The organism is Burkholderia sp. Ac-20384 (assembly GCF_017104605.1).
GTDB lineage: Bacteria > Pseudomonadota > Gammaproteobacteria > Burkholderiales > Burkholderiaceae > Burkholderia > Burkholderia lata.
On record NZ_JAAGPE010000022.1, the window covers coordinates 1 to 57,224 of the forward strand.

Sequence of the window (57,224 nt, forward strand, 5' to 3'; positions counted from 1 at the left end):
TGGCCGCCGACCTGCTCGCGCACGCGCGCCGGCCGCTGATCCTCGCAGGCGGCGGCGCCATCCACGCGGCGGCGGAATTGCGCGAGCTCGCCGAACGCCTGCACGCGCCGGTCGCGCTGACGATCAACGCGAAAGGGCTGCTGCCGGCCGGCCACCCGTTGCTGATCGGCTCGACCCAGTCGCTGCCGGCCACCCGTGCGGCGATCCGCGACGCCGACGTGGTACTCGCCGTCGGCACCGAGCTGGGCGAAACCGATTACGACGTCACGTTCGACGGCGGCTTCGCGATCGACGGCCGGCTGATCCGCATCGACATCGACGCGCAACAGCTAATGCGCAACGCGCGCGCCGAGATCGCCATCGCCGGGGATTCGCAACTGGCGCTCGGCGCACTGTCGACCCGCCTGCACGAAACGCCCGCACCGACACCCGATGCCGGCTGGGGCGCGCCGCGGGTGGCCGCCGTGCGTGCCGCGATCGCAGCGACGCACGACAGCGCCGCCCAGTCGCAGGCGCTGCTGATCGATACGATCGTCGCCACGCTGCCCGGCGCGATCATCGCCGGCGATTCGACCAGCCCCGTCTACGTCGGCAATTTCACCCACGATGCACCGGCGCCGCGCAGCTGGTTCAACTCGTCGACCGGCTACGGCACGCTCGGCTACGGGCTGCCCGCCGCGATCGGTGCCAAGCTCGCCGTGCCCGCGCGCCCGGTCGTGTGCCTGATCGGCGATGGCGGCCTGCAGTTCACGCTGCCGGAGCTGGCGAGCGCGGTCGAGGCGCGGCTGCCGGTGATCGTGATCGTCTGGAACAACCGCGGCTACGGCGAGATCCGTAAATACATGGTTGCGCGCGACATCACGCCGGTCGGCGTCGATCCGTATACGCCCGATTTCCAGGTGGTCGCACGCGGCTTCGGCTGCGCGGCGCACACGGCCGCGACACCCGGCGCGCTGGCCGCCGCGCTGCGCGACGCCGCGGCGCGCGCGATCCCGACCGTGATCGAAATCGACGAGGCAACCTGGTTCGGTCAGGTGCAGCGATGAGCACAACACCCGATCTCGCGTTCGATCCGCCGCTGCACACGCGCCACTTCATCGACGGTGCCTGGCGTGCGAGCGTCGACGGCGCGACGTTGCCCGTCGTCGATCCGTCAACGGAAGCCGTGCTTGCCGACGTCAGCGCAGGGAGCGAGGCGGACGTCGAGCACGCGGTGCAAGCCGCGTCGCGCGCGTTTCCCGGCTGGAAACGCACGACGGGTGCGATGCGTGCGGCGCTGCTCCGCGCGATCGCACGCGGCGTCGACGCCCGTCGCACGCGGCTCGCCACACTGCAGTCGCTCAACAATGGCAAGCCGTTCGCCGAAGCCGAGATCGACGTCGCGGACGTGATCGCCACCTTCGACTACTACGCGAGCCTCGCGGAGCGCCTCGACACCGACGGCGAAACCGAGATCGCGCTGCCCGACGCGGACCATCGCGCGTGGATCCGGCGCGAGCCGGCCGGCGTCGCCGCGCTGATCGTGCCGTGGAATTTCCCGATGGTGACGACCGCGTGGAAGCTCGCGCCCGCGCTCGCGGCCGGCTGCACCGTCGTGCTGAAGCCGTCCGAGATCACGCCGCTGCCCGAGCTCGAACTCGCCGCGATCGCCGCCGAAGCGGGGCTGCCGCCCGGCGTGCTGAACGTCGTGACGGGCACCGGCCACGACGTCGGCGCCCGACTGTGCGCGCATCCGCGCGTCTCGAAGGTGTCGTTTACCGGCAGCACCGCCGTCGGTGCGCAGGTCATGAAGACGGCCGCGGACACGATCAAGGGTGTCGGCCTCGAACTCGGCGGCAAGTCGTCGATCGTCGTGTTCGACGATGCGGATCTCGACCACGCGGTCGAACTCGTCACGGGCGGCGGCCTGTTCAACGCCGGGCAGATGTGTTCGGCCACCTCGCGCGTGCTCGTCGCCGCGCCGCTTGCCGACGACCTGATCGCACGCCTCGCGCGGCGCATCGACGCGACCGTCGTCGGCCCGCCGTTCGCCCCCGGCGTCCAGATGGGCCCGTTGACGAACCGCGCGCAATACGAGCGCGTGCAGCGCCACATCGCGCAGGGCCGGGCCGACGGCGCACGGCTCGTGACGGGCGGCAATGTGCTCGACGGCCCCGGCTATTTCATCAGGCCAGCGCTGTTCGCCGATGTGCCGGCCGACAGCTCGCTATGGTGTGAAGAAATCTTCGGGCCCGTGCTGTGTGTCCGCGCATTCGACACCGAGGACGCTGCGATCGCGGCCGCCAACGATACCGAATACGGGCTCGTCGCAACCGTCGTCACACGCGACACGGTACGCGCCAGGCGGGTCGCCGACGCGCTCGAGGCGGGCGTCGTGTGGATCAACACGCCGCAACTGATCTATCCGCAAACCTCATGGGGCGGCTACAAGCGCAGCAGCATCGGACGCGAGCTCGGCCCGTTCGGGCTCGCCGCGTTTCAGGAGATCAAGCAGGTCATGATGCCGGCCGGCTGAGGTCGCCGCGCCATGCGTTTATGTCATGCCGCGCATGCGGATATTTCGTTTGTTGCGGAAATTTGACCTCCCTACAGTTCATCCACACCCCGCGCCGCAGTTCGGCGACAGGCATCGGACCACACGGCATCGTTCATCAGGAGACGGCCATGCAACACTTCAAGGCGGGCAGAAGGCAGGTGATCAAAACCCTCGGCACGGCGCTCGCTGCATCCGCCCTCCCGATGCCATTCATCAGTACTGCGAAAGCACAGACGAGCAGTTTCGCGGGCAAGACGCTGCGCCTGCTCACGTGGTCCGACGATACCGGCGCGGCCGCGCTGCGCAACATCGCGGAAAGCTTCAGCAAGCAGACCGGCGCACGCGTGATCGCCGATCGAGCGGATGGCACGTCGGGGATGGTCGCGAAGGTCAAGGCCGCGGGCGAGCGGCCGACCTACGACGTCATCACGCTCGCCGGCGTCGGCGCGTCCGGTCTCGCGGACGCGGGCCTGCTCGCGAAGCCCGACCTGAACCGGCTGCCGAACCTGAAGGACGTCGCGCCGCAATACCGCACCGGCGCGAACGGCTTCGGCATCGGCTACCTGCTGTGGTCGGACGGGCTGATCTACAACACGGCCACCGTGAAAAGCGCACCGTCGAGCTACGAGGCACTGTGGGATCCGAAGTATGCGGGCCGCCTGTTCCTGCCGCCGCCCGAGTGGGCCGAAGCGGTCGACCTCGCGATCATCGCGGCGAAGCTGGCCGGCGGTTCGCAGCAGAACATCGACCCGGGATTCCAGAAGCTCGCGCAACTGAAGGACCGCGTGATGACGCTCGGCGAAAACCCGAACCAGGTCGCCGACCTGTTCCGCACGGGCTCGCTCGACATCGGCGGCATCTATTCGCCCGCGTTCTTCCCGGACCAGATCCGCAAGCCCGACTACAAGATGGGCGTGACGTACGGGATGAAGGAAGGCTTCGCGACGCAACTGATGTTCACCGTGATTCCGAAGGCGCACCCGGGCGATCTCGACCTGATCCACGCATTCATCAATCATTCGCTCGACGCCGGCGTACAGGGCCGGATGGCGGCCGACGTCCTGAACGGCCCCGTGAACGGCAAGGCCGTGATTCCCGCGGCAAGCCGCGCGTTCGTGCCGTCGCCGCAGCAGATCGCGGAGAAAGCCGTGCTGCATGACGACAAGGCGCTCGCGGCGGTCCAGCCGGCATGGATCAAGCGCTACACGGGCCTCTTCTCGGCGTAACGACATGGCCTCCCTGTCCTCTCCCCACGATGCAGGGCCGGCCGTCGCTGCAACGGCCGGCGCGGGCGCCGACGCGCCCGCGCTGCCCGGCGTGCCGCCCTGGCTGCTGCTTGCACCGATCCTCGCGTTCCTCGCGGTGCTCGCCGCCGCGACGGTCACGGTATTGCGCATGAGCGTCGGCGTGTCCGGCGACGAATGGCGGACCTTCACGCTGCAGAACTACCTCGACCTCGCGGACCCGTACTTCACGAAGTCGTTGTGGCTCACGCTGCGCCTCGCGTTCGAGAGCATGGTGTGCGCGGTGCTGCTGGCGATCCCGGTGGCGCTCGCGATGGCGCGGACCGAATCGCGGCTCGCGCGCCGGTTGCTGCTCGCCGGCGTGCTGTTGCCGCTGCTCGTGAACCTGCTGCTGCAAGGCTATGGCTGGCTCGTGATGCTCGGCCCGGCCGGGTTGCTCAACCGCGCGCTGCTGGCCACCGGCGCGATCGGGCGGCCGCTGCAGTTGCTGTACCGCGAGCACGGCGTGCTGCTCGGGCTGATCCAGACCGCGTTCCCGCTCGCCGTGCTGCCGCTGTCGAGCGCGCTGCGCGCGGTGTCGCGCGCGTACGACGAAGCCGCCGCGACGCTCGGTGCGAGCCGCTGGCAGACGTTGCGGCACGTGACACTGCCGCTCGCGATGCCCGGGCTCGTCTCCGGCGCGCTGCTCGTGTTCGCGTACAACGCCAGCGCGTTCGCGGTGCCGCTGCTGCTCGGCGGCCGGCGCGTGCCGATGCTCGCGGTGCTCGTGCACGACCAGGTCGCACCGCTGCTCAACTGGCCCGCCGCCTCGGCATCCGGCGTCGTGCTGATGGGTGCGACGCTCGTCGTGATGGCGGTTTCGCAGCGCCTCGTGCGCGCCCTGCAACGTGCCGACGAGGTGAACCGATGAATGCCCTGCTCCTGCGCGCGCCGATGCCCGGCCGCCTCGGACGCGTCACCGGCGGGCTCGCGACGCTCGTGCTGTTGCTCGCGTCGCTGCCGATCCTGACGATGATCACGATGTCGTTCGGTGCCTCGGGCACGCTCGAATTCCCGCCGCGCGAGTTCAGCCTGCACTGGTACCGCGCTGCCTGGCAGACGTTCGTGTCGTCCGATGCGGGCAGTGCCCAATCGATGGGCGCCGCGTTGACGACGAGCCTCGTCGTCGCGGTCGCGACGATGCTGATCGCGACCGCCGTGTCGGTGCCCGCGGCATACGCGCTGTCCCGTTACCGGTTCCGCGGCAAGACGCTCGTCGAGCAGCTCGTCGCGTTGCCGATCGTCTATCCGCTCGTGATGCTCGGCCTCGCGCTGCTGATCGTGTTCAACGCGCTGCCGGTCGAACTCGGCATCGTGCGGCTCGTCGTCGCGCACGTGATCCTGACGCTGCCGTTCACGGTGAAGAACTGCGCGGCCTCGGTCGCGTCGATCGGCCCCGATTTCGAGGAAGCCGCGTGCCTGATGGGCGCGAGCCCGCGCCGCGCGCTCGTCGACGTCGTGCTGCCGCTGATGCGGCCCGGCATCCTCGCCGGGATGCTGTTCGCCTTCATCGTGTCGTTCAACGAATTCACGGTGACGTTCTTCCTGTACAGCATCGACACGATGACCCTGCCGGTCTGGCTCTACAGCCGCACCGTCTCGTCGCTCGACCCGACCGTGTTCTGCTTCGCCGTGTTCACCGTCGCGATCGACTTCGCGCTGATCTGGATGCTCGAAAAACTCGTCGGCGACAAGGGTGTCGCGCTCTGACGCGCGCGCCGCTCCGCCCTCGCCCGTGCAAGGAACCCTCATGACCCAGCTCATCCTCCAGAACGTGACGAAGCGCTTCCATCAGGCCTATGCGGTCGATCACGTCGACCTGTCGGTGCCGGACGGCAAGCTCGTCTGCTTTCTCGGCCCGTCCGGCTGCGGCAAGACCACGCTGATGCGGATCATCGCCGGCCTCGAAACGCCGACCTCCGGCACGCTGACGTTCGCCGGCCGCGACCTCACCCGCGTACCCGCCAACCAGCGCGACTTCGGCATGGTGTTCCAGTCGCTCGCGCTGTTTCCGCACATGACGGTCGCGCAGAACATCGCGTATCCGCTGCGGTTGCGCAAGACCGACAAGGCCGCGCAGGCACGGCGCGTCGCCGAGCTGCTCGAGCTGATCCAGCTGCCGCACATGGCCGACCGGCTTGTCACGCAACTGTCGGGCGGGCAGCGCCAGCGCGTCGCGATTGCGCGTGCGATCGCATCGTCGCCGCGCCTGCTGCTGCTCGACGAACCGTTGTCGGCACTCGACGCGAAGCTGCGCGAGGCGATGCAGGTCGAGATCCGGCTGCTCCAGCAACGGCTCGGCATCACGACGATCATGGTCACGCACGACCAGCGCGAAGCGATGACGATGGCCGACGAGATCGTCGTGATGGAGAAAGGCCGGATCCAGCAGGTCGGCCGGCCGCTCGACATCTATCGCGATCCGGTCAACGAATTCGTCGCCGACTTCATCGGCCTCGGCAACATCCTGCCGGTCGCCTGCGACGGCGACGGCGACGGCGACGACGCCATCGTGCTGCCGGGCGGCCAGCGTCTCGCGATCCGGCGCGCGCCGGACACGCCGCGTGCGACCGATGGCGTGCGCCTGCTGATTCGTCCCGAGGACGTCTGCGTGCGGCCGGGCCAGCCGGCTTCGGCACCGAATACGCTGGCCGGCACGATCACGTTCGTGCGCGACGTCGGTGCGTCGATCGAAGCGACGATCGACTGCCGGGGCTTCACGCTGACGGCCGCGACGACGCCGCGCGAGACGCCCGACCTCCACATCGGCATGCCGGTGCTCGCTGAACTGCCCGCCCATGCGTGCAAGCTCATCGCCGCCCGCGGCGCCTGATTCCCTTTTCCTTTCTCCCGCGCAGTCCAGCGCAGCAACGAGGATCTCACCATGAACGCCATGTCCCAAGCCACCCGCCGCGTGCAGCGCCTGCTTGCCCGTACCGTCCTCCTCTGCGCCTGCGCCGGCACCGCGGGCCTTGCCGCGTTCGCGCCGCTCGCGCATGCCGACGCACTCGACACGATCGCGAAGTCGGGCGTCGTGCGCATCGGCGTGTTCGAAGACTACCCGCCGTTCGGCTCGATCGGCCCCGACATGAAGCCGCTGGGCTACGACATCGACATGGCGAACCTGATCGGCAAGGCGCTCAACGCGAAAGTCGAACTCGTGCAGGTCACCGGCGACAACCGGATGGCCTATCTCGCCGACCGCAAGACCGACATGCTGCTGTCGGTCGGACAGACGCCGGAACGCGCGAAGGTGATCGACTTCTCGAACGCGTATGCGCCGTACTACCTCGCCGTGTTCGGCCCGAAATCGCTGGCCGTGAAGGGCAACGCCGATCTCGCCGGCAAATCGGTTGCAGTTGCGCGCGGCACGCTCGAGGACCTGAGCGTGAGCAAGGTCGCGCCGCCGAGCGCGACGATCAAGCGCTTCGACGACCCGAACGGCGCGATCGCGGCGTTCCTGTCGGGACAGGCGCAGTTGCTCGTGGTCGGCAACGACGTCGGCGCGACGATCATCGCGCGCCATCCGTCGATCGATCCGGAGCAGAAGTTCTCGCTGTTCAGCTCGCCCGATCACGTCGGCCTGAACAAGAACGAGCCGCGCCTGATGCAGAAGGTCAACGACGCGATCGCCGGCGCCCGCAAGAGCGGCACGCTGAATGCGCTGTCGCAGAAGTGGCTGCACGCGGCCCTGCCGGCCGACCTGTAATGCGCGCCGCCCCCGCCCCGCACTCACGACGAAAGGCATCGCGATGACCTACGTGTTCGACTTCAGCGATTTCGGCCTCTACGCCGGCATGCTCGCGCGCGGCATCGGCGTGACGCTCGGCCTCACCGCGGCCTCCACCGTGCTGGGCGGCCTGATCGGCACCACCGGTGCGTGGGTCGCGCTCGCCGGCCCGCGCTGGGCGCGTGCGCTCGTCGCGGCCTACGTCGAGCTGATCCGCAATACACCGTTCCTGGTCCAGCTGTTCTTCATCTTTTTCGGGCTGCCGGGGATCGGCGTGCACATCGACGAAGCGCAGGCGGCCGTGCTGGCGATGACGGTCAACCTGGGCGCGTATGCGGTCGAGATCCTGCGTGCCGGCATCGAATCGGTGCCGCACGGGCAAGTGCAGGCGGCGCGCGCGCTCGGGCTGCACGGCCGGCAGGTGTTCGGTCACGTCGTGCTGCCGCAGGCGCTCGCCAACGTATATCCCGCGCTGCTCGGGCAGGTGCTGATCGTCATGCTCGGCTCCGCGGTCGTCTCGCAGATCTCGGTGCCCGACCTGACCTATGCGGCGAACTACATCCAGTCGCGCAACTTCCGTGCGTTCGAGATCTACATCGTCGTGACCGCGATCTACCTGCTGCTGTCGATCGCGTTGCGCATGCTGCTCAACCGCGTCGGCCGGCGGCTGTTCTCGGGCCGCACCCAGCGCGGCGCGGCGGCCGCGCCCCAACGCGCCCGGTTTGCGCGCTTCACGTGGCGCGCCCGCTCTCCCGAAACCCGCCTTCCCACGGAGCGTGCACGATGATCGAATTCACCTTCCAGGACATTGCGTGGAACCTGCTGCTCGCCGCGCGCTGGACCGTGCTGCTGTCGCTGATCACGTTCGTCGGCGGCAGCGTCGCCGGGTTCGCGCTGCTGGCGATGCGCATCTCGGCGTCGGCCGCGCTGCGTCGCTTCGTGATCCTGTACGTCGAGCTGTTTCAGGGCACGCCGTTGCTGATGCAGCTCTTCCTTGGCTTCTTCGGCTTGCCGCTCATCGGCATCGACGTGACGCCATGGGTGGCCGCATCGGTCGTGCTGACGCTGAACGCCAGCGCATACCTGACCGACATCTGGCGCGGCTGCGTCGACGCGGTACCGCGCGGCCAGTGGAACGCGGCGGCCAGCCTCGGCATGACGTGGACCCAGCAATTGCGCTACGTGGTGTGGCCGCAGGCGTGGAAGATCGCGCTGCCGCCGACCGTCGGCTTCCTCGTGCAGGCGGTGAAGAGCACCGCGCTGACGTCGATCATCGGGCTGACCGAGCTGACCAAGACGGGCAACATCATCACCAACGCGGTATTCAAGCCGTTTCCGATCTACGCGATGGTCGCGCTGCTCTACTTCGCGATGTGCTTCCCGCTGACGTGGTACGCCCGCGTGCTCGAGCATCGCTATCGCGTCGCGAAGGCACGCTGAACCGGCGCCGCGCGCGCTTCATTACGATCCAGGAACTTCCATGATTTCCATCAGCAACGTTTCGAAGTGGTACGGCCAGTTTCAGGTCCTCACCGACTGCACGACCGAGGTCAGGAAAGGCGAAGTGGTCGTCGTGTGCGGCCCGTCGGGCTCGGGCAAATCCACGCTGATCAAGACCGTGAACGGCCTCGAGCCGTTCCAGCAGGGCGAGATCCTCGTGAACGACCAGTCGGTCGGCGACAGGAAGACGAACCTGTCGAAGCTGCGCTCGAAGGTCGGGATGGTGTTCCAGCATTTCGAGCTGTTCCCGCACCTGTCGATTACCGAGAACCTGACGCTCGCGCAGGTCAAGGTGCTCGGCCGCGGCAAGGACGAGGCGAACGAGAAGGGCCTGAAGCTGCTCGACCGCGTCGGCCTGAAAGCGCATGCGCACAAGTTCCCGGGGCAGCTGTCGGGCGGCCAGCAGCAGCGTGTTGCGATCGCGCGCGCGCTGTCGATGGATCCGATCGCGATGCTGTTCGACGAGCCAACGTCCGCGCTCGACCCCGAGATGATCAACGAAGTGCTCGACGTGATGGTCGAACTCGCGCAGGAAGGGATGACGATGATGGTCGTCACGCACGAGATGGGTTTCGCGAAGAAGGTCGCCCATCGCGTGATCTTCATGGACAAGGGCGCGATCGTCGAGGACGACCGCAAGGACGATTTCTTCTCGAATCCGAAGTCGGAACGCGCGAAGGATTTCCTCGCGAAGATCCTGCACTGAGCGATACGACGGCGCCGCCGCGCGCCCGTTCCACCCCGACGCTACCGATGAAACGACTTCCCTCCCTCAACGCGCTGCAGGTGTTCGACATCGTTGCCCGTCACGGCAGCTTCACGCGCGCCGCCGAGCACCTGTGCCTGACCCAGGGGGCCGTGAGCCGGCAAATCCTCGCGCTCGAGAGCTTCTATCAGTTTGCGCTGTTCAAGCGCACGCCCAAGGGGCTGACGCTGACGGCCGAAGGTGAACTCCTGTTGCCGACGGTGCGCGAAAGTTTCGCGCGCATCGAGGAGGTATCGATGCGCCTCTCGCGCAGGCGTACCGAACTCGCGCTGAAGGTGCCAACCTGCATGATGCAGTGGATGCTGCCGCGCATCATGCGGTTCCAGGCCGAGCATCCCGAACTGCAGGTGCAGATCACCACCACCTGGGATCATCAGGTCGACTTCCGCATGGAGCCGTTCGACGCGGCGGTGATCTACGCGGCCGGCGCCGGCCCCGACATGCATGCGATCCCGCTGTTCGAAGAACGGCTCACGCCGGTCTGCGCGCCGGGCTTGCCGGACCGGCAGCCGCTCGCGAGCCTCGACGACCTGGCCGGCCACACGTTGCTGCATCCGACCCGCGATCACCGGGACTGGAAGCGGTGGCTCGATCATGCGGGCGCGCCGCATGTCGACTCGACGCGCGGCTTGAGCTTCGAAACGCTGGATCTCGCGACGCACGCGGCGATCGACGGCTACGGCGTCGCGATCGGCGACAGGACGCTCGCGGACGAAAGCGTGGCGGCGCACCGGCTGGTGATGCCGTTCGACCTGTCGTTGCCGACGGGGATGGGCTATTTCTTCGTGTATCCGGACGGTGCGGAACAGCAGCAGAAGATCCAGCTGTTCGGCGGCTGGATCGCGGACGAACGCAAGAGCGCCATGGACGTTGCGGGTGTCGCGGGTGTCGCGCCGGCCTGAGCGGATACCGCATCTCACGCATGCGGCACGACCCGACGAAATGTGCGATTGCGCCGGCTCGGGCGACCGGATCCGGCGCTCGCGCGCATCGTGCCGAGTCATTCGAAAGTCCCGCCATGAAGGAAGGCAATGAGCGATCGCCTATCGCACGGTCGCTCAGCACGCCCGGATGTCCTGCGTGACCTGTTCGTGTCGGAGGATCACCTCGAAAACCCGCCCCGCCACATCGCCTGACACATCGCGCCCCATCGGGATAAAACCTGCACCCGGCGGCAAAACGTCCCCTGAAACAGCTCGGTAAAGTGGCCGGCGGCTATTTGTAATGCTTCACGGCCGCGCCCAAAACAACCGATTCAGGAGACATGAATGCAACGCATCACGAGATCAGCCATTCGCCGATCGGCATGGACCGCGTCGGGCACCGCGCTCACCCTGGGGCTGTTTGCCTGCGGCGGCGTCGACTCGTCGTCCACGCCGGTCACGCAACAGGACTTCGGCTATACGACCTTGAACCTGATCACCAAGGACGGCCTGAAGTTCAAGGACATGGACAAGAGCGGCCAGCTCGAACCCTACGAAGACTGGCGACTGAGTGCCGACGTGCGCGCGCGGGACCTCGTCGGCCGCCTCACGCTGGCCGAGAAAGCCGGCCTGATGATGCACGGCACCGCGCCGGTGCTGAACGACACCACCGGTGCGGGCACCGGCTCCGCTTACGATCTGGCGGCACTCAAGACGCTCATCAATCAGCGGGGCGTCAACACCTATATCACGCGCATGAGTGCCGACGCGCACACCATGGCCGATCAAACCAACCAGATTCAGACGCTGGCGGAGCAGTCGCGGCTCGGCATCCCGGTGTCGATCAGTTCCGACCCGCGCAACCATTTCCAGTACACGCTCGGCGCAAGTGCAGGCAGTAGCGGCTTCTCGCAGTGGCCGGAAACGCTCGGCTTCGCCGCAATCGGCGACGCGGCACTCACGCGAAAATTCGGCGATATCGCGCGCCAGGAGTATCGCGCGGTCGGCATGACCGAAGCGCTTTCGCCGCAGGCCGACCTGGCGACCGAGCCGCGCTGGTCACGCATCAACGGCACCTTCGGCGAAGACGCCGATCTCGCGCGCACGCAGGTTCAGGCCTATATCGAAGGCTTCCAGGGCGGCAGCAACGGCATTCAGGCCAATAGCGTCATCGCCGTCGTCAAGCACTGGGCCGGATATGGCGCGCAGAAACTCGGGTTCGACAGCCACAACTACTACGGTCGCTATGCGACCTATCCGGGCAACAACTTCGCTTATCACCTGAAGCCGTTCGAAGGCGCCTTCGCGGCCAACGTCGGCTCGGTCATGCCGACCTACTCCGAACCGGACATGACGGTCACGGTCGACGGCATCACGCTGGAGCCGGTCGGCGGCGCTTACGACAAGGCGTTGCTGACCGACCTGCTGCGCGGGAAATACGGCTTCAAGGGCGTGATCGTGTCCGACTGGCTGATTGCCGACGACTGCGACGCGAATTGCATCAACGGCGTGTCGTCAGGGTCCCCGTCGTTCGTCGGACTGGGCATGCCCTGGGGGATGGAAGGCGCGACACGCGTGCAGCGTTTCGTGCGCGCGGTCAACGCCGGCATCGACCAGTTCGGCGGAGACGACGATCCGAGCGACCTCATCGACGCCGTCAATCGCGGACAGTTGTCGGAAGACCGTCTGTCGGAATCGGCCTATCGCGTCCTGCTGCAAAAATTCCAGCAAGGCTTGTTCGATCATCCGTATGTCGATGCCGACGCGGCCGGCAAGATCGTCGGTAACGCGGACTTCCAGGCCCAGGCGCTCGATGCGCAGCGCCGCTCGATGGTGCTGCTGCAGAACAACGGCAAGCTGCTGCCGATGACGGCGTCGGGCAAGAAAGTCTGGCTGTACGGTATCGATCCCGCGGTCGCACGGCAATACGGGTATCAGGTCGTCGATACGCCGCAAGCCGCGGACGTTGCGATTCTCCGCGTGAGCACGCCTTATCAGACGCTGCACCCGAACTACATGTTCGGTTCGATGCAGCATGAAGGCAGCCTCGCGTTCGTCGACGGTAGTGCGGACTACGAGGCCATCAAGCAGGCCGCGCTTGCGCCGAAGTCGATCGTGTCGGTGTACATGGATCGCCCCGCGATCCTGACCAACGTGCAGGACAAGGCCACCGCGATCCTCGCCAATTTCGGCGTGACCGATGCCGCGCTGTTCGACGTGCTGACAGGGAAAGGTCAACCGCAAGGGAAGCTGCCGTTCGAGCTGCCGTCGTCGATGGCGGAAGTCGCGGCGCAGCGGGAAGACGTGCCGCACGATACCGCGCATCCGCTGTATCCGTTCGGATACGGTTTGACGTATTGATGCGTTGACGCGTTGTCGATGCCGGCTCGCTGATCGGGGCCGGTATCGACAACCTCGATGACGGGTGCACGCGCATCGCCGCACGAGGGCGAATCGGCCGCGACAGGCGGCCGGTCCCGATCGCTCGCTTCGCCCCATCGACCTTCGGTGCGTGGTACGCCATCGCAGTCATGTCGATCGTTGCCGGCCTTGCGATCACGCTCGCCATGCGTCGGCCGGCCTTGTCCAGCAGCCGGACACCTCATCCTCGATTCCTGCACGACGAACCTGGCCTGCCTGCGCGCACGAACGCAGGCAAGTCATCCACCCACGGCGGCCCTCACGCCCACCGCTTTCCCCGCGAAGAACACCTGACGCCCGGAAAACGTCACGCGGTTCGGCTCCGACGCCTCGATCGCCTGCGCCAACACGGCCTTGAACCATTCGACGAAGGTCCGCAGCTTGTTCGGCATGTGGCGGCTCGGGTAGTACAGGATGCTGACGGGCTTCGCTGGTGACGAACGACCTCGCATGATCTCCGTGAGCGTCCCGTCGTCGAGATAGGGGCGGAGCGCGAAGCGGTAGCCCGAAATGATGCCCAGCCCGGACAGCGCGCACGAGATGAGCGCATCCGCGTCGTTCACCCTCACCCGGCCTTTCGTTGCAACCGGCGCGGCGTGACCGTCGACATCGATCTCCCAGGGCTTCAATCCGGTCCCGTCATCCCATACGGCTGCCACGGTCATGTGGTTTTTCAGCTCGGCGAGCGTACGAGGCTCGCCGTAGCGCGCCAGATACGCCGGCGACGCACACATGACTCGCGTGACGCGTCCCACTTCCTTTGCGACCACGCTGTTCTCCCGGACGGTGCCGATGCGGATCGCGCAATCGACCGCTTCCTGCGCGAAATCGAACGGACCGTCGGAGATGGCCATCTCCACGTCGAGCTTCGGAAACGCTTCGAGCAACGACGGCAGCGCAGGTATCAGCACACTCCGTGCGATCGTCGACGAAAGACCGACCTTGATCCGGCCTTCCGGTATGCGGCTCGCGTTCGCTGCCTCGGCGTTCATGTTGTCGACCTGCTCCAGCACGCGAACACATGCATCGTAGTAGGCGCGACCCTCTTCGGTCGGGCTGACACTGCGCGTGCTTCGATTCAGCAAACGCACGTTGGCCTGCTCCTCGAGACTCCGAACGAGGCGCGACACGGTGCCGGTCGCGAGATGCATGTGATCTGCCGCCCTGGTGAAGCTCAGACAGTCGACCACGCGAACAAAGACTTTCATGGCCACCAGACGGTCCATCACTTTTCCTCCCTGCACATTGCAGCGCGCCGCGATTCGGCGACCCGTTCGTCATGCGATTGACCCGACCGCGCCTGCGCGACGCTCATGGCCCGAGCGATCTGATGCAGCATGCTTTCTCGCTCCTGCTCTGGATTGGATGACCCGATCTTCGACGATTTCGTTACTTGCATTGATGGTCTCACTGATAAGCCACAGTTGCCTCTCATGCAAGACGCCGACATCCAGCCGATACCGACACGAGAAGTGCCGCTTGTCGAAGGCACGGTAGTCACGCCGGCCGAGCGCCTGAACCCGCGCGGGGTCGCGATGCGTCGCACACTCGGCCGGATGCCGCGTTTCCCGATCGAACATTTCGCAGGACGATGCACCGTCGAACGCAGAACGACGATCGACCCGACGCGCGGCCCGCAGCATCGGATGCACGTGGCACGCACGGCGGAGGTTCCGGCGTTCGCCCCCCTGCAAGACACTTGCACCCGGCGCATAGATATATTGCTCTGCGCAGCATTTACCGCACGCCGCCCGGTAAAGAGAATCGCCCTCACCCTTCACTCCGATCCAACCGCGATCGCGAAACCCTCATGGACGCTCATCGCCACGTTCCGACTGCTGCCGCCTCGACTCAAGACAGCCAACCAGATAGCCCGCGAGCCGGCTCGTATCGCCCCATACACAAGCACTGCACCGCCGACGAAGTTCGACTCCTGAAGGCATTGCGGTACTTCAGTACGGACCCGGCGGGCCGCGAATGCGCCGTGCGGATCCTTAAATCGATGGATATCACGGGACGGGCCATTTCGGCATTTGCGCGACTGTCGCTCTACATGTCGTCCAATACCGCGAACGTGAGGTTGCTCGGCCCCGCCTCTCCGTACGTCACCTCGGATGAACTCGACATGATTGCGCGACTCGGTCGGCTTTCGCGCGACGATGCCGATGCGGAAAAGATGCTCCCCGCCGACGCGGGGCCCTTCCGGGACACACTGCAACGATGCGGCTCGCTGTTGAAGGATGCCGGCGCCCGATTTCCGAAGCGGAGCCTCGCACCGTACAGGTCCAGGCAGGCCCGGCACCTGCCGATCGATCCCGTGCAACCCGTCGACCGGCAGCTCAGGGAAATACACGTCAGGCGCGTCGAACAGATATCCCCCGGCATCCGACGGGTGACATTCCACGGCGATGCGCTGCAAGACGTCGAAATCACCGGCATCGCGCAATGAGTCAAGGTATTCGTGACCCCGGAGAACGATGTCGCATCGATCGGCCGGGCATTGACGATCCGGCGGTATCGCGCCGCCCAATCGGAGATGACCATCGATTTCGCGATGCACGGCAACGGCCCGCTCTCCACGTGGGCCGCACGCGCCCACGCGGGTGCAACCGCACGGATTGCCGGGCCACGTGGCGGATACGCGATCGATCCGGCTACGGATTCGATCCTGTTGACTGGGGACCTCGCGGCCCTCCCGGCCATTGCGACGTTCATCGAGGCGTTGCCCGCACACGTTCATGCGCAGGTCGTCGTCCAGCTCGACAATCCGGACGATCGCCATGTGCTGCCCCGGAACGAACGCACCTGCGTCACGGTGATCGCCAATGCGCAGGAACCCGCGCCAGGCACCCATCTGCTGCAAGCGATCGACGCACTGAACCTGTCGATGCGCAACGTCGAAGGTTGGATATTCGCGGAGACCGCGACAGCACACGGTGTCCTGCAGGGGATGCTCCGCCGCCATGCCTCGATCGCGACTGCCATTCACTCGGTCGGCTATTGGAAAGCCGGCGAGGCCGGTTACAAGGATCTGTGCGCCGGCTGAACGACTGGTGCTCGCGTCGCTCACCGCCGCGCGACGAACGCACGCCCCCTTCCAATACGAGACAGGCATGCAATGCATGCCGCTCCGGAGTATCCAATGAGAGCATCCCGCTTCTTCATCCAGACCCTGAAAGAAGTTCCGGCAGACGCGGAAATCGCCAGCCATCGATTGATGATGCGCGCCGGCATGATCCGCCGGCTTGCCGGCGGCATCTATCACTATCTTCCACTCGGCCTTCGCTCGCTGCGCAAGATCGAGGGAATCGTTCGCGATGAAATGAATCGTGCCGGCGCGCTCGAGGTCTCGATGCCGGTCGTTCAGCCTGCCGAACTCTGGCGGGAATCGGAACGCTGGAACGAATACGGCCCGGAACTGCTGCGATTCAAGGATCGAAAGCATGGCGACTTCGTGCTCGGCCCGACCCACGAGGAAGTCGTGACTGACCTCGTCCGTCACCAGATCCGCAGCTATCGCCAATTGCCGCTCAACCTGTATCAGATCCAGACGAAGTTCCGCGACGAGATACGCCCGCGCTTCGGCCTCGTGCGTGGACGCGAATTCGTGATGAAAGACGCCTACTCGTTCGACCAGGATCTCGACGGGCTGAAACGGTCGTATCGGAACATGTTCGATGCCTATCACCGGATCTTCTCCCGCATGGGGCTGACGTTTCGCGCAGTTGCCGCCGACAACGGCTCGATAGGCGGCACCGGGTCACACGAATTCCAGGCGATTACCGACACCGGCGAGGATCGGATCGCATACTGTCCGACGTCGATGTACGCCGCGAATGTCGAAGCGGCGGAAGCGCTGTCGCTGTTACCTGCGAGACGCGCGCCCTCCGAGCCGATACGCCGGCGCGCGACACCTGGCTTGCCGGATTGCGCAGCGGTTTCGACGCATCTCGAGATTCCGCTCGAACGCATCGTCAAATGCATCGTCCTGGCCGTGCCCGGCGCTACCGATCGCGCGCCATCCATCTGGCTGTTGCTGCTGCGAGGCGACCACGCATTCAACGACGTCAAGGCTGAAAAATTGCCGATGCTGTCCGGCTTCCGCATCGCGTCGGATGCGGAGGTTCGCGCCACGATCGGCGCGTCGCGCGAACACATCGGCCCGATATCGCCCGCAAAGCCGGTCAGGATCATGGCCGACCGAACCGTCGCCAACATGAGCGATTTCGTGACCGGCGCCAATGAACGCGGCCAGCATTTCTGCGGAGTCAACTGGGGACGCGATCTTCCCGAGCCGGATTTCGTCGCCGACATTCGCGAAGTATGCGCAGGCGACCCCTCGCCGGACGGAGGCGGGCGCCTCGAGATTTGCCGCGGGATTGAAGTCGGCCACGTGTTCCAGCTCGGAACCCGGTACTCGGACGCGATGCGCGCGACCTGCCTCGACGAAAACGGTGTTCACCTGCCGATGATGATGGGCTGCTATGGGATCGGCATTTCCAGAATACTCGCCGCTGCGGTCGAACAGCACTACGACGATCGCGGCATCGTATGGCCGCACACCATTGCCCCTTTCGAAGTCGTTCTGTGTCCAATTGCCTACCACCGCACGGCAATCGTGCGCGAGCACACCGATCGCCTCTACGACGCGTTGATCGCGAACGGCATCGACGTCATCGTCGACGACAGGTGCGAGCGGCCCGGTGCGATGTTCGCCGACTGGGAATTGATCGGTATCCCGCATCGACTGGTCATCAGCGAGCGCGGGCTGTCCGACGGACGGATCGAATATCAGGCGCGTCACGACACTGTCCCGTCATCGTTCACGAGCCCCGACCACGCACTGAACGCCCTGTCGCGGATGCTCCGGAAGCCGCCGTCGAACACCGCACAACCGAACCGGGACCTTCATCCATGACCGACCCGCTTGCCGATGCTTCCTGGCAACCCAGAAAGCGACCGAGCCAGGACCGTTCCGCCAAGACCTTCGACGACATCCTCGCCGCGGCGCGCAAGGTATGGACCGAGCAAGGCCCGCGCGGATACACCACCAACGAAATTGCCCGCACGGCGGGCATCAGCATCGGATCGCTGTACCAGTACTTTCCGAACAAGGATGCCATCACGTGGACGCTGGTCGAGATCGAGACCGACGCACTGGTGACGGATCTGGCCGGCCGGCATGCCCATGCGGCCGGTCGCGCCGGGATAAGACATCTCGTACTGGCCTTCGCTACCCATCGTGCCCGGCTTCGCGTACTGGAAACCATGGCGAATGCCGGCGCAGCGCGCGCGCGCGGATCTGCCGATTCTCGATGCGAAGGCCCGGTCCGTTCGATGATCCGGAACGTCCTCGACAACGACGATCGTCTGCAGGTGAATGAGGCGGAGGTGGTCGCGCGGGACATCGTCGCCATCGTCGCCGGCATCGTGGACGCCGCGAACGATGCCGGCGAGGCAGATCCGTCGTTCCTTGGCCGCCGCATCGAATGTGCCGTATTCGGCTACCTGAACGCGTGCCAATACGCACTTCGGTAACCGACCGCCCGCCCACCGTCCTCCAGCACGACATCTGCTTCGATGCGACAGATCATTCTCGACACTGAAACCACCGGCCTGAACGCGCGCAACGGCGACCGCATCGTCGAAATCGGGTGTGTGGAACTCGTGAACCGGCGGTTGACCGGCAACACGCGGCATTTCTACGTCAATGCCGATCGCGACAGCGATCCGGAAGCGCTCGCCGTCCACGGGTTGACCACCGGGTTCCTGCGTGACAAGCCACGGTTCGAGGAAATCGCCATCGACCTCCTGGCATTCGTCCGCGATGCCGACGTGATCATCCACAACGCACCTTTTGACGTCGGCTTTCTCGATGCCGAACTGAGACGGGCCGGCCTGCCGCTGCTGGCCGCGCATTGCCGCAGGATCATCGATACGCTCGCGCTCGCCAGGCAGATGTTTCCCGGCAAGCGGAATTCACTCGACGCGTTATGCGAGCGCCTGGAGATCGACAATACGCATCGGACGCTGCATGGCGGACTGATCGACGCCGAACTGCTCGCCGGCGTATACATCGCGATGACGCGCGGCCAGGAAAGCCTGCTCGTCGAGCCGGCTGTCGACGAGCCCGCCGATGCCTGCCGCACGATGCCCGCGATCCGTCGAGCCGCGCTGGAATTGCCCGTGGTCTTAGCCACGGACGGCGAAATGGCCGCGCACGAGGCCGTGCTGGACGACATCGAGAATACGACGGGAAAAACAAGCGTGTGGCGCCATTTCGCGCCTCCGGAGCCGGGTCGCTGACCCGGCTCCGGATACTCGATGCCGCGCGTCAGTCGCGATGGTCGCGCGAGCCGACCTTCCAGTAACCCTTGCTGACGACGCGCGACCGGTCGACGTTCTGATGCTCCAGCCAGAACGCACGCCAGTTCCTGACCCAGGTCGCTTCGCCGGCCATCCAGACCTGCCCCGCGCCGCGCAACGACGCGATCGTCGTCAGCAGCGGATCGGTCGCTTCGAGCGAATACGCGCGTTCGAACGCGTAACGCCACTGGATATCGACATGCGCGCCGGACTGCACCGGCTGTCGCTCCCCCTCGTCGTCGACGACAAGCAGCGCGTGCGCGTGCAGGCCCCGAGGCAGGCTCTCCAGGATCGATTGAGCGGCGGCCAGCGCACTGGCATCGGCGGCAAGCCAGATCCACCTTGTATCGGATTGCAGATCGAACCCGCCATGACGCGGCCCGGCGATGCCGACCTGATCCCCTCTGCGTGCGAGGCGCGCCCAGTCCGACACGGCCCCGTCGTCACCCTGGTCGCCGTGCAGCACGAAGTCGATGTCGAGCGTGCCAGCCGTCGCGTCGACGCGGCGAATCGTATAGGCACGCCCTTCCCGACCGGCGGGAAATACCTTGACCCATGCGGCGGGATTGCCGACGCCGTCCGATTCGAGCCATGCGGCAAGATCGGGGCCGCCGAGCACCAGCCGCCTCATGCGGGGCGTGACTTCGATGGCCTGAAGCACGATCGCGTTCACTCGCTCGCGAGGCGAGCGTCGGAAAAACTGAAGATCCATGATGGACTCCTGCATAGTCGGAAATTCAAACCGAAACGGATGAAACGAACGCAGCGACGAAGCGGCCGCCGCACTGGCCGGCCGCGGCGCCGCCGAGTCAGTGCGCCTTCTTCGGCGACCGGGCGAGCCAGACGATTCCGATCGACAGCGTGAAACCGAGGCTCGATATCAGGAAGAAATCGTTGAGCGACAGCATGTTGGCCTGCACGATCAGCGCGTGCCACACCACCGCCCACGCCTGCTCGCCGGACACGCCGCCCGAATGCAACGCATCGATCGCGCCGGTCACGCGGTCGTGGTATGGCGTCAGCGTATCGACGAGCGCGTTCTGGTACACGCGCGAGCGCCGGTCCCAGTACGTCTGCGCAAGCGACGCGACGAGGCTGCCGGACATCATGCGAATCGCCGTCTGGAGCCCCGATGCGGCCGCCACGCGCTCGGGCGGAAGGCCCGCGAGCGACAGCGCGACGAGCGGCGTGAGGAACATCCCGATGCCGACGCCCTGCGCGAGACAGGTCAACGCGATCGTGCCGGCGCCCACGTCCGTCGTCATCGACGAGCGCCACCACGCGACGAGTGCCCACGCAACGAACGCAAGACTGGCGAACACGCGGGCGTCGCCGCGCTGCACCCACCTGCCGAGCAGCGGCGCGAGCAGGATGCCGAACACGCCCATCGGCGCGGTGACGAGGCCGGCCCACGTCGCGTTGTAGCCCATGTCGGTCTGCAGCCACAGCGGAATCAGCACGAGCGCCGCGAAGTACAACCCGAACCCGACGCCGACCGCGATCGTCCCCATCGTGAAGTTGCGATGCCTGAACAGATGCAGATCGATGATCGGATGCTTCTCGCCGAGCTCCCAGACGACGAAGAAGATGAAACCGAGCGCAGAAAGCGTGGCCGTCGTGACGATCACCGGCGAAGCGAACCAGTCGAGAATGCGCCCTCTATCCAGAGTGATCTGCAGGCAGCCGACCGCGACCGCGAGGAACGCGAGGCCGACGACGTCGACAGGCAGCTTCGCCGCCGGCGTATCGCGGCCCTTGAACAGGACCATCGTCGCGACGACGACGAACACGCCGACCGGCGCGTTCACGAGAAAGATCCAGGGCCAGCTGTAGTCGTCCGTGATCCAGCCGCCGAGCACCGGTCCGGCCACGGGGCCGGCCATGTTCGTCATCGCCCACATCGCGACGGCAAACGTGCGCTTGTTCGGCGGAAAGATCGCGACGAGGAGCGCCTGGCACAACGGCACGATCGGCCCGGACACCATTCCCTGCAGCACGCGCGCGATCAGCAACGACTCGAAGTTCGGCGCAAGCCCGCACATCACCGACGCGACCGTGAACGCCGCGACCGACATCACGAAGAGCCGAACCTGCCCGAACCGCCGCGACAGCCAGCCGGTGAGCGGAATACAGATCGAGTTGGCGATGGCAAAGAACGTGATCGCCCATTCGCCGATCTCCGGGCTCACGCCCAGGTTGCCGGAAATCGTCGGAATCGATACGTTGGCGATCGTGATGTCGACCACCGCCATGAAAGAAGCAAGACTGACGGCGGCCGCTGCGAGGATCAGGGTCGCCCCCGACAGGGGTTCGATGGGCCGGAGGGCGGCGGCCGTCATTTCCGCTCTCCGGCGCTGTCCGCGATGGCGTCGGCGGCATGCCGGTCGGCGGCCTTCTGCTGCTCCGCGTAGAGCGCGCTGCGCTCGGCCGACACGGCCCGCTTGATGTCCTTGCCGGACGGGCATCGGCTGGTATCCACGTCGACTTCGGCCGACAGGCCGATTCGAAGCGGATGGCGCGCGACCTCGTCGGGATTCAGCCGGATGCGGACCGGTACGCGTTGCACGACCTTGATCCAGTTGCCGGTGGCGTTCTGCGCGGGCAGCAGCGAGAACGCCGCGCCACTGCCGGCCTCGATCTCTTCCACCGTGCCGTGGTAAGTCATCCGGCTACCGTAGATATCGGCCTTGACGGTTGCCGGCTGCCCCGCGCAAATACCGTCGAGCTGCACCTCCTTGAAGTTCGCGTCGACCCACAAGCGGTCGAGCGGCACGACGGCCATCAGGCGATCGCCGACCGCCACGCGCTTGCCGAGCTGCACGCTGCGCTGCGCGACCATGCCGGACACCGGCGAGCGGATCGTCGTGCGCTCGACGGCGAGCGCTGCGGCGCGAACCCGCTCGAGCGCGACGCGAACGTCCGGGTGATCGTCGACGTCGGTGCCGCGAATCTGGGCAAGCGCCTCGGCATGCGCCTGTTCTGCCGCGGTGACGGCCGCCTGCGCGGTCCGTACCGTGTCGGCTGCATGGCGCGCATCCTCCTCGGTCACCGCGCCCTGCCCGACGATGCCCTGACGCGCGCGCAGGTCGGCCCTGGCGCGATTGAGTTCGGCCTGCCGCAATTCGACCATCGCCACGGCCTGCGCCTCGGTTGCGAACAGCCCGCGCACGCGGCGGATCGTCCGGGCGAGTTCGGCCTGAGCGGAGTCGAGCGCGATGCGCGCATCGCTGGAATCGATCTCGACCAGCGTCTGGCCGGCCTCGATACGCTGCGAATTGTCGGCAAGCACGGCGGCCACGGAGCCGGCGACCTGCGGCGTGATCATGACTACGTGACCGTTGACGTAGGCGTTGTCGGTCGAGCGCGTCGTATCGCCGGAAAACAGATGCCACGCGCCCCATGCGACGGCGGCGACGATCAGTACGCCGCCGATGACGGTCATCCGTCGGCGACGGGTCGTCGAAGCGGGCGTGGGGGAAGTTTGATGGGTGTCAGTCATGATCAGCCTGTGCGGAAATAACGGAGGAAGCCGGTGCCCATGCACCGCCAAGTGCCCGGACCAGCGAGATCTGCGCGCTCGAGACCTCGGCGTCGATCTCGGCCGTGCGTCGCTGGCTGACCAGCCAGGCCGTTTCGGTGGCGAGCAGATCGTTCGCATCGGCAAGGCCGCTGCGCTGTCGGGCGCGTTGCAGCTCGACGACATGCGCCCAGTGGCTTTCGGCCGCCAGCGCCTCCTGCCGGCGCTGCCGCGCGGCCTTCACTGCCGCGATACCGTCCGCAACCTGCTGGAGCGCCGCGACGACCGTCGCGTTGTAGGCGCCAACCGCTTCGTCGTATTCGGCGACGCGACCCGCGAGATTGGCGCGCAAGCGCCCGCCTTCGAAGATCGGCAGCGTCACGGCCGGGCCGGCGCTCGCGCTCGCACTGCTCGCGCGCAGCAGGTAGCCGATGCCGAGGCTCTGGAATCCCGCGAACGCAACCAGGTTCACGTCCGGATAGAACGCGGCCTTCGCCACGCCGATTTCCTTCGCCGCGGCTTCGACGGCACTGCGCCGTGCGGCGACGTCCGGCCGGTAGCCGAGCAGCGTCGCAGGGACGTTCGACAGCGGCGCGGGGTCCGCCGCATGCCGCAGGGACGGGCGCGCGAGCGTGTCCGCGAACGCGGGTGTCTTGCCGAGCAGCGCCGCGATTTCATGACGCAGCCGTGCGATCCGGTCGTCGTCGCGTGCGATCTCCGCGCGCGTCTGCGTGGCCGCTTCGCGCGCGACGGCCGCATTGATGTCGGTCGAGAGGCCGGATTTGCGGCGGACCTCCAGCAGATGCAGCACGCCATCCCGGCGCGCGAGGCCCTGCACCGCGACGTCGCGCTCGCGATACGCGGCATCGAGCGTCAGCCACGCGGCGGCGAGCGACGTCTGGAGCACGAGCTTCGCGTCCGCCGCTTCGAAACCGGCGGCGTCGCGCCGGAACTGCGCCGCCTCCGCGGCCTTGCGCCATTTGCCCCAGAAATCGAGGTGATAGCGCAGATCCGCGCCGATCGCGCCGTCGCTGCCGGTGTTGTCCGCGTACCGCGCCGAATAGGTGTAGTGGCCGGGAAACCGGTCGATGCTGGCCGATGCCGATCCGTCGATCGTCGGCAGCAGGTTCGCAGCCGATGCCGCGCCGGCCGCGGACGCCGCGCGCAGCCGCGCCTGCGCCATCTGGATCGACGGGGCATCGCGTTCGGCCGCGTCCATCAGCGCATCGAGTTGCGCATCGCCGAATACGGCCCACCACTTCGGCGCGGCTGCGTTCGTGGCGGCGGACTGCGCGGCCGCGGCAATCGCGTGGCCGGCATCGAGCGATGCCGGATCGTATGCGGCAAGCGACGGCTGCACGTCGTTGCCGCTCGCGCAACCGGCCAGCATGGCGGCAACGATGGCGCTCAGTGCCGCTCCGGCGAGCGGGCCGCGCGAACGGCAAGCGTCACCGCGACTGTGTTGGTTGTCGACGTCATCGCGGAAAAAGCGGTGTGTCGCCGCCTCCGGATGCCGCGAGTCGAGGAGCGTGTCGATTTTCAATCTCCGGTTGGATGAGTTGGCTCAATCCTGGATCACCGGATGGATTGCATGAATAGATCAGGTGATAAGTAATAGTTGCGAAATCGGCAATCCACGCGTGCCGTTTCGACGCGCGCCCGGCATGGACGAGCGCCCAGCCAGGCCAGCCGGATCGACAGACACGGTCGGCCCGCACGTCGACGCGCCTGGGTCGCCCTGAAGCGGCGGGACGGCGCAATGCCCCCGCGATCGTTCCTGCTTGCAGGAAATGCCCGAATCTCCGATCATTCCACCGCTTGCAAAAATCATCTCAGCGACAAGCCATAGTTACCCAAAATGCAATCCATCGACTTCAACCTGCTGCTGGCCCTCGACGCCCTTCTTACCGAGGGCAGCGTGACGGCCGCCGCCGAGCGGCTGAATTTGAGCGTGCCCGCCATGAGCCGCACGTTGAACCGGATTCGCGACATGATCGGCGACCCGCTGTTCGTCCGCGCCGGACGAGGACTGGTGCCGACACCTCGCGCGGAAGCATTGCGCGAAGGAGTGCATGCGGTCGTACAGCAGGCCACCGACCTGCTGCACAAGACCGAAACGTTCGATTTCCAGGACCTGCGCCGAACCTTCACGATCCGGGCGGACGACGGCGCGATCGGGACACTCGGCCCTGACGTGCTGCAATCGCTTCAGAAGATCGCGCCGCTCGTGACCATTCGCTTCACTGCGCAAGGGCGGCAGGATATCGTCGCGCTACGGGAAGGGCTGATCGACCTGGACATCGGCGTGATCGACGACCTCGGGCCGGAGATCGTTCGGCAGACGCTGCTTCATGACCGCTTCGTCGCGGTTTTCCGTGCCGGACATCCACTGGCGAAAAAGAAGCGCGTCAGCCCGGAAGACTTTGCGAAGTACGGGCACGTGACGGTCTCGCGTCGAGGATTGCTGGTCGGGCCGGTTGACATCGAACTCGGCAAGCTGGGCCTCTCCCGCCGCATCCAGGCAGTCGCACCGACCTTCATGGAAGCGCTCGCCATTGCACGGAATACGGATCTGATCGCGACGGTCGCGGATCGACTGACCGAGAAGGCGCGACATGACATGGAGCTGCGCGAACTGCCGGTGACCACGTCGCGCATCACGATCTCGCAGGCATGGCACCCGCGCTTCAATGCAGATCCGGGGCACCGGGCGATGCGGCGCCTGATCCACAAGATTTGCCAGACCGGTGCCGCGGCCAGCAGCGATTGAAACCAGGGCCGGACGTACGTCGATCACACGTTGTGTTGTGCGTGGCCCGGTTGCCGCGTGTCAATTTGAAAGCATCTTCAACGGCAAGGAAGATTGAACCAGAGCCATCGGGGGTGCCGATACGCGCGATCCCTTCAACCCATCGGTCACGGCCGCAGCGATCGCGCGCGATGCACGAACTGCATGCCCGATTCCTTGCACGGCCTCGAGTACGCGATCGTTCACGAGGCAGCGTCCGCCGATGTCACACCGATGCCCACGGCGGCTTTGGCGTGAACTGCGCCTCGATCCATTGCTTGAAAAGCTTCAACTTCGCCGGCGTGTGCTTGATCGACGGCGTCACCAGGTACACGCCCGAACGCTCGTCGAGATGCCATTGCGGCAGCACCCTGACGAGCCGCCCCGATGCGAGATCCCTGCTCATCAGCCAGTCGCCGCCAGCCACGATGCCCACCCCGCGCACCGCGGCGAGAAGCAAGGTCGAGTTCTCGTTACTGGAGAGGTTGCCGCGCACGGTAACCGCCTCCGTCTGGCTTCCGTTCGAGAGCTTCCACGCGGGATAGGTGGCAAGACCGGTGAACCCGAGACAATTGTGGCGACTCAAATCACGCGGCGTTTCCGGTACCCCACGCGCCCGCAAATACGCCGGTGAAGCACAGAGAATCCTTTGGTGGTCGCAGAGCTTCCTGGCTCGTAGCACGCTGTCGTGCAGGCTGCCCACACGAATCGCCGCGTCGAAACCCTCGCCGATGATGTCCGCAAACTGTTCCGAGTATTCCACGTGAACGATCAGATCGGGATGGGCCAATGCAAACTCGGCAATCAATGGCGCCAGCCACATCCGCCCGAGCGCGCTCGGGACGGCGAGACGAAGCGACCCCGTCGCCCGAATCGCCGTTTCAGAGGCTTCCCGTTCAGCGTCCGTCAGTACCGCCTCCGCTTCGCGCAATCGCTGGATGAAGCGGGCTCCCGCTTCGGTAAAGCGGACATGCCGTGTCGATCGCTCGACCAGCCGGACGCCAAGCCTCGCCTCGAGCTCCGAGACACGCTTCGAAATCACGGTCGGATGTCGTTGCAGAATCTTCCCGGCCTGCGCAAACGTACCGCCGTCATGCAAGGCCAGCAGCGCGCCGATTTGATCCGCGTACTGACTTCCGAATGCACTCATCGTGGTGGCAGATGACATACGTCGCCGTTGAATCGGCTTCCAGTAATTTCAGGGTTTCAGTATAACGGCCCCTTCCGTTTTACCCTGCTGCAGCAGTGCGTGGGCTTTCCGCACATCGGCGAGCGGGAATATGTGCCGCGGATTGGCGCGAATGAACCCCGCCCGGATCGCGTCGAGCACCGCATGAGCACGCTGCCGATACACGTCGGCCGACGCCGTATGCGCGGCCAGCGACGGCCGAGTCAGATACAGGGAACCCTTTGCGTTCAACGTCGACACGCTGACGGGCGACGGTGCGCCGGAGGTCGCGCCAAACGAAACCATGAGCCCTCGCGGACGAAGGCAGTCGAGCGAGGCATCGAAGGACACCTTCCCCACACCGTCGTACACCACGTCCGCTTTCCGGCCTTCGGTGATGTCGGTCACCTGTTCGCCCAGTGTTGCCGCGTCGAACACCAGCACATGATCGCAACCGGCCTGGCGGGCACGCTCGACGCTCTCCGATCGCGACACGACGCCAATCACATGCGCGCCCAGATGCTTGGCCCAAGGGACCATGATCTGGCCGAGCGCTCCGGCTGCGCCGTAGATGACGACTACACTGCCGTCGCGAACCGGGAAGGTCGTGGTCAGCAGATACTGCGCGGTGATCCCCTTGAACAGTACGGCAGCCGCGTCGTCAAAACTGACGGCGTCCGGAAGCGCGACCAGTCGCTCCGCCGGATATCGTCTGCCGCTTGCATAGGCGCCCAGCGGGCCGGTCGCATAACCGACACGGTCCCCCACGCGGAAATCGGCGACGCCATCGCCCACTTCAGCAACGATGCCGGCGCCCTCGAGACCGAGGCCCGACGGCAGCGTCACCGGCGCATCTCCCCGGCGTTGATTGAGATCGAGCGGGTTGACACCGATCGCCTCTTGCTCGAGCCAGACTTCGCCCGGCCCCGGGCGCTCGCGGCCGACCTCGAGACATTCCAGTACTTCCACGTCGCCTGTTCCAGCGATCCGAACCGTCAATGCCATTCGTCTGCTCCTTGTATTCCGGGAATGAAGCCATCTGCATCTACAGTAAGCACTCGAACCGTGATGATCAATGGCAGCCCATGCAGAGTCATGCTGCATGTACTGCAGCAATGCCGTTCGAGTCGGGCGTGCCGGAGCGCGCCGTCTTGTCCGTCCCGAGTCTGGTCGAAGCACCGAGATGCCGGCAGGCGTCGCGAGACCATTGCGGTTCGCGCGATATCCGCCGAAATCGCTCAGATCGTCTTGATGAAGGGGATGCACCGCGACGTCTTTCCAGACCTGGCGAGAGGCGGGTTCACTCGGCATCGGGAAGGGCAGCAGCGGCCCCGAAACGTGGTGATCGAGTTTGACAGCATGGAAACAGCGCTGGCGTGCTACAACTCGCCGGAATATCAAGCGGCAAAGTCATTTCGCGATGGCAAGGCGGTCGCCGATCTGATGATCATGGAAGGGATCGAATGAACTGCGTCCGCCGCAGGAGATGAAGGAAGATCTGTCGAAGGCGGGTCGGTCTCCCGCAGGGAGCCAGACCACGAGGTTCGGACCGATCTTCCGATGCACGACGCAGTTGCACGAAAGCGCCTCGTCGGCGTTTGGCACTCGAACCTGCTGCCCCGTCAACGATCGCACCGCTGAACGCGACGCCCCGCGCCAGGTTCACGAACCCCTGACGAAACGACACGACCGCGACGAGGCCGGCTCGACTAGGACCTTCGACTCACGCCCTGCCGCTCACCTGCGACGACACGATCGACCCACCCCCGGTAAAACGCGCGGTACTTGAGCACGAGCTTGTCGTACTTGCTGTACGCGCCGCCGCCGTCCGGCTTCATCCCGTTCCAGATCTTGACGTCGTACCCCGCGGCCTGCCGGGTCTGCAGCCCGAACAGCACGTAGTCGATCGCACGGCGCAGGGGGCCGCCCGCCTTCCTGATCGAGATGAGCATGTGCATGACGTTCTTGCCGTCGCTCACCGGCGTCACGCACTGGAGCAGCTTGTATTTGGCTTCACCGTCCAGCGCGACGGTCATGACGCACCCGCCGGGGTAGCCGTCGAAGTGCAGGTTCATCTGCGACATGTTCAGCCCGAGCGCACGCGACAGCATGCCGAGCGGCCCGAAGTACCGGTTCACGGTGAAGTCGATCCCGGCGCCGAACCACGCGCCCGCCCGCGCCAGCGACTCGACCTCCGGCCACGGGCGCCAGTCGTCGAAGAGCTTGAGCTCGAACGCCGAGATCGGGAGCGCGTGGACGGGGTGCGCATGCTGCGCGTCGTAGAAGTTCTCGACGATCCGCAAGACCGCCGTCGTCGTCTCGAACGCGAAGTGCAGGTGCATGAAGTCGCCGTTGTCGACGTCGGCCGCGGCGATTTCAGGCAGCGGATGCAGCGGCTGCGGGGAGCCGTACCAGACCCACACGTAGCCGTATCGCTCGACGGTAACCAACGTCGGCTGGCGCGCCCCGCGCGGGACAGGCTCCAGCCGGCGCACCTCCGTGCTGTGGCCGGGAATGTGAACGCACTGGCCCTGCTCGTCGTACCGCCAATGGTGAAACGGGCACTGGATGCACCCGTCCTTCACCTGCCCGTCGGCCAGGTTCGCGCCGAGGTGCGAGCAGTGGCGGTCCATCACCACGGCCCGCCCTCTCGCGCCGCGCCACGCCACGCACGGCCGGCCGAAGAGCGTCAACTCAACCGGCTTGTCCTTGAGCTCGTCCGAGCGCATCGCGACGTACCAGCTCGCGGCGAGCCGCGTGGTCGCGTCGTACGCCCCCGCCGGATGCGCGCCGGCATCCGCTTGCTGCAATTGAAATTGAACGTCGTCCATGTTTTCGTGGCGGTGTCGGCCGGCTACTTCAGCGCCAGCCCGATGCGGGTCGTGACGTACGCCCTGAGCAGCGCGAACATCGGGTTGTAGTCGAAGTACTTCTTCACCTCCGCCGGCGCGCTGGTCTGCGTCCAGTGCAGCAGCTTCATCGCCGGCACCAGGCTGTACTTCGAGTTGTTGAGCTGCGGCCTGGCCCCGGTGATGCAGTACCCGAAGCCGAACATCGGCTTGGCGAATTCCCGTTCGTTGATGAGGACGTGAATCCGCGCCGCCGCCTCCCCGGCCGGCTTGCGCCCGGCGCTCACGGCCTCGACCTCGGCTTTGGCGTCGTTGAACAACTGGTAGTACCCCTCCATGTCCGCGCACAGGAACCCGAGGTACGGGGCGTTGTCGTCGAGGTGATCGAGGTCACGCTCGTTACGCGACGCACGAAACCTCGCATGGGCCTGCACGAGCCGGAACTGTCCGAGGATCGTGCCGACCGCCCACAGCCGGTGGAACGCGTCCCACAGGCGGAAATCCGAGAACGCCGTGTAACAGCAGCTGACGAAATCGTCGTTGTGGTCCAGAAGCTTCTGCTGCAGGCGCTCGATGTACTCGAAGCGCTCGGGGGAGAAGTCGTCGTCGCGCAGCGCCTTGATGAGGCGCGCCGCGAGCGCGTGGATGGTCACCGCGGTGTTCTCGAGCCCGCGGGAGAAGAGTGGGTCGATGAACCCGTTCGCGTGCAGCATCAGGCAGTAGCGGTCGCCGACGCAGGCGCTCGACGAGAACTGCAGGCGGTCGGTCTTGACCCAGTCGCGCACCGGCACGGCATCGCGGAACTGCGCCGCGATGCTCGGGAACCGCGCGAGAAACTCGTCGAATTCCTGCTGCGCGGGGATGTCCGTTTTCGGGTGAACACGCGGATCGAGCTGCAGGCCGACACTCACCAGGTTGTTGGTCGACCGCGCGTGGTTGTTGAACGGAATCACCCAGAGCCAGCCGCCCTCGAACATGTGGTGCAAGGTCCCCTCGTGCCAGCGCCAGCGCTGCCCCTTGACCTTGAAGATGTCGTCGAACGGCTTGACCCCGAGCATGTGCGTGTAGAGGCTGCGCGAGTGCGTCTTGAAGCGACACGGCTCTTCACGGAGCCCGAACTTCGTCGCGAGCGGCGCGCGCGGTCCCCCGCAGTCGATCATGTACCGGCCGGTGAACCGTTCGCCCTGGGCGGTGGCCACCGCGACGCCGTCCTTGTCGGCATGGTAGTCGGTCACGCTCGTCTTCTGGCGGACCGTGCAGCCGTATTTGATCGCGGCCTGCAGCAGGTAGGCGTCGACGTCCTGCCGGTAATAGTGGCTCTCCGGCCCCCACGGCAGCTCGGGAATGACGCACTGCGTGAACTCCTTCGGGTCGTGCTCCTGGCCGGGCTTGTGGAACACGAAGCCGAAGTTGCGCTTGATGCCCGTGCTCGACGCGACGTAACGCTGCGTCGCATAGAACGACGTGATGTGGTCCAGCTCCGGAATGCCGTAGCGATCGGCGATGATGCGGTTCATCAGGGACGTCTCGGGGATCGACGATTCGCCGATCGTGAACCGTGGGTGCGACGACTCCTCGACGATCAGGACACGAAACTTCTGTTTGGCCAGGATGGCTCCCATCTGGGTGCCGGACATGCCCGAGCCGAGGATGATCACGTCGAAGTGGTTGCTGTCGTGCTCGTTCGCAGTGCGCTTCTGAGTCATGGGGGCAAGCTCTCCTGGTGAGATGAAACACATGGCCGCGCGCGTCGGGCGTCAGGTGTCAGGCGTCGGGTGTCAGGGCTCGTCGAGCGCGGCGTGCAGGCGGGCCCGCACGGCCCGCGTGAGCGTGAGCAGATCGCCGAGCATGCTGGGCGCATACCCGCCGCTGCCGATCGCGGGGCCGCTTTGCCCGGCTTCGTACGTGCGCTCCGCCAATTTGAGGTGAGGCGCCCGGAAGTGCAGCAGGATCTCGAGGACCCGCTCGAGGGCAGCCAGCCCCGCCCCGACGGGTTCGCCCCGCACGCGCGCCGCCTGCGCCTCGCCGAGCACGCGGTCGACAAGCGCCGGCCTCCCGGCGAACCGGGCGTAGACCGCCCTGAACGCGGGAAGCACGTACGGCAGATACGTCTCCTTGAATTCCAGATAAGCCGGGTGATCCGACTGCGAGCCCCACAGGACGTGCTCCAGCACGAAGAGGGGCATTTCGACGGCCCCGGGGCCGAGGTAGCTTTGGCCCCCGACTCGAATCGGTTCGTAGAAGGGGCGGAGCTCGTCGTAGAACACTTGCGGCGAGATGAAGCGGTAGGCGTAAACGATCGAGTCGACCATCTTCTGAAGGTAGGCCGCCAGCTCGACGCACCCTTCCTCGAACGCGGGCGACCGCAGCGGCACGTCGGACAGCTCGACTGTCAGCGCGATGGCCGCCTCGAGGGACGCCATCGAGATGCGCACGCTCTCGAGCAGGTGCGCTTCGTCGCTGAGCCCCGAGTAGCTCCGCTGCGCGTCGGCCGCCGCGGGGTTCCAGACCGTCACATGCAGGAGCGTCTCGCGCGGCGGCAGGTCGGTCACACGCGCCAGGTCGAGCAGCACCGGCTCGAGCCCGGGCACCACGTCCACGGGCTCGTGTCCGTGCCGCTTGAGCGATCCCAGGAAGAACCCGATGTCCCGCATCGCGGCGGCGGCTTCGACGAAGCCCCAGCCGGACGGCACGCCGCGCGCCGGAAGGAAATCGCGCAACAGGCCGACGATGCCGGGCACGTCCTTCCTGCGATTCAGGCCCGGCAGCTGCAGCACGAGCGCCCTCGCGTGCAGTGGATCGCAGGCCGCCACCGCGGCGTGCGTGGCCGCGAATGCGCCTACCCGGCCCATGGCGCGCTCCACTACTGGATCTCCGGTGCCGCGACCGCCTGCCCGGGCTGGCTGCGAGACCGCCCCGCGCCCTCGCGCAGCGACCGCAGGTAGTCGTAGTTCGTCGGCAAGCTCGTCCGCAGACGATCGGCCTCGCGCCGGATGCGGGCGAACATCGCCTCGGCCTTGTCGATCGACTCCGGCCGGTGCCGCAGGAGCGGCAGCGACCGGTCGGGCAGCATCCCCAGGCCGGCAAAGATGCAGTAGTAGTTGCCGTTCAACCAGAAGTTCTTGAATTCGAAGTCGAACGTTTCGTAGTACGTGGCATCGTCGAACGACGTGGTGGTCAGCGGCAGCCCCGCCTTGTAGCGTTCAACCTTCTCCTTGATGGCGTCCGAGAGCCGCAGGTCGTGCCGGTTCGCGCGCCAGAACGGTGTGTCTTCGCGCGACGTGGTGAAATAGTGTGCCTGCACGAAATCCCGGCAGTCGTCGAACATGTAGACGATCTCGGCGTTGAATGCATCGCTCAATCGCGGATCGAACGACGTGTCCGGGAAGTGCTTCACGAGCTGGTAAAGCGCCGCGTAGATGAAGTAGATCCCTGTCGACTCCAGCGGCTCCAGAAAGCACGACGACAGCCCGATCGCGACGCAGTTGTTGACCCACGCCCGCCCGTTGCGCCCCACCCGGAACTTGATCTGGTTGAGCGGCTGCTTGTCCGAGAGATTCCAGAGATGGAGGAAGTCGGCGGTGGCCTGGTCGCGCGACGTGAACTTGCTCGAGAACACGTAGCCGCTGCCGAACCGGCCCAGCATCGGAATCTTCCAGGTCCACCCCGAGTTCATCGCGATCGAGGACGTGTACGGCTCGATCCCCACACGTGCGTCGTCGTTGGGCACGGCGCTGGCGACCGCGCTGTCGCACAGCAGGTAGTCGGACATGTCGATGAAGGGCTCTTTCAGCGCCTGATTGATCAGGAGCCCCCGCATGCCGGAGCAGTCGATGAACAGGTCCGCCTCCAGCGTCCGGCCCTCCTTGGTGGACAGGCTGGAGATGAAGCCGCGCTCGTCCAGGTGAACCTGCACGACCTCGTCGACCACGCGCTTCACCCCGCGTTCGACGGCCCAGCGCTTCAGGAAATCGGCCACCAGGTGCGCGTCGAAGTGCCACGCGTGGGGCATCTGGCGGGTGCCGTCGGGCAGGCACGGTGCCAGCCTGGCATCAAGCGCGTCGGGCTGCGGATAGCAGGCGTATTCCATCGGCTGCTGGAAGCCCTGTTCGCGCTTGCGCAGCCAGTAGTGGGTCAGCGGCACGCCGTCGCAGTTCGGCACGCTGCCGAACAAATGGTAGAAGTGGTCGTCGCGCGAGCGGTCGGGGGCCTTCCGCCAGTTCACGAACTTGATGGCGGCCTTGAACGCGCCGTTCACCTGGGGCATCCACTCCCGCTCCGGTATCCCGAGGAAGTCGAAGAACACCTTCTGCAAATTCGGGATGGTCGCCTCGCCCACGCCGATACGGGGGATCGCCTCGGACTCGACGAGCGTGATGTTCGCCTGCTGCTGGAGCGCCCGGACGAGGTACGAGGCGGACATCCAGCCCGCGGTGCCGCCGCCCACGATGACGATGTTCTTGATCGGATTGCTCATGACACGGTTCCCATAGGATTTAAAACCCGAATGGACCTCTGTGAGGGTGACCAATTGATCCGCATTCAGAATAGGTTGTCGATTACTTAAATTAAACTGGCATATTTGACAGGATTTTTATTTGACTTCCGCCAGATTTAATTACGCCATCCCAACACTGAGCACCATGCATACATCAAAATAATAACCCCACATTAATCCGGCATTTCGAGCAATTTAGCGGTTAATGAACGATTATTAAACTATCCCCATTTACAATCCCGACGGGCCTATCTGTGAGCAAAACCACATTGCCCAACATGGCCAAGCAAAAATTACACGAGGGGAAATTCAAATTCAGTTGTTGCGGAAATTTCTATATGGAACCTTAAAACATCCGAATCAATATCCATTACCGTTGCATGTTCGCCATGCTTAAATTTGGCTCCAGACTAGTCACGCCTCAGCCTCATAAACCGTAATGATTTAATGAATCAATCTCTCGTAGAATTTCAAAATCTCAAGCACGAGGAAGAAGAGTTGTCAGTGACACGCCCCACACCTATGATTCCCTGACAAATATTCCGGGAACCTGCCTGAACGCTCCGTCGCTCACAGTCATAGCGCCATCCGCAACTTCACGAAGCAATTCGTTGGACAGACGAGGTTAGCCCATGCTGACATTGAGTCCCATGCTAAAAATGTCGTTCTACGCCGCGCTCGTGCTGCTGGTACCCGGGCCGACAAACACGCTGCTGCTTTCCGCCGGGCTCAAGCTGAATCTGCGTGGCGCGTGCAGGCTGGTCGCGGCGGAGGCGTCGGGCTATGTGATAGCCATCACCGTCTGGGGATTTTTCCTCTGGTCGTTGGCGACGCAATATCCGTGGATCGTCAGTTGCGTAAAGTTGATCAGCTCCCTTTTCATCTTCTACCTCGCAGTGAAGATGTGGCTTAAAGGTGCCAACTTTGGCGCTACCGACTCAGCGCCACTGGGGTTCCGGGCGCTTTTCCTTGCGACCCTGATGAACCCCAAGGCTTTGCTGTTTTCAAGCGCAATCTTCCCGGAGTCGGCCTTCAGATCGCTCGAGATCTTCTTGTTGTCGATGGGCGCATTTCTGATCACCCTGATTCCGATCGGACTGCTATGGTCCCGGTCGGGGCGGCTTCTGATCATGAATCGTGCGGAGGGTCGCTTGGCGTCTATCGTGTTGCGGTGCTCTTCGCTCGTGTTGCTGACGTTCGCAGCAACGCTGGCCAGTTCGGTGCTCAATCGATAAGACGGTCATGGCGCGGTCCGGCGGATCCCGATGATCCGCCGGACCGCGTACGCAACCGGAAACCCGAAACCGGCCATTTCCATCCAGCCGCTACACGCGATACCGGAAATACTGCTTGTCGACACACTCGACGCCGCGTCGCCCGTCGGCGAGCATCTCGTTTTCCACGCGCACCGAGCCGAACGGCTCGAACCCAAGCCGCTGGTAAAGCCGGTGCGCGGCGAGCGCATTGCTGTTGCTGCGCACGATGATGTCGCGATAGCCGGGCGCCGCCTCGCCGATGCAGCGCCGTACCAGCGCTTCGCCGAGCCCGCGTGAGCGCCAGTGCGGGGCGACCGCCAGTTCGGCGATCGACATCACCGGCCCGTCGCCGAGCGTGGCGCGCAGCGACACCGGCAATTTGCGGTCGTAGCCCGCTTCGGCGGAGAGCAGGAAACCGGCCAGCGCGTCGCCGGCCACCCACAGATGGCAACGCGCGGCATGCTCGATGAAGAGTCCGTAGCACCGCGTCCCAGTCGCCACCGTCAACCCGGAACGCGCGCGCCGCGCCGTCGTACGTGCGCTCCAGTGCCGCGGCCAGCTCGGGATTCGATCGGTAGGTGAAGTAGACGGTGTGGCCGTCGGCGATCAACGCGTCGACGATCGCGCGTCCGATGCCGCGGGTGCCGCCCGTGACGATGGCGAGCTTCGTCATGCGTCGTGCTCCCAGCTGAGGATGCCGTCCATCACGCCCTGGCCGTTCGCGTTGCGCAGCTCGACGTGCGCGGTGGTGCGCGCTCCGTCCTGCTGCAGGCGTCGCAGGCGCGCGGTCAGGCGTTCGCCCGGCCGTACCGGGCAGATGAAACTGACCTTGCGGAGCGTGAGGGCCGGCGCCGGCCGGCTCGCCTCGATGCCGAGCGCGTCGAACAGCATCGCGATCGCCAGGCTGAGGCTGAACGAACCGGGCAGCACGGGAAACTGCTCGAAGTGCTCGTCGAAGAGCGGTGCGGCGTTCGCCACGTCGATCACGCCGAACAGTTCGCCGGTGATCATGGCCGCCGCCGTCGCGGTGGCCGGCATCATGGCCGTGCTCCCGGCGCGGCGAACGCGGGCACGCGGGCCGGCATCAGCGCGACGAACACGGTACCCGACGCGACGGCCGGGTACATATTGGCATCGGCATTGCGCGCCGACACGTCGACCCGGTATCCGTCGCCGTGCTTCGCGACCGTGCCGGACAGCGCCAGCCGCGGATAGCCGTCGACGCGGTGCAGCGTCAGTTCGCGCAACTGCGCCGGCACCATCAGCGCCGGCGCGCCGTGCATCGTGCGCGACGCCTTGACCGCGAACTGATGCAGCGCCTCGATGACGAGCAACGCCGGCTGTGCGCTCGACCAGTCGCCATATCGCCGCGGATCGGCATCGCCCGCGAAACGCGCGGGATCGGACGGATCCCGGACCACTCGACAAAGAGCAAGAAAGCCAGGCCGCGCTGTCTCGCTCCCCCTCTCAAACCTGGTATCGCTCATTTTTATGCCTTGTTATGTCTATGTTTCGGCTTCTCGCACCCCGGTGACTGCTCTCACGTCGGCCGATGTCGTGCGGATCAAATGCTGATCGGCTGCGAGTGTATCGATTCGTCGCCGGAAGAAACGATCGTGCGACCAATTGCAGAAACGGGCGACGAACCGCGCATGGAGCCGATGGAATGCAACGCGGGGGCCGCCGCCGCCGGACCGCGAACCGCTCGTCGCGCCGGTGCGCGACAGCGCCCGCCGACGCCCGCCGTTCGTCGGGGAGGAATGCCGTTCGTCCGCGCGTTCCGCCGTTCGTCGCACTGCGTCATGCAGGCGCGCGGTTGCCGCTAAGGTGGCGACATCGATCGAATACCCTGGGAGGTGTCCGTGTTGGCGGCCAGCTTGAGTCATGTCACGAAAACCTATGGAACCGGACCGCTCGCGGTCGCGGCGGCCGACGACGCGTCGCTCGAGATTCTCGCGAACCGCTTCACGGTGCTGTCGGGACCGTCCGGCAGCGGCAAGACGACGCTGCTCAACCTGCTCGGCGGCATCGATCGCCCGACGCACGGCGCCATCACGGTCGCGGGCCAGCGAATCGATACGATGCGCGAAAATGCGCTGGCCGATTTCCGCGCGCGCCACGTCGGCTTCGTGTTCCAGTCGTTCAACCTGCTGCCCGTGTTCAGCGCGTTCGAGAACGTCGAATATCCGCTGACCCTGCTGGGCGTCGCCCGCGCGCGGCGACGCGACCGGGTGCTCGCGCTGCTCGACGCCGTCGGCATGGGCGACAAGGCGAATCGCCGGCCCGGCCAGCTGTCGGGCGGACAGCAGCAGCGCGTCGCGATCGCACGCGCGCTCGTCACCGAACCGGCGCTCGTGCTGGCCGACGAGCCGACGGCCAATCTGGACAGCGCGACGGGCGCGGCCATCATCGCGCTGATGCGCACGATGCAGCGCGAACGCGCAACGTCGTTCGTGTTTTCGTCGCACGACCCGCAGGTGATCGCCGCCGCGGACGATGTCGCGACGATCTGCGACGGGCGCGTCGTCGACACCCGTTCGGCCACCCTGCACGAGGAGGCCTGCCAATGAGCCTCTGGGTACTCGCCTTCCGCAACCTGTTGCGCAACCGCCGCCGCTCGTCGACCACGCTGCTCGCGATGGTCGTCGGCCTGACCGCGATCCTGCTGTTCGGCGGCTATGCGCGCGACATCAATTACGGACTCCAGACCAGCTACGTGCGCCAGGGTGGCCATCTGCAGATCCAGCATCGCGACTATTTCCTGTACGGCAGCGGCGACCCCGTTTCGTACGGGATCGCCGACTACCGGAAGATCATCGACACCGTGCTCGGCGATCCCGAGCTCGCACGCGAGGTGACGGTCGTGACGCCGGTGCTGGCGATCAACGGCATCGCCGGCAACTTCGCGGCGGGTGTCTCGCGCACCGTCTCGGGCAGCGGGATCGTCGTGGCCGACCAGAACCGGATGCGACAGTGGAACGACTACGGTTTCGCCGACCGGGCAACGCCCCTCGCGCTGACCGGCAGCGCCGCGAATGCCGCCGTGATCGGCACGGGCGTCGCGCGCGTGCTGCACCTGTGCGACGCGCTGCGGGTACCCGATTGCCGCGATCCGGTGACGGCGGCCCCAGCCGGCGCGTCGGACCTGCCCGACGACATCGCGTCGCTCTCGCAGGCCGAGGCCGCCGCGAAACCCGTGCACCGCAGCGGGCTCGCCCGTCTCGAGCTGCTGACGTCGAACGCGTACGGCGCACCGAACGTCGCCGAACTGTCGGTGATCGCGGCGCAGAAGCAAGGCGTCAAGCAGGTCGACGACCTGTTCGTGCAGGTGCACCTGCCGCAGGCGCAGCAGCTCGTCTACGGCAGCGGCCCGAGTGCGAAGGTGACGTCCATCGTCGTGCAGCTGAAGCACACGGCCGATCTGCCGGCCGCGCGCGCGCGCATCCAGACGCTGCTGCGCACCCGGCTCGCGGGCGAGCCGCTCGAGGTGCTCGGCTTCGCGACGCTGAATCCGCAGTACGGCCAGGTCACCGGCATGTTCGGCGCGATCTTCGGCTTCATCGCGGTCTTGATCGCCACGATCGTGCTGTTCACGGTCGGCAACACCATGAACATGGCCGTGATGGAGCGCACGCACGAGATCGGCACGCTGCGCGCACTCGGCCTGCGCGGCGCCGGCATTCGCCGCCTGTTCGTCTGCGAAGGGTGCCTGCTCGGCATCTGCGGCGCGGTGGCAGGTACCGTCCTCGCGCTGGCGGCGGGTGTCGCGATCAACCGCGCCGGCCTGCACTGGACGCCGCCCGGACAGACCGATCCGGTCGCGCTGTCGGTACGCGTGTGGGGCGAGTTCGGGATGATCGTGCGCTACGCGCTCGGCGTGACGGTGGTCGCGACGCTCTCGGCCTGGCTGCCCGCGCACCGTGCCGCCCGCCTGCCGATCGTGGACGCGCTGCGTTTCGCCTGACCAGGAGCCGCCACCATGAGATTCCCCCTCCCGATCCTGCGCACCGCGGCGATGCTGATCGCGATTGCCGCCAGCGCGGCCGCGGCGACAGAGCCGTCGGCGCAACAGCTGCTCGCGCAAAGCGACGCGGTGCGCAACCCCGACAAGCCGTTCGGCCTGACGACGACGCTGCTCGAATTCCGCAACGGACAGCAGACGGACGCCGAGGTGCTGAAGATCTACTCGAAGGCGGACCCGGCAACCAGCCAGTTCCGCACGCTGGTGCAGTTCGTCGCCCCGGCCCGCGACGCGAACAAGCTGATGCTGAAGAACGGCAACGACCTGTGGTTCTACGACCCATCGAGCCAGGCCAGCGTGCGGATTTCGCCGCAGCAGCGCCTGCTCGGCCAGGCCGCGAACGGCGACGTCGTGACCGTCAACTGGGCAAACGACTACGACGCGTCGCTCGCGGGCGAGGAGAACGTGGCGGACGGCGAACACCAGACCCGGCACTGCTATCGGCTGCACCTGACGGCGCGCGCGCCGGACGTCACGTACCACGCGATCGACCTGTGGATCGCGAGCGATACGAAGCGGCCGGTCAAGGCGCGCTTCTTCGCGGCAAGCGGCAGCGTGCTGAAAATCGCGTACTACCGGCACTACCAGGATCAGCTGGGCGCGGCGCGGCCGACGGAAACCGTCATCATCGACGGGCTCGATCCCGGCTGGGTCACGGTGATGCGCTACACCGACTACGCGTGGCGCGACATTCCGGACGCGTGGCTGCAGCGCGCGTACCTGTCCCGCTTCAAGGCCGACTAGACGATGGCGCGATCCCGGGTCGCGGTGCTGGTCTGCGCGGCGGGCTTCGCCGCCGCGCAGACCGCTCTCGCGGCCGACGACGCGGACGGCGACGCGCTGCGGCTCGCCGACACGGCGACGGCGGCGCCCGTGACGCCGAGCAACTGGCGCGGCACGTTCGAGGCCGCCGTCGCGAACTACACGGCGGCGAGCCAGACCGGGCCCGTGACGCTCAACGACAACGCGCGCGTGTCGAACACGCTGTCGTACGACGGCACGTCCGGCAACTGGCGGGCGATCGTGTCGAATCGCTTCGATGCGGGATGGCGCGCGGGCACGTCGCAGTACAACGCGGTCGACACGCTGAAGCAGGCTTACGTGAGCTGGCAGGCGAGCCCGAACGCGATCGTCGACGTCGGCCGCGTGAACCTGCGCGAAGGCGTCGCATCGGGCTTCAATCCCACGGACTTCTTCAAGGCCGGCGCGCTGCGCTCGGTCGTGTCGATCGATCCCGAGAGCCTGCGCGAAAACCGGCTCGGCAGCGTGATGGCGCGCGGGCAGCTGCTGTGGAGCAGCGGCTCGATGACGGCCCTGGTGTCGCCGCGGCTCGACACGCATCCGAACGAAGCAACCTTCAATCCCGATCTCGGCGCGACGAACGCGCGCACCCGCTACATGCTGAGCGGGTCGCAACGGCTGTTCGGCAACTTCTCGCCGCAGTGGTTGCTGTACGGCGGCGAAGGCATCGCCCCGCAGCTGGGCGTGAACGCGACCACGCTGATCGACAATGCGACGGTCGGGTTCCTCGAATACGCGATCGGCCGCGGCAGCGCGGTCGCCGATTTCTCGCATGCCGCCTCGTCCTGGACCTCGAAGCTCGCGACGGGCGTCACCCATACCTTCGCGAACAAACTGTCGCTGACGCTCGAATACGACTACGACGGCGCCAGCGCGAGCGCCGCGGCATGGCGGGCGCTGCAAAACGATCCGTCGCGATACTGGCGCTATCGCGACTCGGCGAGTATCGCGCAGGAGCTGATGACGCGGCGCTCGCTGTTCGTCTATGCATCGATGCCCGACGTCTTCGTCCAGCATCTGGGGCTGACCGCGATGGCACGCTACAACCTCGACGACCACAGCTACTTCACGTGGCTCGAAGCGCGCTATCACTGGCCACGCACCGACTTTGCCGTGCAATGGCAGAGCAACCACGGCTCAGCGCGCAGCGTCTACGGCGCGCAAGCGCAAAGCGAGATCGTGCAGGCGATCGCGACGTTCTTCTTTTGAACAGGGAAACGACAGAAGCGGGGAAAGCGTGACCGCCGGCACGCATCATGCAAGACGCGCCCGGCGCAGTGCGTCGGGCGCGGCAGGCAGCATGACTGACGTCAGTGCGTTGCGGCGCGCAAACCGCGTTCACGCGGGAACGGGCGGTACGACCCGGCGGCCTGCCGGATTCGCGACGGCGCGCGACTTACGTTCTCGCCGGCGCCCCGGCCGCGCTCAGCGCGACTCGAGCGCGGACCCGCCACCTTCCTCCGGCGCACCGTTCGCATGACGGATGCTGCGCGTCACCACGTTGATCGCACGGCCGAGCGGCATGCCGACGAGCCCGCCCCAGACCGCGAACGACAGGGCCGCGAAGGCGCCGGTGGCCGCCCACGGCCGCGAGGTCGCGATCGCGTAATGAATGAACGTCTCGGCGGCGAACGTCAGGAGCAGCGTGACCAGCAGGCTCGCGTCGCCCGGCAGGCGCACGAACATGCCTTCCGGCCCGGTCCTGAACTGCAGGCGCCAGCGGCGCGCGTGGAACCAGCCGCCCGCCGTGCCGACCACGAGCATCGCGACGGCCGCCGCGTAGGCATCGGCGCCCGCCCGGGGAAACAGGTGGCCGAGGCTCGACAGGCCGAGACCGACGAACACGACCGGAAACAGGAGCGGACGCACGGGCCGGACTTCGCGCACGAAGCAGCGCTTCACGCCGATATAGACGAGCACGCAGAACAAGACGTAAACGTAGGCAGGGAAATGGGGCATGGTGAGTACCTGTACGGAAGCGCCGCAACCGGCGGACATGTCAGCGACTATAGCGGCCGGCCGGACCACGCGCCGCGCGTTGCGATGAACGGTGGAAATCGACCGATGAACGGCCCTCAGGTCCGGCGAACGTCCGTGCGGCCTGCCGCGCCCGCGTCGCAGCCCAGCGCTGATCGCCGGTCGCAATGCCGTCGCGAATTACGCTACCATCTCCGCAATCCGCTCCCGCTCGCTCCCATGCCAAGCAAGCCGTTCGCCTTCCTGTCGTTCGAACCGCACGTCGGCCCCGCGCAACGGGGCCGCTCGCTGCTGGGGCTGTTCTGCTTCAACTCGGCGGTCGGGCTGATCTTCTGGGCGACGCGCCGCAACGAGGCGCTGCTGCCGTACCTGGTCGTCGCGAACGGCATCGGGTTCAGCGCGACGCTGCTCAGCGTCGCCATCGACCGCCTCGTGCGCGGCAAGCTCGCGCTGGTGCCGAAGATCCTGATCGTCGCGCCGGCCAGCGTGTTCATCGGTTTCGAAGTCGCGGCCTCGACGATCGGGCACGTCCCGCACCTGATCGGGCATGCGGGCGTCAAGGTCTGGCTGGCCTACGGCTCGTCGTTCATCGTCGCCGGCGCCGCCTGCGCGTTCGTCTCGGTGTTCGTGCAGGCCGCCCGCATGCGCACGTCGCTCGAGACGCAGCGGCGCGAGGCCGCCGAGGCGCGCCAGGCCGAAACGGCCGCGCGGCTCGCGCTGCTGCAGGCCCAGATCGAGCCGCATTTCCTGTTCAATACGCTGGCGAACGTGCAGAGCCTGATCGAGCGTGATCCGGCCCGCGCCACGACGATGCTCGACAGCCTGAACCGCTATCTGCGCGCGAGCCTCGGGCGCACGCGCAAGGCCACCTCCACGCTGGAGGAAGAACTGGAACTCGTCGAGGCGCTATTGAAGATCGCGACGATCCGGCTCGGCGAGGAACGCCTGCGCTATGCGATCGACGTGCCGGACGCGCTGCGGGCCCTGCCGCTGTCGCCGCTCCTGCTGCAACCCCTGGTCGAGAATGCGTTGCTGCACGGCATCGAGCCGTCGGTCGACGGCGGCGAAGTCCGCATTCGCGGCACGCGCGACGGCGGCCTGCTCGTCCTGAGCGTGAGCGACACCGGCGTGGGGCTCGGCAATGGCGGCACGAAGCTCCACGGCGGCGTGGGACTCGCGAACATTCGCGCCCGGATGATCAGCCTTTATGGCGAGCGCGGCCGCGTGTCGGTCGGCGCGAACGCCGACGCCATGCGGGGCGTGACCGCAACCTTGCAGATCCCGATTGCCTGATATGCCGACAGCCCTGATCGCCGACGACGAACCCAACCTGTCCGCCGAGCTCGCCGCACGTCTCGCGACGCTGTGGCCCGAGCTGGAGATCGTCGGGATGCCGCGCAACGGCGTCGATGCGCTCGCCGAACTGAATGCAAAGCGCCCGGATTTCGCGTTCCTCGACATCCGGATGCCCGGTATCGACGGGCTGAAGATCGCGAGCCTGGTCCCGTACGTGCACGTCGTATTCGTGACGTCCTACGACGAGTACGCGGTTCAGGCGTTCGACCAGTCGGCGATCGACTATTTGCTGAAGCCCGTGGCCGACGATCGCCTCCTCCGCTGTATCGTCAAGCTGCAGCGCGGTGGCCCGGCCCCGACCGACACCGAACTCCTGGCCAATGCCGCCGAGCCGCGCGATGCGGCGCCCATTCGCTGGATAACCGTGGGCCTGCGGGACACGACCCGGCTCGTTTCGGTGGACGAAGTGCTGTATTTCCAGGCAGCGGACAAATACACGGAGGTCGTGACCGCGAGCGAGCGGCACGTGATCCGCACGCCCCTCCGGGAAATGCTTCAGCGGCTCGATACCGAGCGTTTCGCGCAGGTGCATCGCGGCGTGATCGTCGCCTATGCGGCGATCGATCACATCGAACGCGACTTGCTTGGCCGCCAGCGCATTCATTTGCGCGGAAGCGGCGACGTTCTGCCGGTCAGTCGTGCGTGTGCGGGCCTCTTCAAGCAGATGTAAATCCGATCGCGGCGGCACGATCTCGCACACGACGGGGATCGACGTCGCGCTGGTGGTGCGCACCACGCGATCGGTTCAATTGACCGACGCGGGCGCGCAACTGGTGCAGTTGCTGGAGGGACCGCTCGTCGATATCGGCAGCGCGCTCGATGCAACGGGCACGACCGACGCGCCGCGCGGCCATCTTCGGCTCACGGCCACGTCGATTGCCGAGCCCTTTCTGTCAGGCCCGTTGCTGGCAAGCTTTGCCGAGCGTTATCCCGACGTGACCATCGACGTGACCGTCACGGACGAGGAATTCGATATCGTCGAGCGTGGCTTCGATGCCGGGATCCGGCTGGGACAGGTCATCGAGAAGGACATGATTGCCGTGCCGCTGGGCGGCGAGCAACGCGTACGCGCTCAATTGCCGTAGATGTCGAAATTGAAATAGCGACTGGCGATCTTGTCATACGTCCCGTCGGCACGGATCGCGGCGAGCGCCGTATTGATCTTGTCCTTCAGGTCCGTGTCGTCCTTGCGAATGCCGATGCCCTGACCCGGTCCGAAAATCTTCGGATCGTTCAGCTCGCCGCCCGCGAACGCGTAGTCCTTGCCTTGCGGCGTATTCAAGAAGCCGCGCGATGCTTGCACGCCGTTTTGCAACGCCGCATCGAGCCGGCCGTTGGTCAGGTCGGCATACACCTGATCCTGGTTCTGATACGACAGGATGCGCGCGCCGCTACCTTCCCAATGCGCCTTCGCATAGGTCTCCTGCATCGAGCCTTGCAGCACGCCGATGGCTTTACCGTTGAGCGATGCCGGCGTCGGTTGGATACCCGAGCCCTTTTTCGCGACAAGAAACGTCGGTGCGTGCGCCGTCTTGTTCGAGAAATCGATTTGCTTCAATCGCGCAGGCGTCATCGACATCGACGACAGGACCGCGTCGAATTTCCGCGCCTTCAGGCCGGGAATCATGCCGTCAAATGCATTTTCGACCCAGAGGCATTTCGCGTTGAGGCGCCTGCACACTTCATTGCCGAGATCCACGCCGAAGCCCGTCAATTCGCCGGACGGTTTCTTGTATTCAAACGGAGGATAAGACGGGTCGACGCCAATGCGAATCGTCGTCCATTCCTTGGCAAACCCGGTTGCGGACATGGCAAGTGCAACCAGTCCGATCATGATCCTCTTCATTCTTTTCTCCATGTAGTTGAAATAACTGCGTTGGCATTTACCCTTCGAACCGATCGATTCGAAACGGGTGACGACGCCTGATTCGTCGAAACCGGAACCTGCACGGCAGCCGTCGAGTTCCCCGCCGTCGGTCGTCGCGCCGCCTCAATCCTGCATTCCACCGGACGGAGGATTTTCCATCCCCTGTTTCGAGAAATAGCGGGCGCTTCCGCCGTGCTTGATTCGGCACACGCAAGCGTGGGCCTTTTCAGATCATCGATTCCGGTTGTATTGTGCCTTATCCGATTGAGCATCCAGAATTTCGACGCGTCCTTCATTCGATTTCCACGCGACGCATCGAAAATAATCGACCGCATTCCGTGCATTTCCGCCTATGCGCGTCGAACGTCTTGGCGACCCGGTAAGCGATCGAATTGGCAATCGTCATATGCCGGACGCGGCTATCGTCCTCAAGCGCAACCATCGAAAGATCGTTGCCATAGCTCGACATCTTCATGTTGAAGCTTGTTGAGCCCGCTCGTCACTCCAGTTCGAACACTAAAAAAGCACCAGAAATCGGACGTGACATGTTCCAGACGATGCGACAAGCCCGCGCGCCTTGGCGCGACTCAGGGATGGGGGAACAAGTTTTTGAAAAGATGAAACGGATCGGATTTCCTGCTCGACAGCATCGTCAATCAAGCGAACCTGCCGGAAAGCGCCAGTTCGATGGAAGGCGGCATCCGACGCCGTGTGCGTGATACGCATTCGCGGCGACACTGCGTGAATGCGCGCCGATTCCGACCGTACCGTGCACCTGCCATGAGGTGGACGCCGCACATCGGGACGACACGCGGAGCATGTCGCCACGATGCGGCTTACTCGCTCGTTCCAGCCGGGAAATCGTCCTGATCAAATATTATTCTTGAGATTCTTGAGAATTTCGTAGAACCAGTTGGTGCTTTGGCTGTTGTTCAATGCTTGAATCCTGCTCCAGTCCCTATCGAGATTCCAGACCGAGCCGGTTGCGAGTTCATTGTCTGCCGGGCAATTTGGATATGTTTTGAAAATATCCTTGTATGTTTTGATTTTCCCATTGGCAATAGCGACAGCTGCGTCGGCGCCCGTCCTGAGGTTGGCAATTGCCCTGTTGCTGATATCGTTGAATACCGCGCTCGAGAACTGGTAGTAGACGCCGTAATACTCGTTCTTGCCCGTCACGTGCCACTCTTTCGGCATCAACTTTCCGTCGAAATTGCGAAGCTCGACGCCGGTCTCCTCCTGAAACTCATTTGCCGCGCCGATCGCCGGATCGGTGTTCGCTGCCAGCCCTCCGCCGGGAAGCGCGGACTCTCCAGGGCCGTTCTTGATCGCGGTGCCGTTCTGATAGATAACGCCGTTGCCGTTGTTGTCGGTATGAAAAAAGAACCCCTTAGTATTCTTGACGGCAATAAAGAAATTCTTCGAGGTATCGCGCACGACAGCATATGTCTGAGCCATGTTTTTAATTTCACTCCGGATCGGGTTGATGGAACGCTACGACCATACGCATTGGATGATAGTGCCTTCCAGAAATTTCGCTAGTTCAGATCGGCATGTCGCTCAACATCAAGATCATCTATTTTTATATTTTAGCTATTTGATTTTTTGGTGATGATCGTTAATTTTTTTGAAACTGTTTTCGATGCTCGCTGCGTTTAATTGCAATGCGTCGGATCGAATTGGCGAAACACAGACCGAAAAAAAGTCGTCACCGTTTGCGAAGCAAAGATGTGTCGCGAAGACCGTGCCAACTCGCCGTGATGTTGGGCCACCGCCTGGCAGCCGCCGTCATCTCCCGATGGCTCCGTCGAGCACGCTTGAGTCAGTGCCGAGCGCTCGCCAGTTCATCAGAAAACCTCGGCAGTTCAAACCGCGTTCCCGCAACAGACGAGCGATGGTCCGGAAAGTATCGCTGCACGCCGGGACAAGCGGTCACGAAGCGAGTGTGCTCGCGCCGCCCAATAACAGGCATTCACGCGCCGAAAACAGCGGGCTCGACCATTTGCCTGCTCCACAGCCATTCGAGCAGCTGTTGCGCGCTGGCCGCTTCCATCGATCTGCCGAGAAACGCCATCAGTTCGAGCGGATGCGTTGCCCGCGTCAGCATGTCGAGGAGCGGAAACAGCGCCACGCCATTCCAGAACGCGACGGGTCGATCAAGACTCGGATGCTGCAAGGCGGGATGCGCGGTGACGCGGTCGCCGGTCGCGCAAGGCACCACGACGATGCCGGTATTGCTGGCGAAGCGGATCGGACTGTGCAAGGGCAACGGAGGCGGAGGCGCGGACTCGCCGGGCTGGGGCTGGTCCGACACCACGCGCGCCCATTCATCTTGCAGCGCGTGCGTCATGAGGTCTACGCGCGCCGCGGTTTCGTCGCCGAGCGAGGGTGTCGCAACCGTATCGGACGTCAGTGCGGGCGTCGAGCGCAGGCGCCAGAAAGGCGCTTCAGCGCACCATGCCTGACTGTAGTACCCGGCGGTCCATGCGAGGTGTCGCGCCGCGCCTTCGATCAGCCGCGATTCGTAAAAGCGCTGTGCCAGTTCGCGCTCCGAAGCATCGCTTGCGCGGCACCACGTGTTGATCGCGATAGCGGCCTGGAGCGAGAAGCGCATCGCCTTCTCGACGCCCGAGGACGAGATCGGGTCGAGCGCGAAAGCCGCGTCGCCGAGCTTGATGCGTCCGTCCTGCCAGGAGAGCGCGTCGACGTAGGGCGTCGATACGCACATGCGCGGCGAATCGCACCAACGCACACCCGCCATGTCCTTGAACAAGGCGCTTCGCGTGCAGGCATTGCGCAAGACCGACGCCGGCTCGCGTTCGCGCGCGTCGTCCCGCGCGGAGGGATCGAACGTGAACATCACGCGGTAACGGCCGCCCGGCAGCGCAGCGCCCCACATCCACCCGTCATCGAGCGCTTCCACGCGCGTGGCGGCATCGGCGTGCGCTGCCGGTGTTGCCATCGCGGCTTCGGCCCATACCGTGGACAGCCGACGCGCGTGCAGGTGCTGCGGCTCGCGCCGGCTCTGCCGGCCCCGGGCATCTAGCAGCACGTGTGCCTCGACGCTCCGCAGCCCGTCGGGCGTAGCGATCTGCACGCGCCAGGCACCGGGCGCTCCGTCGACTTGCGCGAGGCTCGCCGGCCGCAGCACGTCCACGCCGCGCGCCACGGCCAGGCGCAGCAGCGCCGCATCGAATGCGGCGCGATCCACGACGGCGCCGTCGTGCGCCACCGTCTCGATCGATTCGCTCGTCCAGCGTACGCGCGTGGGCTTGCCTGCGACGATGGGAACGGATTCGAGCACCTCGTCCGCGTCGAGGTAGTCGATGATGTTTCTGACACCCGGCGTCAGCGCTTCCCCGATCTGCGGACGCGGCCATAGCGGGCTTCGCTCGACGAGCAGCACGCGATGCCCGAGATGGTTCAAGCGCAGCGCCGCGCACAGGCCAGCGGGACCGGCGCCGGTCACGAGCATGTCGAACGTGCGAGTCACGCCGTTCCCGCACCACTGGACGACGCGCCGGGCGAACCGGCAAACCAGGCCGGCGCATAGCGCGCGAGCCTGCCGTGCGCGCCGATTGCATAGTGCAGCCAGCCGCGGATGTAGTCGCACGCGCTGCGTCCGCGCTCGAGGACCTCGTGATGGCATCCGCCGCCGCAAAGATAGCGCGCCCAGCACGTATTGCAGGGCTGTTGCTGGTGCACGTGACGCTCGGCGAGCCAGATCGTCTGGCGCGCCTGATCGACGCCCGTGGCGAGATGCCCCATGACGCCGGCCTCGTCGCCGACGAAGCGGTGACACGCCGCCAGCTCGCCATCGGCGGAGACGCCCAAATACCCGGCCCCTGCGCCGCACGGATACGGCCGATGCGTGCCGCGCTGGATTTCGCGCAGCGCGTTCTGCATGTTCGAGAACGGGTAGCGCTCGCCGCGCATGACCTTTTGCTCGAACGCGAGCCCGCAGGCAATCATCCCTTGCAGCATGTCCGCCATATCGTCCGGGCCCATTTCCGCGCGGCCGTTCGACGCGCGCAGCAGCGGCGAGAAGCCGACGCTGTGGAACCCCATGTCGACGAAAGTATCGAGCGTCCTCGGCAAGTCGAGATTGAACGGCGTGACGGTCACGCGCGCCGAGACCTGCATGCGCCGCTGGCGCGCCAGCAACGGCGTCACGCGCTCGACGATGTGATCGAACGAGCCCATGCCGCCCTTGAACGGACGCAGGCGGTCATGCACGGGCCCGGGGCCGTCGAGGCTGACGGTGACAGCGAAGCCGTGCTCCTCGAAGAACGCCCCGTCGTCTTCCTGCAGCAGGCTGCCGTTCGTCGTCACCGAAAACTGGCATCGGATGCCGCGGGCATCGGCGCGCTCCCGCGCGTGGACGGTCGCCGCGCGCAGCACCGCGCGATTGGCGAGCGGCTCGCCGCCCATGAAGGCAAGATTGATCTTGCCGCCCTCGCTCGCCTGCTCGATCAGCAGGTCGACTGCCGCCAGCGCGGTTTCGAGCGGCATGTTCTTCGCCTTGCCGCCGAATTCCCCTTGCTGGGCGTAGCAATAGGTGCAGCCCAGATTGCATTTCTGCGCGACGGCAAGCGACAACGCGTGCACCGGCATCTCGGTCAACGGCGCGTCGTCGATCGCCGGGCGCATGTCGAGCCCGCGGCTCGCGACCAGCGACGCGACAGCCTGCGCATCCCCGTCCTCGAGCGCCGCCTGAAACGCGTCATGCAGATCGCGTGGCACATGAAACAGGCGGCTTCCGTTCACGAGCAACAGTTGCGCGCCCTCGGCATCCTCGACCACGTGGATCCCGGGATGCCGCGGGCGCGACGCCGCGACGATGCGCGTCGCCATCGCCGACGCCAGCGGTGCGAGCGGCTCGACGGCGCGGTCAGGCTTCATCGGCGTCCTTGCCGCGAATCACGAACTGCAGATCCTCCTGCCAGGACCGGAACAGATCGTCGTAGGACCACAACCGCGTGTCGACGCGATTGTCCGGCACGTACGTGCCCGTGCGGCGCTTGGCGAACCACATGTCGCCGCGCGCCAGCCCGTCGTCGCCCGGCTCGACATTGACGAAGTCGGGTCGCGACGCGGCCCAGTAGTAGCACGCGCATTCGCGATAGTCGTTCTGCCAGGGTGCGCAGAGGCCTTGCGTCAGCTCGCCCGGCTTCAGCATCTCGAGGTTGAAGCTGGCGGTGTCGCCCTCGAAAAAGCGCCTCAGCGTGAGCGTCACCTTCAGGGTCTCGGTTTTGCCGTGGTCGTAGTACACCTCTTCCAGCGCGTTGTCGTGAGCCGTGAATTCGCATTCGACCGGCTTGCCCTGCAAATGCACGATGCGGGCGATGGAGTTCGACCACTCCATGAACGACACCGCATTGGGATTGGGCTTGCTCGCCAGCGTGACAGGATCCCCGCCTGGCAGCACCGGTCCTGTCGTGAGGACCATCGTGCCGACCTTGTGGCCGTCGAAGCTCAGCAGGCGGCGCGTCTTGAGATGCTCGTAGCCCGGCTCCGCATCGATGACGTAGTTGTTGTTCTCGACCAGGGTGATGCCGACGAATGCGCGCCGCCAGAGATTGCGGAAATCGAACTCCAGGCCCGGGAAGCAATTCGAAATCGCCGTGCGCGGCAGCACCGAGACCGGGTTGCCCACGCCGCGATGGTGAATCTGCGCGGTCAGGTTGGACGCGCGGATCTCCCCGTTGCCGGGCCGCTCGAGGTCTTTCGGAACGTTCGGATCGTTAACCGACATGCTTGTCTCCCTTCGGATCAGGTTGTCCGAACATCGCGTCTCGCGCCGCCTTGATTACCAGGTTGATGTGGCGGCGCGTGAGCGTCAGGCTGCGGCCATCGGCCCCGCGCATCAGGGCCGGCATCTTGCGCAAGCCCTCGGCGGTCAGGTCACCGATTTCCTCGGGCTGACGCAGCAGCCTGGCGAACCACGGCGCGCCCCCCGCCGCCAGCGTGCTGAACACGCGCTCGTGCAGCGCACGCAGCGCGAGATTGTCGACGATCGACTCGGCGGCGATCGGCTCGTAATAGCGCTCGAAGTCGGCCGTGTTCTGCCGCACCATCGTGCTCGCGACGTTGAGCCTGCCGTTGACCGGGTTGCCGTTCATGACCGCGGTGTTCATGAGGCGGATCGTTTCGAGCGCACGCAGGACGATCTCCGTGGCTTCGTCGATCGATACGCTCTCTTCCGGGACGTGGATGCCCTGGAGAATCTGCTCCATCTCGTCGGACACCACGCGCACCGGCATGGTATCGGGCGCATAGGCCGGCGGCCCGGCGCCGATATAGCCGTGCGCGCGCAGCGTGGAGCCGTCCCGCTTCGTCAGCACGACTTGCACGTGGCCATCGCATTCGTCGTCGAGATAGCCCCAGCTGACCTGATTGCCATCCTTGTCGGCGTACCCGGCAAAAATCTGCGCGGGGTTGGTCGGCGCGGGATGCGCTTTCGTCGGGCCGCCCGCCTCCCTGAAGCCGAGCCACTTGCCCGGCGTCTCGGCATAGAGCAGGAGATCGTCGCGATCGATGACGGGATCGGGCTTCAGCTCGCTTTCGCGTTCCTTGTCCGACGTGCGGCGCACCAGCCGCGTGCCGTACACGATACCGGCGGCAGGGGTGTAGCGCAGGCGGATCTCGGGGAACTGCGCCGTCGGCTTGACGAACTGGACGTGGCCGAGCGGAAGATGCCGCCCCGCACGAAAATGTTCGCAATGGCCCAGCATCGCGTGCCGCGCGTGATCCTTGAGGCCAGTCAGGTTCGCGTGGATCTTGTCGTTCGGGTCGTTGGTGCGGCGGTAGATCTTGATGTTGCCCAGATGGATATCCCAATGCAGCGCGTCCAGATCGAGTTGTTCCGCCGCGAGCAATTGCAGCGTGAGCGGCTGCAGCGTATGGGGCGCCTCGCTCGTGCGCGCAAACACTTCGAGAAAAGGCGCGACCGGCCGCACCTTCCTGTTCTCGTCCTTGAAGCGAATCGTGTCGGGCACATAGGCCTTCGCGATCTCGCCGCTTTCGGGATCCACCTCCAGCGTGGTGCACGGCACGATGCGTCGAAAGTCGAGCGGGTTGTCGGGATCGACGACGAGGTCGAACGCTTCCAGCGGCGTCGCCGCGGCGCCCAGCCTGCCGACCGCGACGGGCGGCAAAATCCGGAGTTCCAGTATCGGCATGTGCGGCTCCTAGAGTAGCGCCAGGTCGACTTCGCCGGACAGGATGCGCCTGGCGACGGCGGCCAGGTTCCTGTCGGCTTCGCGCAGACTGAGCAAATACGGATGGCGCCCGGCATCGGTGTTGGCCAGCAACTCCACCACGAGGTTCTCCGATGCCGCGAGCAGATCGAGGTGCCCGCGCCAGCGGTTCGCCTCACCGAACGGGCTGTTGAGCGTATAGGGCATCTGGAACGGCGGCCCCGCGAGCGACGCGTCCGGCTCAGCCGACACGCGCGACTGCATCAGGATCTCCGAGAGCGCGCGCAGGTTGTACATCTCGCCGAACGCCGCATTGACGATCGTGCCACGCGGCGTGAACTGCCCGGCCGCATTGAGCCCGCCGTAGAGCGTGAAGCTGTGGATCAGGTACTGCAGCAGCATGCGGTAGCGCAGGTTGAACAGCGACGCCCACAGCTGGGTCACCGGCTCGGTGATCGGCGTCACGGGTGTGCCCCCCAGCTCCGGCTCGAACTCGGGGTCGAGCGCCACGTAGGGATTGACCGCGACGGGCCGCGAAGGCCGCCAGGTTTCGTCTACCTGCGTCGCCTGCAGATCGGCCGCCGCTGCCGGATAGGCTTCCGTCCAGGCTTCCTCGAGAAAGTCGTCGGGGCGTGCGGCACGCCAGGTGTCGACGCCGAACAGCTCGCCTTCGACAACCGCGAGCATCTCGACATAGATCCGCAAGAAGCGCACAAAATGCGAGGGATCCTTGCCGTGGGGCGCCTCCCCTTGCTTGGCGATTTTATCCAGCGCGTTCACCGCGTCGTCGCGCGAGGTGGCGGGCATCACGAGCACGTCCGGCGTTCCGCCTGGAGCGCGACCGCCGCCGCCCCGGTGACCGCCCTTGTACCCGCGTCCCCATTCGGCGAAATCCGCCTGGCAGCGGTAGGTGTCGGCCTGGAAGACATCATCGGGCAGGTGGTCCCTGACGAGCGGAATCAGCGTATCGAACAGCTCGGCGACCTGATGAGGATTGGATGCCTGCTCGCCGACGCGCCGGCGGATATCCGCGCCCAGCTCGCCGCCGTCCCAGTCGGGCGGCGCCTCCGTATAGACGTATTTCGCGAGCGAATCCAGCGTCAGCGGTTCGAGCATGAAAGGGAACGGATAGAACGGCGTATCCCACGGGTAATCGTCACGCTCGAAATGCAAGGGCGAGCCGATCAGGCGCAGCACGTTCTGCACCGTGATCAGGTGGCCCATCTCCTCCTTGGCGATGCCGAGGATGGTCTCCTGCCAATTGCGGACCGTGTCGCGAAACGCCTCCGGCACCTGCGGCCCGCCCAGCGAATAGCCGGCGTACAGATACTGCACCATCAGGCAATGCTCGATTTCCGCGTCGATGGACAGCAGGTAGGTGACGTAGTCGCGCGTCGATAGCTCATTGTTGAGCACAGGCTTGGTGGTAGGGCCTTCGGCGGCCAGCTTGCCAAGCGCAAGCCGCCCCGGGGATGAACCGCCGGGCGCGAGATGCCGCCACAGTCTGAGAGATTGCATTGCCGCTCCTTATTACCTACGTCTGAAATAGAGGGTCGTGCAGTACTGCAGGGAATGGCTGGTATGTCGGTACTGATGCGCGCCAAACGTCTTTCGACGCAACGCGCGGTCAATCGAGCGGGCGCGTCGCCGCCCCGCCCGCTCGTCTTTCCCGGCCCCGGCGCTCCGTGGAGAACCGCGGCACGTTCAACTGCAACCGCATGCGCCGAACAATCAGATTGGCTTGCAGATGAACGGGTACTCGGAATCATCAATCAACGGCTCGATGTCGAAGAAATCGTTGAGCACCGATTCCGCCGTGCAATAGGCGCCTTCCACCCAGGCCTGATCGTTTGAGTAGCACTCCCCCACGATGAAGATGGGCGCATCCTTGCCGTCGATCAGCTGCGACGGCCTGCGGATTTTTTGCTGGACGTCGGCAACGTCGTAGTGCGCCGCCCACGCGTGGTAGCCGGCACGGAACGGCGGCAGCGACCAGTCGACATAGGCCGCCTCGAGCGGCTCGGGCACATCCGCATAGTTCGAGTTCGGCCCAAAGTGCAATTCCGCCAGCTGCTTTCGCAGCATCTTGACCATTCTGTCGGGCACCTTGCGCGGCCCGATCAGCGGCTGGATATCGTCGGCGATCGGCACATGCCGCTCTTCGTTCGGCCCGAGCTCCAGCTCGCGCCAAAACGTGGTGAAGGTTTCGTCGTCGTAGGAGGCCAGCAGGCCGTAGACCGGCTTTGCATGCTTGTCAGCCGCGTTATTGCCGAAGTAGACCACCATGCGGATCGGCGTGTCGGTCACGCTCGGTCCCATGGTGTTGCGCGTTGCGGCGATGAGCAGCGACGTTTCCTGCTTGACGGTCATCCGCTCGCCGGCCGCTTCTTCCACGGCCTTGACCAGCGCGTCCGTGCTCGCGAACTGGACATTCAGGATCTTGTGCGAACCCGACATCGCGTGCAGAAACACGGGCGGAAAGTCCTGCTCCTTGAGCGACGCGATCACGGCGTGCGTCACTTCATAGCCGTTGATCTTGGGCGGATAGGTCGTCGCCGGGTCCAGCCACCATTCCTTCTCGAAGAACATGCCGACCTTGTAAGACGGCTGCATGATGGCCGACTCGAGATAGAGCTTGACCTTCCGGTCGTTCAGGACGTCCAGTCCGCCCCGATCGTCATAGCGGGAGCCCTGGGCAACCTGTTCGAGCGCCGCGCGCGGCATGGCCAGCCAGGCGGCCGCCGTGGCCCGACGGGCAGCCTCCCGGTAGGGATCTTCCCGCGTCGCGATCGTGTAATGGACGACGCCGTTCTCGACATGGATGGAGCGCAGCCGCTGGTTCGGGTAATACTGAAGCGTGACGCCACGCTGCCTCGCCAACTGCTCGATGGCCGCAAACAATGCGTTAAACATGCCCGAGTAGCCGGTCGTCAGCGTCATGTACTGATTGCCCGGCGTGAATTCGTTGTTCGCCTCGAAGGCGACCGCGGTATTCCAGTTGATCACGTTGGACGAGTATCCGTTGCCGTCCGCGGCGTACTGATAGCCTTCCGAGCCGAGCTGGTCGTACATCAGGTTCCAGTAGCCGATGTCCTTGAGCAGATCGCCTTTCTGGAAGATGGAGCTCGACGGCAGTTCGGCCGTGATGCGGCCATCCTGATAGAACGCGTCCCACTGCTTGCGCGTACTCGGACCACTGGTGCTCGTGACCGATACTGCCTCGACGGCGGCGAAGCCCTGGTCGGGCGTGGTCGCGGCACCGAAGTTGTTGGCCGCGTACGGCGCCGGATTGCGCGAAGAAATATCGCTTTGATAGAGATTCCTGGCGCGCAGGTAGTAGAGGGGATCGCTCGATTCGTTGAACGGCACGGCATAGCGGTCGAGCCCGAGCTTGGCGATCACCGTCGTGACCAGCCGGTGGCCCTGCGCTTTACCGTCGTTTTTGCCGTTCCATTGCGAATAGCGCATGCCGCCCAACTCGAGGTACGAATGGTCGGGATTGTTCTTGTAGTGCCAGGTGCAGACCCGGGCACCGGGCGCACGGGTGCCCTGAAATTCCTGCGAAAAATCGTACTTGCCCCAGTCGAAGAGTTCCAGGACGTCGCCCTGCTGCAACTGCCGATGCGGATCGCCCCCCGCTCGCGCCTGGCCGTTCAACAGTCGCCAGGCCGTGTACAGGCCGGCGGCACCACACCCGAAGATCGAATAGGTCTTGCTTGCCATGGTGTCCTGCTCCCGTAGATGCGCGGCCTGTGCTCAGGCCAGCTTGTTGAAATAGCGGCTACCGGTGGAGAAGTGCGAGATGTCGAATGGGGTATGACCGTCGAGGGTCAACTGGCAAAGAATTTCGCCAAGCAGCGGAACGAACTTTCCGGCCCAGCCGGTCGCATAGATGACGATGTCGCGGTGGTTCGGCACATAGTCGGGCGCGAAGTCGATCAGCAATTCCTTGTTCGCGATCTTGCTGAGTGCAACGAGGCAGGTCGACGTGAAGCGCGGAACCGGCTCGAGACCCTCCATGTGCTCGCCGACCCATTCGGCCGTGAACGCGAGTTCCTGGGGATTCGGAATGGGCGTGCGTTGATCGGGGGACGTCAGCGGCGCGAGGACGAAGTCGGACGCGACACGGATATAGCCCGGGTAATTCCAGGCGACCTCCGGGAAGCCGTAGAACTGGTTGCCGTTGTCGCCCACCGGGTTCTGGAAAACGAACCAGGTGGGGTACTGGATATCCGGCCGGGTCTTGCGGTAGTAGGCCGAGGCCATGTTCCAGTAGGTCGCCGCGATACGGAACCCCAGCAGCCTGAACACGTCGTCGGCATAGGGGCCCGGCGTCAGCACCAGCTTTTCGGCACTGAAGGTCCCAAGCGGCGTCTTCACTTCAAAGAGGCCCTGCCGACGC

The 57,224-nt window shown here is 65.5% G+C and carries 53 protein-coding genes and 1 pseudogene (1 of these 54 running past the window's edge); 28 read left to right on the forward strand and 26 right to left on the reverse strand.

The features are described from left to right. From G3O00_RS06710 to G3O00_RS06765, 12 genes are all read left to right on the forward strand, one after another. On the forward strand, positions 1–1,046 hold a 1,046-nt coding region (locus tag G3O00_RS06710; protein ID WP_241025003.1), incomplete at its 5' end, for a thiamine pyrophosphate-dependent enzyme. Beyond that, a complete protein-coding gene (locus tag G3O00_RS06715; protein WP_206142509.1) occupies positions 1,043–2,515 on the forward strand; it encodes an aldehyde dehydrogenase family protein in 1,473 nt (490 codons plus the stop codon). The genes G3O00_RS06710 and G3O00_RS06715, both read left to right, overlap by 4 nt. A gap of 149 nt (positions 2,516–2,664) precedes the next feature. After that, positions 2,665–3,762 carry an extracellular solute-binding protein gene (locus tag G3O00_RS06720; protein WP_174933059.1) on the forward strand — a complete coding sequence of 366 codons (1,098 nt, stop codon included), beginning with the start codon at positions 2,665–2,667 and terminating at the stop codon, positions 3,760–3,762. A 4-nt stretch (positions 3,763–3,766) separates the two neighbouring features. Next, on the forward strand, positions 3,767–4,690 hold the full coding sequence (locus G3O00_RS06725) for an ABC transporter permease (protein ID WP_241025004.1): 924 nt from the start codon (positions 3,767–3,769) through the stop codon (positions 4,688–4,690). Beyond that, a complete protein-coding gene (locus G3O00_RS06730) occupies positions 4,687–5,529 on the forward strand; it encodes an ABC transporter permease (protein WP_174983490.1) in 843 nt (280 codons plus the stop codon). Before G3O00_RS06725 ends, G3O00_RS06730 begins: the two co-directional genes overlap by 4 nt. Positions 5,530–5,569: 40 nt before the next feature. After that, on the forward strand, positions 5,570–6,652 hold the full coding sequence (locus tag G3O00_RS06735) for an ABC transporter ATP-binding protein (RefSeq protein WP_206142512.1): 1,083 nt from the start codon (positions 5,570–5,572) through the stop codon (positions 6,650–6,652). A gap of 51 nt (positions 6,653–6,703) precedes the next feature. Then, on the forward strand, positions 6,704–7,528 hold the full coding sequence (locus G3O00_RS06740; RefSeq protein WP_011349408.1) for a transporter substrate-binding domain-containing protein: 825 nt from the start codon (positions 6,704–6,706) through the stop codon (positions 7,526–7,528). Between the two features lie 43 nt (positions 7,529–7,571). Then, positions 7,572–8,336: an amino acid ABC transporter permease gene (locus G3O00_RS06745; RefSeq protein ID WP_011349407.1), complete on the forward strand. Its 765-nt coding sequence runs from the start codon at positions 7,572–7,574 to the stop codon at positions 8,334–8,336. Beyond that, positions 8,333–8,989: an amino acid ABC transporter permease gene (locus G3O00_RS06750; RefSeq protein ID WP_206142514.1), complete on the forward strand. Its 657-nt coding sequence runs from the start codon at positions 8,333–8,335 to the stop codon at positions 8,987–8,989. The genes G3O00_RS06745 and G3O00_RS06750 overlap by 4 nt, the downstream gene beginning before the upstream one ends. 40 nt (positions 8,990–9,029) lie before the next feature. Beyond that, positions 9,030–9,755 carry an amino acid ABC transporter ATP-binding protein gene (locus tag G3O00_RS06755; protein ID WP_206142515.1) on the forward strand — a complete coding sequence of 242 codons (726 nt, stop codon included), beginning with the start codon at positions 9,030–9,032 and terminating at the stop codon, positions 9,753–9,755. 47 nt (positions 9,756–9,802) lie between these two features. Then, complete coding sequence (locus tag G3O00_RS06760) at positions 9,803–10,717, forward strand: LysR substrate-binding domain-containing protein (RefSeq protein ID WP_206142516.1); 915 nt, start codon at positions 9,803–9,805, stop codon at positions 10,715–10,717. A 366-nt stretch (positions 10,718–11,083) separates the two neighbouring features. Beyond that, entirely contained in the window at positions 11,084–13,099 is a 2,016-nt protein-coding gene (locus G3O00_RS06765; RefSeq protein WP_011349403.1) for a glycoside hydrolase family 3 N-terminal domain-containing protein, read from the forward strand. 299 nt (positions 13,100–13,398) lie between these two features. Here G3O00_RS06765 and G3O00_RS06770 read toward each other — a convergent pair whose 3' ends face one another. Then, a complete protein-coding gene (locus G3O00_RS06770) occupies positions 13,399–14,385 on the reverse strand; it encodes a LysR family transcriptional regulator (RefSeq protein WP_206142517.1) in 987 nt (328 codons plus the stop codon). A 111-nt stretch (positions 14,386–14,496) separates the two neighbouring features. Between G3O00_RS06770 and G3O00_RS06775 the strand changes: the two genes are divergently transcribed. The 6 genes from G3O00_RS06775 to dnaQ all read left to right on the forward strand — a co-directional run bounded on the left by G3O00_RS06775 (position 14,497) and on the right by dnaQ (position 19,465). Continuing rightward, on the forward strand, positions 14,497–15,096 hold the full coding sequence (locus G3O00_RS06775; protein ID WP_206142518.1) for a hypothetical protein: 600 nt from the start codon (positions 14,497–14,499) through the stop codon (positions 15,094–15,096). A 65-nt stretch (positions 15,097–15,161) separates the two neighbouring features. Further along, positions 15,162–15,608, forward strand: coding sequence for a hypothetical protein (locus G3O00_RS06780; RefSeq protein ID WP_206142519.1), 447 nt, complete (start codon positions 15,162–15,164; stop codon positions 15,606–15,608). Between the two features lie 12 nt (positions 15,609–15,620). Then, entirely contained in the window at positions 15,621–16,205 is a 585-nt protein-coding gene (locus tag G3O00_RS44085; protein WP_206142520.1) for a siderophore-interacting protein, read from the forward strand. 96 nt (positions 16,206–16,301) lie between these two features. Beyond that, entirely contained in the window at positions 16,302–18,077 is a 1,776-nt protein-coding gene (locus tag G3O00_RS06790) for a proline--tRNA ligase (RefSeq protein WP_206142521.1), read from the forward strand. Then, complete coding sequence (locus G3O00_RS06795; RefSeq protein WP_206142522.1) at positions 18,074–18,697, forward strand: TetR/AcrR family transcriptional regulator; 624 nt, start codon at positions 18,074–18,076, stop codon at positions 18,695–18,697. Before G3O00_RS06790 ends, G3O00_RS06795 begins: the two co-directional genes overlap by 4 nt. A 42-nt stretch (positions 18,698–18,739) precedes the next feature. Then, positions 18,740–19,465 carry a DNA polymerase III subunit epsilon gene (dnaQ, locus tag G3O00_RS06800; RefSeq protein WP_206142523.1) on the forward strand — a complete coding sequence of 242 codons (726 nt, stop codon included), beginning with the start codon at positions 18,740–18,742 and terminating at the stop codon, positions 19,463–19,465. A 28-nt stretch (positions 19,466–19,493) separates the two neighbouring features. On the opposite strand, the gene G3O00_RS06805 is transcribed toward dnaQ, so the two are convergent. The 4 genes from G3O00_RS06805 to G3O00_RS06820 all read right to left on the reverse strand — a co-directional run bounded on the left by G3O00_RS06805 (position 19,494) and on the right by G3O00_RS06820 (position 24,432). Beyond that, the gene (locus G3O00_RS06805) at positions 19,494–20,237 is read right to left on the reverse strand and encodes a siderophore-interacting protein (RefSeq protein WP_206142524.1); all 744 of its coding nucleotides are present in this window, start codon (positions 20,235–20,237) and stop codon (positions 19,494–19,496) included. 97 nt (positions 20,238–20,334) lie between these two features. Then, positions 20,335–21,864 carry a DHA2 family efflux MFS transporter permease subunit gene (locus G3O00_RS06810; RefSeq protein WP_206142525.1) on the reverse strand — a complete coding sequence of 510 codons (1,530 nt, stop codon included), beginning with the start codon at positions 21,862–21,864 and terminating at the stop codon, positions 20,335–20,337. Further along, positions 21,861–22,967, reverse strand: a complete 1,107-nt coding sequence (locus G3O00_RS06815) for an HlyD family efflux transporter periplasmic adaptor subunit (protein ID WP_241025005.1) — start codon at positions 22,965–22,967, stop codon at positions 21,861–21,863. Before G3O00_RS06815 ends, G3O00_RS06810 begins: the two co-directional genes overlap by 4 nt. 49 nt (positions 22,968–23,016) lie before the next feature. Continuing rightward, positions 23,017–24,432 carry an efflux transporter outer membrane subunit gene (locus G3O00_RS06820; RefSeq protein WP_206142527.1) on the reverse strand — a complete coding sequence of 472 codons (1,416 nt, stop codon included), beginning with the start codon at positions 24,430–24,432 and terminating at the stop codon, positions 23,017–23,019. 468 nt (positions 24,433–24,900) lie between these two features. Between G3O00_RS06820 and G3O00_RS06825 the strand changes: the two genes are divergently transcribed. Further along, complete coding sequence (locus G3O00_RS06825; RefSeq protein WP_206142528.1) at positions 24,901–25,812, forward strand: LysR family transcriptional regulator; 912 nt, start codon at positions 24,901–24,903, stop codon at positions 25,810–25,812. A 244-nt stretch (positions 25,813–26,056) separates the two neighbouring features. On the opposite strand, the gene G3O00_RS06830 is transcribed toward G3O00_RS06825, so the two are convergent. Together G3O00_RS06830 and G3O00_RS06835 are read right to left on the reverse strand one after the other, a co-directional pair. After that, entirely contained in the window at positions 26,057–26,998 is a 942-nt protein-coding gene (locus G3O00_RS06830) for a LysR family transcriptional regulator (protein ID WP_241025006.1), read from the reverse strand. A 30-nt stretch (positions 26,999–27,028) separates the two neighbouring features. Continuing rightward, a complete protein-coding gene (locus G3O00_RS06835) occupies positions 27,029–28,003 on the reverse strand; it encodes a quinone oxidoreductase (protein ID WP_206142529.1) in 975 nt (324 codons plus the stop codon). Positions 28,004–28,093: 90 nt separating this feature from the next. Between G3O00_RS06835 and G3O00_RS06840 the strand changes: the two genes are divergently transcribed. Continuing rightward, positions 28,094–28,465, forward strand: coding sequence for a DUF1330 domain-containing protein (locus G3O00_RS06840; protein ID WP_206142530.1), 372 nt, complete (start codon positions 28,094–28,096; stop codon positions 28,463–28,465). A gap of 242 nt (positions 28,466–28,707) precedes the next feature. Here G3O00_RS06840 and G3O00_RS06845 read toward each other — a convergent pair whose 3' ends face one another. From G3O00_RS06845 to G3O00_RS06860, 4 genes are all read right to left on the reverse strand, one after another. Beyond that, positions 28,708–29,829 (reverse strand): Rieske 2Fe-2S domain-containing protein, encoded by a 1,122-nt coding sequence (locus G3O00_RS06845; RefSeq protein ID WP_206142531.1) that lies wholly within the window; start codon positions 29,827–29,829, stop codon positions 28,708–28,710. Positions 29,830–29,852: 23 nt separating this feature from the next. Beyond that, positions 29,853–31,553 (reverse strand): tryptophan 7-halogenase, encoded by a 1,701-nt coding sequence (locus tag G3O00_RS06850; RefSeq protein WP_174933078.1) that lies wholly within the window; start codon positions 31,551–31,553, stop codon positions 29,853–29,855. Between the two features lie 72 nt (positions 31,554–31,625). Next, positions 31,626–32,711, reverse strand: a complete 1,086-nt coding sequence (locus tag G3O00_RS06855) for a monodechloroaminopyrrolnitrin synthase PrnB family protein (RefSeq protein ID WP_206142532.1) — start codon at positions 32,709–32,711, stop codon at positions 31,626–31,628. After that, complete coding sequence (locus tag G3O00_RS06860; RefSeq protein ID WP_206142533.1) at positions 32,711–34,324, reverse strand: tryptophan halogenase family protein; 1,614 nt, start codon at positions 34,322–34,324, stop codon at positions 32,711–32,713. The genes G3O00_RS06855 and G3O00_RS06860 overlap by 1 nt, the downstream gene beginning before the upstream one ends. Before the next feature lie 653 nt (positions 34,325–34,977). Here G3O00_RS06860 and G3O00_RS06865 point away from each other — a divergent pair. Continuing rightward, a complete protein-coding gene (locus G3O00_RS06865; RefSeq protein WP_011349398.1) occupies positions 34,978–35,580 on the forward strand; it encodes a LysE family transporter in 603 nt (200 codons plus the stop codon). A 90-nt stretch (positions 35,581–35,670) separates the two neighbouring features. Here the strand turns inward: G3O00_RS06865 and G3O00_RS06870 are convergent, their stop codons facing one another. The 4 genes and pseudogenes from G3O00_RS06870 to G3O00_RS06880 form a co-directional block, all read right to left on the reverse strand. Next, positions 35,671–36,102: a GNAT family N-acetyltransferase gene (locus tag G3O00_RS06870; RefSeq protein ID WP_346778958.1), complete on the reverse strand. Its 432-nt coding sequence runs from the start codon at positions 36,100–36,102 to the stop codon at positions 35,671–35,673. 7 nt (positions 36,103–36,109) lie between these two features. Continuing rightward, positions 36,110–36,274, reverse strand: a pseudogene (locus tag G3O00_RS43275) (SDR family NAD(P)-dependent oxidoreductase); the annotation flags it as partial. After that, the gene (locus G3O00_RS06875; RefSeq protein ID WP_206142534.1) at positions 36,271–36,642 is read right to left on the reverse strand and encodes a hotdog fold domain-containing protein; all 372 of its coding nucleotides are present in this window, start codon (positions 36,640–36,642) and stop codon (positions 36,271–36,273) included. The gene G3O00_RS06875 and the pseudogene G3O00_RS43275, both read right to left, overlap by 4 nt. Then, entirely contained in the window at positions 36,639–37,022 is a 384-nt protein-coding gene (locus G3O00_RS06880) for a hypothetical protein (protein ID WP_254602418.1), read from the reverse strand. Before G3O00_RS06880 ends, G3O00_RS06875 begins: the two co-directional genes overlap by 4 nt. A gap of 444 nt (positions 37,023–37,466) precedes the next feature. Between G3O00_RS06880 and G3O00_RS06885 the strand changes: the two genes are divergently transcribed. From G3O00_RS06885 to G3O00_RS06900, 4 genes are read left to right on the forward strand one after another with little or no spacing between them, the layout of a single operon-like run. Next, positions 37,467–38,171 carry an ABC transporter ATP-binding protein gene (locus tag G3O00_RS06885; RefSeq protein WP_206142557.1) on the forward strand — a complete coding sequence of 235 codons (705 nt, stop codon included), beginning with the start codon at positions 37,467–37,469 and terminating at the stop codon, positions 38,169–38,171. Next, positions 38,168–39,565 carry an FtsX-like permease family protein gene (locus G3O00_RS06890; RefSeq protein WP_206142536.1) on the forward strand — a complete coding sequence of 466 codons (1,398 nt, stop codon included), beginning with the start codon at positions 38,168–38,170 and terminating at the stop codon, positions 39,563–39,565. The genes G3O00_RS06885 and G3O00_RS06890 overlap by 4 nt, the downstream gene beginning before the upstream one ends. Positions 39,566–39,580: 15 nt before the next feature. Next, a complete protein-coding gene (locus tag G3O00_RS06895) occupies positions 39,581–40,366 on the forward strand; it encodes an outer membrane lipoprotein-sorting protein (protein ID WP_206142537.1) in 786 nt (261 codons plus the stop codon). A 3-nt stretch (positions 40,367–40,369) separates the two neighbouring features. Further along, a complete protein-coding gene (locus tag G3O00_RS06900) occupies positions 40,370–41,632 on the forward strand; it encodes a hypothetical protein (protein WP_206142538.1) in 1,263 nt (420 codons plus the stop codon). A gap of 216 nt (positions 41,633–41,848) precedes the next feature. On the opposite strand, the gene G3O00_RS06905 is transcribed toward G3O00_RS06900, so the two are convergent. Further along, complete coding sequence (locus tag G3O00_RS06905; protein ID WP_041492398.1) at positions 41,849–42,382, reverse strand: hypothetical protein; 534 nt, start codon at positions 42,380–42,382, stop codon at positions 41,849–41,851. Positions 42,383–42,619: 237 nt separating this feature from the next. On the opposite strand from G3O00_RS06905, the gene G3O00_RS06910 reads away from it, so the two are divergent. The 3 genes from G3O00_RS06910 to G3O00_RS06920 are packed head-to-tail and all read left to right on the forward strand — an operon-like array spanning position 42,620 to position 44,841. Beyond that, the gene (locus G3O00_RS06910) at positions 42,620–43,693 is read left to right on the forward strand and encodes a histidine kinase (protein WP_174933117.1); all 1,074 of its coding nucleotides are present in this window, start codon (positions 42,620–42,622) and stop codon (positions 43,691–43,693) included. A gap of 1 nt (position 43,694) precedes the next feature. Next, a complete protein-coding gene (locus tag G3O00_RS06915; protein WP_206142539.1) occupies positions 43,695–44,426 on the forward strand; it encodes a LytTR family DNA-binding domain-containing protein in 732 nt (243 codons plus the stop codon). Between the two features lie 52 nt (positions 44,427–44,478). Next, positions 44,479–44,841: a LysR substrate-binding domain-containing protein gene (locus tag G3O00_RS06920; RefSeq protein ID WP_346778959.1), complete on the forward strand. Its 363-nt coding sequence runs from the start codon at positions 44,479–44,481 to the stop codon at positions 44,839–44,841. Here G3O00_RS06920 and G3O00_RS06925 read toward each other — a convergent pair. The 10 genes from G3O00_RS06925 to G3O00_RS06970 all read right to left on the reverse strand — a co-directional run. Then, a complete protein-coding gene (locus G3O00_RS06925) occupies positions 44,829–45,614 on the reverse strand; it encodes an ABC transporter substrate-binding protein (protein WP_206142541.1) in 786 nt (261 codons plus the stop codon). The two genes, G3O00_RS06920 and G3O00_RS06925, sit on opposite strands and share 13 nt — an antisense overlap. 301 nt (positions 45,615–45,915) lie before the next feature. After that, positions 45,916–46,098, reverse strand: coding sequence for a hypothetical protein (locus G3O00_RS06930; protein ID WP_206142542.1), 183 nt, complete (start codon positions 46,096–46,098; stop codon positions 45,916–45,918). Positions 46,099–46,493: 395 nt separating this feature from the next. Next, positions 46,494–47,081 carry an NUDIX hydrolase gene (locus G3O00_RS06935; protein WP_206142543.1) on the reverse strand — a complete coding sequence of 196 codons (588 nt, stop codon included), beginning with the start codon at positions 47,079–47,081 and terminating at the stop codon, positions 46,494–46,496. Positions 47,082–47,595: 514 nt separating this feature from the next. Continuing rightward, the gene (locus G3O00_RS06940; protein WP_206142544.1) at positions 47,596–49,116 is read right to left on the reverse strand and encodes a tryptophan 7-halogenase; all 1,521 of its coding nucleotides are present in this window, start codon (positions 49,114–49,116) and stop codon (positions 47,596–47,598) included. Further along, positions 49,113–50,525 carry a radical SAM protein gene (locus G3O00_RS06945; protein WP_206142545.1) on the reverse strand — a complete coding sequence of 471 codons (1,413 nt, stop codon included), beginning with the start codon at positions 50,523–50,525 and terminating at the stop codon, positions 49,113–49,115. Before G3O00_RS06945 ends, G3O00_RS06940 begins: the two co-directional genes overlap by 4 nt. Next, entirely contained in the window at positions 50,515–51,378 is an 864-nt protein-coding gene (locus tag G3O00_RS06950) for a hypothetical protein (protein WP_206142546.1), read from the reverse strand. The genes G3O00_RS06945 and G3O00_RS06950 overlap by 11 nt, the downstream gene beginning before the upstream one ends. Then, complete coding sequence (locus tag G3O00_RS06955; protein ID WP_206142547.1) at positions 51,368–52,804, reverse strand: hypothetical protein; 1,437 nt, start codon at positions 52,802–52,804, stop codon at positions 51,368–51,370. Before G3O00_RS06955 ends, G3O00_RS06950 begins: the two co-directional genes overlap by 11 nt. A gap of 9 nt (positions 52,805–52,813) precedes the next feature. Further along, on the reverse strand, positions 52,814–54,340 hold the full coding sequence (locus G3O00_RS06960; protein WP_206142548.1) for a ferritin-like domain-containing protein: 1,527 nt from the start codon (positions 54,338–54,340) through the stop codon (positions 52,814–52,816). Between the two features lie 213 nt (positions 54,341–54,553). Further along, complete coding sequence (locus tag G3O00_RS06965; protein WP_206142549.1) at positions 54,554–56,545, reverse strand: hypothetical protein; 1,992 nt, start codon at positions 56,543–56,545, stop codon at positions 54,554–54,556. Between the two features lie 33 nt (positions 56,546–56,578). Next, a protein-coding gene (locus G3O00_RS06970; protein ID WP_206142550.1) for an FAD-dependent oxidoreductase crosses the window boundary here: on the reverse strand, positions 56,579–57,224 show its 3' portion. Its footprint extends 551 nt past the window's final position; the window shows 646 of its 1,197 coding nt (coding positions 552–1,197); its start codon lies beyond the right edge, outside the window; its stop codon occupies positions 56,579–56,581.

Excerpts from the sequence above, each read along its gene's own strand:
- G3O00_RS06715 (WP_206142509.1), top strand. The coding sequence starts at position 1,043 with ATGAGCACAACACCCGATCTCGCGTTCGATCCGCCGCTGCACACGCGC.
- G3O00_RS06720 (WP_174933059.1), top strand. The coding sequence starts at position 2,665 with ATGCAACACTTCAAGGCGGGCAGAAGGCAGGTGATCAAAACCCTCGGC.
- G3O00_RS06725 (WP_241025004.1), top strand. The coding sequence starts at position 3,767 with ATGGCCTCCCTGTCCTCTCCCCACGATGCAGGGCCGGCCGTCGCTGCA.
- G3O00_RS06730 (WP_174983490.1), top strand. The coding sequence starts at position 4,687 with ATGAATGCCCTGCTCCTGCGCGCGCCGATGCCCGGCCGCCTCGGACGC.
- G3O00_RS06735 (WP_206142512.1), top strand. The coding sequence starts at position 5,570 with ATGACCCAGCTCATCCTCCAGAACGTGACGAAGCGCTTCCATCAGGCC.
- G3O00_RS06740 (WP_011349408.1), top strand. The coding sequence starts at position 6,704 with ATGAACGCCATGTCCCAAGCCACCCGCCGCGTGCAGCGCCTGCTTGCC.
- G3O00_RS06745 (WP_011349407.1), top strand. The coding sequence starts at position 7,572 with ATGACCTACGTGTTCGACTTCAGCGATTTCGGCCTCTACGCCGGCATG.
- G3O00_RS06750 (WP_206142514.1), top strand. The coding sequence starts at position 8,333 with ATGATCGAATTCACCTTCCAGGACATTGCGTGGAACCTGCTGCTCGCC.
- G3O00_RS06755 (WP_206142515.1), top strand. The coding sequence starts at position 9,030 with ATGATTTCCATCAGCAACGTTTCGAAGTGGTACGGCCAGTTTCAGGTC.
- G3O00_RS06760 (WP_206142516.1), top strand. The coding sequence starts at position 9,803 with ATGAAACGACTTCCCTCCCTCAACGCGCTGCAGGTGTTCGACATCGTT.
- G3O00_RS06765 (WP_011349403.1), top strand. The coding sequence starts at position 11,084 with ATGCAACGCATCACGAGATCAGCCATTCGCCGATCGGCATGGACCGCG.
- G3O00_RS06770 (WP_206142517.1), bottom strand. The coding sequence starts at position 14,385 with ATGGACCGTCTGGTGGCCATGAAAGTCTTTGTTCGCGTGGTCGACTGT.
- G3O00_RS06775 (WP_206142518.1), top strand. The coding sequence starts at position 14,497 with ATGCTTTCTCGCTCCTGCTCTGGATTGGATGACCCGATCTTCGACGAT.
- G3O00_RS06780 (WP_206142519.1), top strand. The coding sequence starts at position 15,162 with ATGGATATCACGGGACGGGCCATTTCGGCATTTGCGCGACTGTCGCTC.
- G3O00_RS06790 (WP_206142521.1), top strand. The coding sequence starts at position 16,302 with ATGAGAGCATCCCGCTTCTTCATCCAGACCCTGAAAGAAGTTCCGGCA.
- G3O00_RS06795 (WP_206142522.1), top strand. The coding sequence starts at position 18,074 with ATGACCGACCCGCTTGCCGATGCTTCCTGGCAACCCAGAAAGCGACCG.
- dnaQ (WP_206142523.1), top strand. The coding sequence starts at position 18,740 with ATGCGACAGATCATTCTCGACACTGAAACCACCGGCCTGAACGCGCGC.
- G3O00_RS06805 (WP_206142524.1), bottom strand. The coding sequence starts at position 20,237 with ATGGATCTTCAGTTTTTCCGACGCTCGCCTCGCGAGCGAGTGAACGCG.
- G3O00_RS06810 (WP_206142525.1), bottom strand. The coding sequence starts at position 21,864 with ATGACGGCCGCCGCCCTCCGGCCCATCGAACCCCTGTCGGGGGCGACC.
- G3O00_RS06815 (WP_241025005.1), bottom strand. The coding sequence starts at position 22,967 with ATGACCGTCATCGGCGGCGTACTGATCGTCGCCGCCGTCGCATGGGGC.
- G3O00_RS06820 (WP_206142527.1), bottom strand. The coding sequence starts at position 24,432 with ATGCTGGCCGGTTGCGCGAGCGGCAACGACGTGCAGCCGTCGCTTGCC.
- G3O00_RS06825 (WP_206142528.1), top strand. The coding sequence starts at position 24,901 with ATGCAATCCATCGACTTCAACCTGCTGCTGGCCCTCGACGCCCTTCTT.
- G3O00_RS06830 (WP_241025006.1), bottom strand. The coding sequence starts at position 26,998 with ATGTCATCTGCCACCACGATGAGTGCATTCGGAAGTCAGTACGCGGAT.
- G3O00_RS06835 (WP_206142529.1), bottom strand. The coding sequence starts at position 28,003 with ATGGCATTGACGGTTCGGATCGCTGGAACAGGCGACGTGGAAGTACTG.
- G3O00_RS06840 (WP_206142530.1), top strand. The coding sequence starts at position 28,094 with ATGCTGCATGTACTGCAGCAATGCCGTTCGAGTCGGGCGTGCCGGAGC.
- G3O00_RS06845 (WP_206142531.1), bottom strand. The coding sequence starts at position 29,829 with ATGGACGACGTTCAATTTCAATTGCAGCAAGCGGATGCCGGCGCGCAT.
- G3O00_RS06850 (WP_174933078.1), bottom strand. The coding sequence starts at position 31,553 with ATGACTCAGAAGCGCACTGCGAACGAGCACGACAGCAACCACTTCGAC.
- G3O00_RS06860 (WP_206142533.1), bottom strand. The coding sequence starts at position 34,324 with ATGAGCAATCCGATCAAGAACATCGTCATCGTGGGCGGCGGCACCGCG.
- G3O00_RS06865 (WP_011349398.1), top strand. The coding sequence starts at position 34,978 with ATGCTGACATTGAGTCCCATGCTAAAAATGTCGTTCTACGCCGCGCTC.
- G3O00_RS06875 (WP_206142534.1), bottom strand. The coding sequence starts at position 36,642 with ATGATGCCGGCCACCGCGACGGCGGCGGCCATGATCACCGGCGAACTG.
- G3O00_RS06890 (WP_206142536.1), top strand. The coding sequence starts at position 38,168 with ATGAGCCTCTGGGTACTCGCCTTCCGCAACCTGTTGCGCAACCGCCGC.
- G3O00_RS06895 (WP_206142537.1), top strand. The coding sequence starts at position 39,581 with ATGAGATTCCCCCTCCCGATCCTGCGCACCGCGGCGATGCTGATCGCG.
- G3O00_RS06900 (WP_206142538.1), top strand. The coding sequence starts at position 40,370 with ATGGCGCGATCCCGGGTCGCGGTGCTGGTCTGCGCGGCGGGCTTCGCC.
- G3O00_RS06905 (WP_041492398.1), bottom strand. The coding sequence starts at position 42,382 with ATGCCCCATTTCCCTGCCTACGTTTACGTCTTGTTCTGCGTGCTCGTC.
- G3O00_RS06910 (WP_174933117.1), top strand. The coding sequence starts at position 42,620 with ATGCCAAGCAAGCCGTTCGCCTTCCTGTCGTTCGAACCGCACGTCGGC.
- G3O00_RS06915 (WP_206142539.1), top strand. The coding sequence starts at position 43,695 with ATGCCGACAGCCCTGATCGCCGACGACGAACCCAACCTGTCCGCCGAG.
- G3O00_RS06925 (WP_206142541.1), bottom strand. The coding sequence starts at position 45,614 with ATGGAGAAAAGAATGAAGAGGATCATGATCGGACTGGTTGCACTTGCC.
- G3O00_RS06930 (WP_206142542.1), bottom strand. The coding sequence starts at position 46,098 with ATGAAGATGTCGAGCTATGGCAACGATCTTTCGATGGTTGCGCTTGAG.
- G3O00_RS06935 (WP_206142543.1), bottom strand. The coding sequence starts at position 47,081 with ATGGCTCAGACATATGCTGTCGTGCGCGATACCTCGAAGAATTTCTTT.
- G3O00_RS06945 (WP_206142545.1), bottom strand. The coding sequence starts at position 50,525 with ATGAAGCCTGACCGCGCCGTCGAGCCGCTCGCACCGCTGGCGTCGGCG.
- G3O00_RS06950 (WP_206142546.1), bottom strand. The coding sequence starts at position 51,378 with ATGTCGGTTAACGATCCGAACGTTCCGAAAGACCTCGAGCGGCCCGGC.
- G3O00_RS06955 (WP_206142547.1), bottom strand. The coding sequence starts at position 52,804 with ATGCCGATACTGGAACTCCGGATTTTGCCGCCCGTCGCGGTCGGCAGG.
- G3O00_RS06960 (WP_206142548.1), bottom strand. The coding sequence starts at position 54,340 with ATGCAATCTCTCAGACTGTGGCGGCATCTCGCGCCCGGCGGTTCATCC.
- G3O00_RS06965 (WP_206142549.1), bottom strand. The coding sequence starts at position 56,545 with ATGGCAAGCAAGACCTATTCGATCTTCGGGTGTGGTGCCGCCGGCCTG.